The sequence below is a fragment of the Rhodococcus sp. WS1 genome, assembly GCF_003797745.1.
Lineage (GTDB): Bacteria > Actinomycetota > Actinomycetes > Mycobacteriales > Mycobacteriaceae > Rhodococcus_F > Rhodococcus_F erythropolis.
Genome location: NZ_RKLZ01000001.1, coordinates 2,359,307 through 2,415,577, shown reverse-complemented (window position 1 = coordinate 2,415,577; position 56,271 = coordinate 2,359,307). Strand labels below are relative to the sequence as shown.

At 62.0% G+C, this 56,271-nt stretch carries 56 protein-coding genes and 1 pseudogene (2 of these 57 only partly in view); 17 read left to right on the top strand and 40 right to left on the bottom strand.

Going from position 1 to position 56,271, the window contains the following annotated elements:
• The 8 genes from EEB12_RS11105 to EEB12_RS11070 form a co-directional block, all read right to left on the bottom strand.
• A protein-coding gene (locus EEB12_RS11105) for an alpha/beta fold hydrolase (protein WP_003945464.1) crosses the window boundary here: on the bottom strand, positions 1-820 show its 5' portion. It extends 68 nt beyond the left edge of the window; 820 of the gene's 888 nt are visible here — the first part of the coding sequence; it begins with the start codon at positions 818-820; its stop codon lies off the left edge, out of view.
• 225 nt (positions 821-1,045) lie between these two features.
• Positions 1,046-1,711, bottom strand: coding sequence for a hypothetical protein (locus EEB12_RS11100; RefSeq protein ID WP_141487765.1), 666 nt, complete (start codon positions 1,709-1,711; stop codon positions 1,046-1,048).
• Positions 1,712-1,832: 121 nt separating this feature from the next.
• On the bottom strand, positions 1,833-2,597 hold the full coding sequence (locus tag EEB12_RS11095) for an SDR family NAD(P)-dependent oxidoreductase (protein WP_141487764.1): 765 nt from the start codon (positions 2,595-2,597) through the stop codon (positions 1,833-1,835).
• 146 nt (positions 2,598-2,743) lie between these two features.
• A complete protein-coding gene (locus EEB12_RS11090; protein WP_046377953.1) occupies positions 2,744-3,796 on the bottom strand; it encodes an acyl-CoA dehydrogenase family protein in 1,053 nt (350 codons plus the stop codon).
• Entirely contained in the window at positions 3,793-4,758 is a 966-nt protein-coding gene (locus EEB12_RS11085; protein ID WP_020906274.1) for an acyl-CoA dehydrogenase family protein, read from the bottom strand. The genes EEB12_RS11090 and EEB12_RS11085 overlap by 4 nt, the downstream gene beginning before the upstream one ends.
• Positions 4,755-5,915 (bottom strand): acyl-CoA dehydrogenase family protein, encoded by a 1,161-nt coding sequence (locus EEB12_RS11080; RefSeq protein ID WP_007734181.1) that lies wholly within the window; start codon positions 5,913-5,915, stop codon positions 4,755-4,757. Before EEB12_RS11080 ends, EEB12_RS11085 begins: the two co-directional genes overlap by 4 nt.
• Positions 5,915-6,787, bottom strand: coding sequence for an enoyl-CoA hydratase (locus EEB12_RS11075; protein ID WP_141487763.1), 873 nt, complete (start codon positions 6,785-6,787; stop codon positions 5,915-5,917). Before EEB12_RS11075 ends, EEB12_RS11080 begins: the two co-directional genes overlap by 1 nt.
• A complete protein-coding gene (locus tag EEB12_RS11070; protein ID WP_113682145.1) occupies positions 6,784-8,325 on the bottom strand; it encodes a FadD3 family acyl-CoA ligase in 1,542 nt (513 codons plus the stop codon). The genes EEB12_RS11075 and EEB12_RS11070 overlap by 4 nt, the downstream gene beginning before the upstream one ends.
• A gap of 55 nt (positions 8,326-8,380) precedes the next feature.
• Between EEB12_RS11070 and EEB12_RS11065 the strand changes: the two genes are divergently transcribed.
• From EEB12_RS11065 to EEB12_RS11050, 4 genes are all read left to right on the top strand, one after another.
• Positions 8,381-9,610: an acyl-CoA dehydrogenase family protein gene (locus EEB12_RS11065; RefSeq protein WP_019746947.1), complete on the top strand. Its 1,230-nt coding sequence runs from the start codon at positions 8,381-8,383 to the stop codon at positions 9,608-9,610.
• Positions 9,610-10,422 carry an SDR family oxidoreductase gene (locus EEB12_RS11060; protein ID WP_003945582.1) on the top strand — a complete coding sequence of 271 codons (813 nt, stop codon included), beginning with the start codon at positions 9,610-9,612 and terminating at the stop codon, positions 10,420-10,422. Before EEB12_RS11065 ends, EEB12_RS11060 begins: the two co-directional genes overlap by 1 nt.
• 76 nt (positions 10,423-10,498) lie before the next feature.
• On the top strand, positions 10,499-11,170 hold the full coding sequence (locus tag EEB12_RS11055) for a TetR/AcrR family transcriptional regulator (protein ID WP_020968472.1): 672 nt from the start codon (positions 10,499-10,501) through the stop codon (positions 11,168-11,170).
• Positions 11,171-11,181: 11 nt separating this feature from the next.
• Positions 11,182-12,330 (top strand): acetyl-CoA C-acetyltransferase, encoded by a 1,149-nt coding sequence (locus tag EEB12_RS11050; RefSeq protein WP_003945727.1) that lies wholly within the window; start codon positions 11,182-11,184, stop codon positions 12,328-12,330.
• 54 nt (positions 12,331-12,384) lie between these two features.
• Here EEB12_RS11050 and EEB12_RS11045 read toward each other — a convergent pair whose 3' ends face one another.
• Together EEB12_RS11045 and EEB12_RS11040 are read right to left on the bottom strand one after the other, a co-directional pair.
• Entirely contained in the window at positions 12,385-12,702 is a 318-nt protein-coding gene (locus EEB12_RS11045; RefSeq protein WP_073512010.1) for a DUF4333 domain-containing protein, read from the bottom strand.
• 97 nt (positions 12,703-12,799) lie between these two features.
• Positions 12,800-14,200, bottom strand: coding sequence for a cytochrome P450 (locus tag EEB12_RS11040; RefSeq protein ID WP_141487762.1), 1,401 nt, complete (start codon positions 14,198-14,200; stop codon positions 12,800-12,802).
• A gap of 96 nt (positions 14,201-14,296) precedes the next feature.
• Between EEB12_RS11040 and EEB12_RS11035 the strand changes: the two genes are divergently transcribed.
• On the top strand, positions 14,297-14,884 hold the full coding sequence (locus EEB12_RS11035; RefSeq protein WP_019746951.1) for a TetR/AcrR family transcriptional regulator: 588 nt from the start codon (positions 14,297-14,299) through the stop codon (positions 14,882-14,884).
• A gap of 46 nt (positions 14,885-14,930) precedes the next feature.
• Here the strand turns inward: EEB12_RS11035 and EEB12_RS11030 are convergent, their stop codons facing one another.
• Positions 14,931-15,941: an ABC transporter substrate-binding protein gene (locus EEB12_RS11030; RefSeq protein WP_141487761.1), complete on the bottom strand. Its 1,011-nt coding sequence runs from the start codon at positions 15,939-15,941 to the stop codon at positions 14,931-14,933.
• Between the two features lie 81 nt (positions 15,942-16,022).
• The gene (locus EEB12_RS11025; RefSeq protein WP_019746953.1) at positions 16,023-16,901 is read right to left on the bottom strand and encodes a bile acid:sodium symporter family protein; all 879 of its coding nucleotides are present in this window, start codon (positions 16,899-16,901) and stop codon (positions 16,023-16,025) included.
• Between the two features lie 132 nt (positions 16,902-17,033).
• Here EEB12_RS11025 and EEB12_RS11020 point away from each other — a divergent pair, with 132 nt between their 5' ends.
• The 3 genes from EEB12_RS11020 to EEB12_RS30480 are packed head-to-tail and all read left to right on the top strand — an operon-like array spanning position 17,034 to position 18,972.
• Positions 17,034-17,306 carry a DUF2277 domain-containing protein gene (locus tag EEB12_RS11020; protein ID WP_003945457.1) on the top strand — a complete coding sequence of 91 codons (273 nt, stop codon included), beginning with the start codon at positions 17,034-17,036 and terminating at the stop codon, positions 17,304-17,306.
• Between the two features lie 5 nt (positions 17,307-17,311).
• A complete protein-coding gene (locus tag EEB12_RS11015; protein WP_019746954.1) occupies positions 17,312-18,733 on the top strand; it encodes an alpha/beta hydrolase in 1,422 nt (473 codons plus the stop codon).
• A gap of 23 nt (positions 18,734-18,756) precedes the next feature.
• Complete coding sequence (locus EEB12_RS30480) at positions 18,757-18,972, top strand: NUDIX domain-containing protein (RefSeq protein WP_181447625.1); 216 nt, start codon at positions 18,757-18,759, stop codon at positions 18,970-18,972.
• 659 nt (positions 18,973-19,631) lie between these two features.
• On the opposite strand, the pseudogene EEB12_RS11005 reads toward EEB12_RS30480, so the two are convergent.
• The 11 genes and pseudogenes from EEB12_RS11005 to EEB12_RS10955 all read right to left on the bottom strand — a co-directional run.
• Positions 19,632-19,958, bottom strand: a pseudogene (locus tag EEB12_RS11005) (transglycosylase family protein); the annotation flags it as partial.
• A gap of 484 nt (positions 19,959-20,442) precedes the next feature.
• Positions 20,443-21,348 carry an oxygenase MpaB family protein gene (locus tag EEB12_RS11000; protein ID WP_020968478.1) on the bottom strand — a complete coding sequence of 302 codons (906 nt, stop codon included), beginning with the start codon at positions 21,346-21,348 and terminating at the stop codon, positions 20,443-20,445.
• Between the two features lie 24 nt (positions 21,349-21,372).
• Positions 21,373-21,930, bottom strand: a complete 558-nt coding sequence (locus EEB12_RS10995) for a hypothetical protein (RefSeq protein ID WP_019746957.1) — start codon at positions 21,928-21,930, stop codon at positions 21,373-21,375.
• On the bottom strand, positions 21,917-23,137 hold the full coding sequence (locus EEB12_RS10990) for an MlaD family protein (RefSeq protein WP_020968479.1): 1,221 nt from the start codon (positions 23,135-23,137) through the stop codon (positions 21,917-21,919). Before EEB12_RS10990 ends, EEB12_RS10995 begins: the two co-directional genes overlap by 14 nt.
• The gene (locus tag EEB12_RS10985) at positions 23,134-24,198 is read right to left on the bottom strand and encodes an MCE family protein (protein ID WP_020968480.1); all 1,065 of its coding nucleotides are present in this window, start codon (positions 24,196-24,198) and stop codon (positions 23,134-23,136) included. Before EEB12_RS10985 ends, EEB12_RS10990 begins: the two co-directional genes overlap by 4 nt.
• The gene (locus EEB12_RS10980; RefSeq protein ID WP_141487760.1) at positions 24,195-25,292 is read right to left on the bottom strand and encodes an MCE family protein; all 1,098 of its coding nucleotides are present in this window, start codon (positions 25,290-25,292) and stop codon (positions 24,195-24,197) included. The genes EEB12_RS10985 and EEB12_RS10980 overlap by 4 nt, the downstream gene beginning before the upstream one ends.
• Complete coding sequence (locus EEB12_RS10975) at positions 25,289-26,344, bottom strand: MCE family protein (protein WP_141487889.1); 1,056 nt, start codon at positions 26,342-26,344, stop codon at positions 25,289-25,291. Before EEB12_RS10975 ends, EEB12_RS10980 begins: the two co-directional genes overlap by 4 nt.
• Entirely contained in the window at positions 26,344-27,375 is a 1,032-nt protein-coding gene (locus EEB12_RS10970) for an MCE family protein (protein WP_020968483.1), read from the bottom strand. The genes EEB12_RS10975 and EEB12_RS10970 overlap by 1 nt, the downstream gene beginning before the upstream one ends.
• Positions 27,372-28,565 (bottom strand): MCE family protein, encoded by a 1,194-nt coding sequence (locus EEB12_RS10965; protein WP_223257970.1) that lies wholly within the window; start codon positions 28,563-28,565, stop codon positions 27,372-27,374. The genes EEB12_RS10970 and EEB12_RS10965 overlap by 4 nt, the downstream gene beginning before the upstream one ends.
• A 33-nt stretch (positions 28,566-28,598) precedes the next feature.
• On the bottom strand, positions 28,599-29,456 hold the full coding sequence (locus tag EEB12_RS10960; protein ID WP_003945491.1) for an MlaE family ABC transporter permease: 858 nt from the start codon (positions 29,454-29,456) through the stop codon (positions 28,599-28,601).
• Positions 29,456-30,265 (bottom strand): MlaE family ABC transporter permease, encoded by an 810-nt coding sequence (locus EEB12_RS10955; protein WP_019746964.1) that lies wholly within the window; start codon positions 30,263-30,265, stop codon positions 29,456-29,458. The genes EEB12_RS10960 and EEB12_RS10955 overlap by 1 nt, the downstream gene beginning before the upstream one ends.
• A gap of 541 nt (positions 30,266-30,806) precedes the next feature.
• Between EEB12_RS10955 and EEB12_RS10950 the strand changes: the two genes are divergently transcribed.
• Entirely contained in the window at positions 30,807-32,081 is a 1,275-nt protein-coding gene (locus tag EEB12_RS10950; RefSeq protein WP_141487759.1) for a TetR/AcrR family transcriptional regulator, read from the top strand.
• Between the two features lie 68 nt (positions 32,082-32,149).
• On the top strand, positions 32,150-33,385 hold the full coding sequence (locus EEB12_RS10945; RefSeq protein WP_141487758.1) for a winged helix-turn-helix domain-containing protein: 1,236 nt from the start codon (positions 32,150-32,152) through the stop codon (positions 33,383-33,385).
• Positions 33,386-33,607: 222 nt separating this feature from the next.
• Here EEB12_RS10945 and EEB12_RS10935 read toward each other — a convergent pair whose 3' ends face one another.
• Positions 33,608-34,717 carry a Rieske 2Fe-2S domain-containing protein gene (locus EEB12_RS10935; protein ID WP_047889546.1) on the bottom strand — a complete coding sequence of 370 codons (1,110 nt, stop codon included), beginning with the start codon at positions 34,715-34,717 and terminating at the stop codon, positions 33,608-33,610.
• A gap of 287 nt (positions 34,718-35,004) precedes the next feature.
• Here EEB12_RS10935 and EEB12_RS10930 point away from each other — a divergent pair, with 287 nt between their 5' ends.
• On the top strand, positions 35,005-35,721 hold the full coding sequence (locus EEB12_RS10930) for an IclR family transcriptional regulator (protein ID WP_141487757.1): 717 nt from the start codon (positions 35,005-35,007) through the stop codon (positions 35,719-35,721).
• Between the two features lie 77 nt (positions 35,722-35,798).
• Here EEB12_RS10930 and EEB12_RS10925 read toward each other — a convergent pair whose 3' ends face one another.
• Genes EEB12_RS10925 through echA20 form a run of 4 tightly spaced genes read right to left on the bottom strand, consistent with a single transcriptional unit; the run spans position 35,799 to position 39,301 of the window.
• A complete protein-coding gene (locus EEB12_RS10925; RefSeq protein WP_019746967.1) occupies positions 35,799-36,860 on the bottom strand; it encodes an NAD(P)H-dependent flavin oxidoreductase in 1,062 nt (353 codons plus the stop codon).
• The gene (locus tag EEB12_RS10920) at positions 36,857-37,612 is read right to left on the bottom strand and encodes a CoA-transferase subunit beta (protein ID WP_019746968.1); all 756 of its coding nucleotides are present in this window, start codon (positions 37,610-37,612) and stop codon (positions 36,857-36,859) included. Before EEB12_RS10920 ends, EEB12_RS10925 begins: the two co-directional genes overlap by 4 nt.
• Positions 37,609-38,517 (bottom strand): cholesterol ring-cleaving hydrolase subunit IpdA, encoded by a 909-nt coding sequence (gene ipdA / locus EEB12_RS10915; RefSeq protein ID WP_141487756.1) that lies wholly within the window; start codon positions 38,515-38,517, stop codon positions 37,609-37,611. The genes EEB12_RS10920 and ipdA overlap by 4 nt, the downstream gene beginning before the upstream one ends.
• Positions 38,518-38,524: 7 nt before the next feature.
• Positions 38,525-39,301 (bottom strand): (7aS)-7a-methyl-1,5-dioxo-2,3,5,6,7,7a-hexahydro-1H-indene-carboxyl-CoA hydrolase, encoded by a 777-nt coding sequence (gene echA20, locus EEB12_RS10910; protein WP_003945611.1) that lies wholly within the window; start codon positions 39,299-39,301, stop codon positions 38,525-38,527.
• A 102-nt stretch (positions 39,302-39,403) separates the two neighbouring features.
• Between echA20 and EEB12_RS10905 the strand changes: the two genes are divergently transcribed.
• Positions 39,404-40,318 carry an SDR family oxidoreductase gene (locus EEB12_RS10905; protein ID WP_020906294.1) on the top strand — a complete coding sequence of 305 codons (915 nt, stop codon included), beginning with the start codon at positions 39,404-39,406 and terminating at the stop codon, positions 40,316-40,318.
• A gap of 67 nt (positions 40,319-40,385) precedes the next feature.
• On the opposite strand, the gene EEB12_RS10900 is transcribed toward EEB12_RS10905, so the two are convergent.
• The 4 genes from EEB12_RS10900 to EEB12_RS10885 all read right to left on the bottom strand — a co-directional run bounded on the left by EEB12_RS10900 (position 40,386) and on the right by EEB12_RS10885 (position 43,276).
• Complete coding sequence (locus EEB12_RS10900; protein WP_019746972.1) at positions 40,386-41,057, bottom strand: GNAT family N-acetyltransferase; 672 nt, start codon at positions 41,055-41,057, stop codon at positions 40,386-40,388.
• 94 nt (positions 41,058-41,151) lie between these two features.
• Positions 41,152-41,565, bottom strand: coding sequence for a hypothetical protein (locus EEB12_RS10895; protein ID WP_021342917.1), 414 nt, complete (start codon positions 41,563-41,565; stop codon positions 41,152-41,154).
• Between the two features lie 57 nt (positions 41,566-41,622).
• Complete coding sequence (locus EEB12_RS10890; RefSeq protein WP_030534715.1) at positions 41,623-42,111, bottom strand: nitroreductase family deazaflavin-dependent oxidoreductase; 489 nt, start codon at positions 42,109-42,111, stop codon at positions 41,623-41,625.
• Position 42,112: 1 nt separating this feature from the next.
• Positions 42,113-43,276, bottom strand: a complete 1,164-nt coding sequence (locus EEB12_RS10885) for a steroid 3-ketoacyl-CoA thiolase (protein WP_046377965.1) — start codon at positions 43,274-43,276, stop codon at positions 42,113-42,115.
• Between the two features lie 174 nt (positions 43,277-43,450).
• On the opposite strand from EEB12_RS10885, the gene EEB12_RS10880 reads away from it, so the two are divergent.
• Positions 43,451-44,701, top strand: coding sequence for a cytochrome P450 (locus EEB12_RS10880; RefSeq protein ID WP_003945573.1), 1,251 nt, complete (start codon positions 43,451-43,453; stop codon positions 44,699-44,701).
• Positions 44,702-44,895: 194 nt separating this feature from the next.
• Here EEB12_RS10880 and EEB12_RS10875 read toward each other — a convergent pair whose 3' ends face one another.
• The 6 genes from EEB12_RS10875 to EEB12_RS10850 all read right to left on the bottom strand — a co-directional run bounded on the left by EEB12_RS10875 (position 44,896) and on the right by EEB12_RS10850 (position 50,008).
• Positions 44,896-45,276: a VOC family protein gene (locus tag EEB12_RS10875; protein WP_181447624.1), complete on the bottom strand. Its 381-nt coding sequence runs from the start codon at positions 45,274-45,276 to the stop codon at positions 44,896-44,898.
• Between the two features lie 173 nt (positions 45,277-45,449).
• Entirely contained in the window at positions 45,450-45,860 is a 411-nt protein-coding gene (locus EEB12_RS10870) for a nuclear transport factor 2 family protein (RefSeq protein WP_019746977.1), read from the bottom strand.
• Between the two features lie 9 nt (positions 45,861-45,869).
• Positions 45,870-46,733 carry a TIGR03619 family F420-dependent LLM class oxidoreductase gene (locus EEB12_RS10865; RefSeq protein ID WP_019746978.1) on the bottom strand — a complete coding sequence of 288 codons (864 nt, stop codon included), beginning with the start codon at positions 46,731-46,733 and terminating at the stop codon, positions 45,870-45,872.
• Positions 46,734-46,768: 35 nt separating this feature from the next.
• Positions 46,769-47,950 (bottom strand): thiolase domain-containing protein, encoded by a 1,182-nt coding sequence (locus EEB12_RS10860; protein ID WP_021342919.1) that lies wholly within the window; start codon positions 47,948-47,950, stop codon positions 46,769-46,771.
• Positions 47,950-49,020, bottom strand: a complete 1,071-nt coding sequence (locus EEB12_RS10855; protein ID WP_003945801.1) for a thiolase domain-containing protein — start codon at positions 49,018-49,020, stop codon at positions 47,950-47,952. The genes EEB12_RS10860 and EEB12_RS10855 overlap by 1 nt, the downstream gene beginning before the upstream one ends.
• Positions 49,021-49,030: 10 nt before the next feature.
• Complete coding sequence (locus tag EEB12_RS10850; RefSeq protein WP_019746979.1) at positions 49,031-50,008, bottom strand: Zn-ribbon domain-containing OB-fold protein; 978 nt, start codon at positions 50,006-50,008, stop codon at positions 49,031-49,033.
• 73 nt (positions 50,009-50,081) lie between these two features.
• Here EEB12_RS10850 and EEB12_RS10845 point away from each other — a divergent pair, with 73 nt between their 5' ends.
• Positions 50,082-51,119 carry an LLM class F420-dependent oxidoreductase gene (locus tag EEB12_RS10845; protein ID WP_021342922.1) on the top strand — a complete coding sequence of 346 codons (1,038 nt, stop codon included), beginning with the start codon at positions 50,082-50,084 and terminating at the stop codon, positions 51,117-51,119.
• A gap of 174 nt (positions 51,120-51,293) precedes the next feature.
• A complete protein-coding gene (locus tag EEB12_RS10840; RefSeq protein WP_141487754.1) occupies positions 51,294-52,268 on the top strand; it encodes a hypothetical protein in 975 nt (324 codons plus the stop codon).
• A 125-nt stretch (positions 52,269-52,393) separates the two neighbouring features.
• On the opposite strand, the gene EEB12_RS10835 is transcribed toward EEB12_RS10840, so the two are convergent.
• Entirely contained in the window at positions 52,394-53,218 is an 825-nt protein-coding gene (locus tag EEB12_RS10835; RefSeq protein WP_007734275.1) for a crotonase/enoyl-CoA hydratase family protein, read from the bottom strand.
• A gap of 79 nt (positions 53,219-53,297) precedes the next feature.
• Between EEB12_RS10835 and EEB12_RS10830 the strand changes: the two genes are divergently transcribed.
• On the top strand, positions 53,298-54,971 hold the full coding sequence (locus EEB12_RS10830) for an acyl-CoA synthetase (protein WP_070386329.1): 1,674 nt from the start codon (positions 53,298-53,300) through the stop codon (positions 54,969-54,971).
• Positions 54,971-56,086, top strand: coding sequence for an NAD(P)H-dependent flavin oxidoreductase (locus tag EEB12_RS10825; protein ID WP_003945863.1), 1,116 nt, complete (start codon positions 54,971-54,973; stop codon positions 56,084-56,086). Before EEB12_RS10830 ends, EEB12_RS10825 begins: the two co-directional genes overlap by 1 nt.
• Positions 56,087-56,141: 55 nt before the next feature.
• On the opposite strand, the gene EEB12_RS30475 is transcribed toward EEB12_RS10825, so the two are convergent.
• Positions 56,142-56,271: the 3' portion of a hypothetical protein gene (locus tag EEB12_RS30475; RefSeq protein ID WP_019746984.1), read on the bottom strand. The gene runs 26 nt beyond the window's last position; 130 of the gene's 156 nt are visible here — the last part of the coding sequence; its start codon lies beyond the right edge, outside the window; its stop codon occupies positions 56,142-56,144.

Here is a 56,271-nt window from a genome sequence, read left to right as displayed (position 1 = left end):
CGCGGTCGAAGCGATCCGGGTAGTCAAGGTGCGGGAAATGTCCGGCGCGCTTGAAGATCTCCACCCGCCCCAGCGGTAGTTCGGCGCGAGCGTTCTCGGTGTGGGCGTTGGGGATGATGGTGTCTTCCTCACCCCACACCAGTAGTGCCTGCAGATTCTTGAAGTTGGCGAAATGCGGAGTGGCATTGACGGTTTGACCGTTGTAATTGATGACCGATCTTGCCGTCGCCAGAAATGCCTGACGTGTCGACGCGTCCGATACCGAAGCGAAGCTCTTACGGGCCTCGCTCGCGCTGGCACCGAGCTTGAACAGGCCGATCTTGTTGAAAAGTCCGAGCGCTTTGTCGGTCACGTCGGTCAGCGTCCTCGACGCGAGGACGGGAAGTACCAGTTCGCTGCCGGGCAGAGTCGCCGCGCGCAGGAGTGGACTCACCTCGGGGCCGAGTCCACCGCTGGCCACCAGGCACAGCCGCTCCACCCGGTCGGGGAACAGATACAGCGTCTGCATCGCGATCCCACCACCGAGGGAGTGTCCGACCAGGGTGGCCGACGGAATGTCGAGGGCTTCGAGGAGGTCACGCACAGTGGCGGCGTGAGCACTGAGTGAATAGTCGCCGGCAGGCTTGTCCGACGCACCGTGTCCGAAGAGATCAGGGGCGATCACGCGGTAATGACGCGAGAGCGTCTCGATCTGCGGTTCCCAGTTGGAGTGCGCGCCCAGCAGGCCGTGAATGAGCACCACGACGGGGCCACTGCCTTGGTCGACGTATTTGAGCTGGTCGCCGTGCAATACAACCGTCTGTAATTGGTCGGTTGCCATGATTGAACCTTTCGGAGCCGCCAGTGTCTGTGGCTGCTCGCGTGTTGTCGGACCGCACCCGCCCCGACGCGGATCCACGGGTATTTGTGACCGGGAGTAACCCCAGTTCCCTCAGTATGCCCATCGAGGGGGTCGATGTCGTGGCCATCGGGCGTGTTGTGACGAACCGTGAGCCGTCGGCTGAGGGGAGACGTACAACTCACCGCCGCGTGTCGGCGCCGTTGATCAGGCGAAATCGACCAGTTTGCCGAAGGTGAGGTTGATGTCCCACGGTGTGACGCCCCACGTCTCGATCGCTGAAACCGCGAAGATTCCGGCAGCCTCGATGGTGTCCTGGGAGGCTGGTGCCGACACCGATACGCCGGTTTGGTCGCTCGGAACCTCCGGCCAGACGCCTGTGCCCACCGGTGCGGGGGTTGCCTCCATGACTGCGTTGGCCAGGCCCGATTCGTCGACGGTCGTGAAGAGGCAGTTCGGCTCGTGCGGAGAATCCCACCCGCCGAGTTCCGCGAGCCAGAATTCGCCGCGTCCAGCAGCGGAGATCGCGATGGACGCGAGTACCGATTCGAGATCTTCCCAAGCGTCGCCGGTCGGGGCCGACGCCTCGGTGAGCGTGAACGGTGCGGCGAGGGCAGTGCTGTCCGGGGTAGCGAAGCGCGGCTGCACAGTGAGGGCCTGGGTCTGGGTATCCAGGAACGCAACTTCTCGGAACTTGTTGTCCGGCAGAGCAGTACGAGCTACGAGGCCGCGTCCAAGCAGTGCGCCGAGCGCGGCGGGATCGTCGACGCTCCACAAACGGGTCTCGTCCTCGGACCAGGTGCGAATCATTCCGCTGACGACAGGACTGATCAGCACGGGCTCGAGGTTTGTACTGCCTGTTGATTCGCTCACCGCTGGCTCCCCACCGCACGTCGTACCGTCGGACGGGTTCCGGGCGGCCAGACAAGTATGCCGCCTCGCTGCTGTGCGCCTTTATTAACCGCCGGGGGTTAATAAAGGCGCACAGCAGGGATCACATATGCGTGCCGCCGTCGATGCGGATTTCCGTTCCGGTGACAAACGAGCCGTCCTCGGAAGCGAGCATCGCGATCACACCGGCGACCGCCGACGGGGGCGCGAAACCCTCACCGATTGCCGGGGCCAGCTTGCCGAGCAGCGTGAAGTCGATGTCGGCCGGGAAACCGGGATCGGACGTCATGCCCGACGCGATGCTGCCGGGTGCGACGGCCACGGCGCGAAGACCCTGCTTGCTGTACTCGAGAGCAAGTGCGTGCGTGAAGGATTGGATTCCACCCTTCGACGCCGCATATGCCGTCATGTACGGGTGGGCGAAGGTCGCCGAGGTGGAACTGAAGTTGACCACGACACCTGCTCCGCTTTCGAGCAGTGCCGGGAGGGATTCCCTCGTCATGAGGAACGTTCCGGTGAGGTTGACCCCGATGACGGTGTTCCAGAAATCGAGTGTCATCTCGTGGGTGTGCGCGGAGCGCAGAATGCCCGCCGCATTGACCAGCACGTCGAGTCCGCCCAGAGCCTTGATCGCAGCGCCGACCTGTTCGCGAACAGACTCTTCGCTGGAGATGTCGACCTTCACCGTGGTGAGGCGATCGGAGTGGCCGGCGTCCTTCGCGGCGTTCAGCGTCTGTTCGAGGCCTTTCTCGGAAATGTCGGCGGCGACGACGGTGCCTCCTTCTGCCAGGATGCGGGCAACGGTGGCCTGGCCGATTCCGGACCCTGCGCCGCTGATGAGGACGCGCTTGTCGTCGAATCGATTCACGAGAAAACTCCGGTCTGTGAGATGGACAGCTGTCTGGTGACCGATTCTGCGTGATCCAGCCGCATAAATCTGCGGTTCATTCCACTGACTGGGCAGCATCGGTGCTTGTTCGCCCGGGATTGCGAGCGAACAAGCACCGATGTGTCTTAGAGGCCCGCTGCCTGCGCGAGGCTCGGCAGGTAGGTGCTCGGCTGTCCGAAGAGCTGAGCGCTGCCGTGTGCACGCTTGAAGTACAGCTGAGCGTCGTGCTCCCAGGTGATCGCGATTCCGCCGTGCAACTGAACCGCTTCGGAGGTGATCTGCTGCAACGCTTCCGAGCAGTACACCTTCGCTACCGCCGCGTCGTCCGCCGACTGCGTCGCCACGGCGGCGTACGTCATCGACCGCGCCGTCTCGACCAACGTGTACATGTCGGCCATCCGGTGCTTGAGGGCCTGGAAGGAACCGATCGCGCGGCCGAACTGCTTGCGCGACTTCGTGTATTCGACGGTCTGTTCGACGATCGCCGCGGCCGCTCCGACCTGTTCCGCGGACAACGCGATCAGAACGACGGTTCGGATGCGATCGACCAGATCTTCGGACCACTCCAGTGGCCGACCACGAACACCGGAGAACGTGACCTCCGCCAGCGTTCGCGTCGGATCCATGGTGGGGACGCGTCGGCGGGAGACGCCCTCGGCCGCGGGATCCACTTCGTAGAAGCCGTCGGCCGTGAGAACGAGCAGGGTGTCCGCAATGTGTCCGTCGAGGACGTACGACGCCGTGCCGGTCAACGCATCCTCGGTTGCCTCGACGCCGAAGGTGCTCCAACCCGCAGCCCCTGCCCAGCACAGGGCGAGCGTGCTCTCGCCGGACGCGACACCGGGCAGCAGTCGCGAGCATGCGTCGTTGTCACCGGAAAGCAGCAGTGCCTGTGCGGCAAGAATCGCCGAACCCAGCATCGGTGAGGGGGTCAGCGTGCGGCCCAGTTCCTCCTGGACCACATGTACCTCGCCCAAACCTGCTCCGACGCCGTCGAACTCCTCCGGAATCGCCAGCGCGGCGACGCCGATCTGCTCGCACAGCTTGCTCCACAACGCGGCGTCGTAGCCGATCTCGGTGGTGATGGCAGCGCGGACGGCAGCGGAGTCGGAATGCTTGCTCAGGAGATCGCGTACCGACGCACGTAGTGCTGCCTGGTCTTCGGTGTCGATGCTCATGATGCAACCAGCGCTTCGACGACGCGCGCACGATGCTCGGACGGTGTGCCCCAGGCGGTGAGCAATGCTCGTACCTTGGTGAGCCACAGTGAGAGATCGTGTTCCATCGTGTAGCCGATGGCGCCGTGAACCTGGAGTCCGACGCGGGCGGCCTTGTAAGCAGCATCCCCGCACGCGACCTTGGCGGCGGAAATGTCACGCGAGGCGTCGGCCGACTGATCGCGAACCGACAGAGCGGCACCGTGGAGCAGGGGGCGAGCCATTTCGAGCGAAACGGCAACTTCTGCCAGGTGGTGCTTCATTGCCTGGAACTGTCCGATGACCTTGCCGAACTGCTTGCGCTGCTTCGCGTATTCGGTGGTGACCTCGAGCAGTGTCTGGCCGAGACCTTGCAACTGCGCGGCAGTGGCAAGAGCGCCCATGTCGAAGGCTGCGGAGAAGTCGGCGGAGCCCAGCGATTCGCCGGCGGAAACCTCGTAGAGCTTGCGGGAGAGATCCACCGATGCCTTGGCTTCGCCAGGGACGCCGAGTGAGACGGTGCCGTCCTGCGCGAGTAGAACCAGATCGACCGCATTGGCGTCGAGCGCGAACGGTGTGCGCGGGGGAGCGGCGACGGTTGCCAGCGAACCCTCGGCGAGAGCAGAGAGACGTTCCGGTGCAACGGAAGCCAGGAGCGTCGGTGCTACTGCGATGGTCTCGACGACCGGTCCGGGTACTGCGTGCCGACCGAGCTGTTCGAGTGCAACGACCAGGTCCACGGCGTCGGCGCCGAGTCCGTCGTGTTCTTCGGATATGACGAGGCCGTTGACGCCGGTCTCGGCAAGGCGCTGCCAGAGCTTCTTGCCCGGCTCGGTGTCACCGTCGTTCCACGAACGGATGACGGAGGGCATGTCGGACTTGGTCAGCAGTGCATCGATGCTTGCAGCGAAGTCCTGGTGGGAGGAGTCGAGCGCGAATCTCATCGGTCCGCCTTCGGTAGGCCGAGCAGACGCTCAGCGATGACGTTTTTCTGAATCTCGTTGGTGCCTGCGTAGATCGGGCCGGACAGGGAGAACAGGTATCCGTCCATCCAGTTGTCGGCCAGCTCGGCTTCAGGGCCCTGCAGTTCGAGAGCAGTCTCGTGGGTGGCGATATCCCACTCGGACCAGAAGACCTTGTTGATCGAGGACTCGGCGCCGAGTTGTCCACCGTCGGCGAGACGGGTGACGGTACCGAATGTGTTGAGCTGGTAGGCGCGAGCGCCGATCCAGGCGTCGGCAACCTGGTTACGCAGAGCGCTGTCGTCGGTTCGTCCGCTGGACTTGTACAGCTCGAGCAGTCGGTCGACGGTGGCGAGGAAGCGGCCGGGGCTGCGCAGCGAGAGGCCACGCTCGTTGCTCGCGGTGCTCATCGCGACGCGCCAACCTTCGTTGACGTTGCCGATCACACCCGACTCACCGGGGTTGGCCGGGTCGTCCGGCACGAAGACGTCTTCGAGGAAGATCTCGGCGAAGCCGGGCTCGCCGTCGAGTTGATCGATCGGGCGAACGGTGACGCCCTTCGAGCGCAGGTCGAACATGAAATACGTGATGCCCTTGTGGCGCTGCGCATCCGGATCGGAGCGGAACAAGCCGAAGCCCCAGTCGGCGTAGCTTGCGCGTGAGCTCCACGTCTTCTGACCGTTGAGCAGCCAGCCCCCGTCGACCTTCTTCGCACTCGAACGCAGGCTAGCGAGGTCGGAACCGGATTCGGGCTCGGACCAGGCCTGGGCCCAGATGTCGTCGGCACGAGCCATGCGCGGCATGATCCGAGCCAACTGCTCGGCATTTGCATGCTCGAACAGTGTGGGAGCCAACAAGAAGATGCCGTTCTGGCTTACGCGCCCGGGCGCGCCCGAGCGGTAGTACTCCTCCTCGAAGATGACCCATTCGAGCAGGGACGCATCGCGTCCGCCGAGTTCCTTGGGCCAGGAGACGACGGCGTAGCCGGCGTCGGCGAGAGTGTGCTCCCACTGACGATGCTCTTCGAAGCCTTCGGCGGTATCCATCGACTTCAGGGGAGTGGCGGGCACATTCGCCTCCAGGAACGAGCGGACCTCGTCACGGAATGCGGTTGTGGCGTCGTCGAATACGAGATCCACTAGTTTGTTCCTTCCTGCGGTGCGCGAGCACTGGCAGCCATAGCTTTGGCGTCGAGACCACCAAGCGAGTCTTTGCCTACCTCGGCGTTGTGAGCGTGAGCGAAGTGATGCAGACCGAAGACGGAATCGATGCCGTTACGCATCCCCATCTGATCCTCACACTGGTTGACGGCCTTCTTGGTGAGTGCCAATCCGAAGCGCGGCATCTCGGAGATGCGTTCGGCAAGTGCAAACGTCTCCTTCTCGAGATCGTCGCGGGAAACAACGCGGTTGACCATGCCGATTTCGTAGGCACGTTGCGCGGTGAACCGATCGCCGGTGAAGAGCATTTCCTTTGCAAATCTCGAGCCAACCATCCACGGATGGGCAAAGTACTCCACGCCGGGGATACCCATGCGGACAACAGGATCGGAGAAGAACGCGTCGTCGGCGGCGACGATCATGTCGCAGACCCACGCGAGCATCAGGCCGCCCGCGATGCAGGCGCCCTGCACCATGGCGATGGTGGGTTTGGGGATCTCCCGCCACCGGCGGCACATTCCCAGGTACACCTCCATCTCGCGCGCGAAACGTTGGTCACCACCGGGCTTGTCGACGTGATCCCACCACATGGCGGCTTTGTTCTCGTACTCGACGTGATGGTCACGGCCCGGAGTTCCCAGGTCGTGTCCCGCACTGAAGTGCGGGCCGTTGCCTGCCAGGACGATGACTTTGACGTCGTCGTCGTCGACAGCGCGCTGGAAAGCGGCGTCGAGTGCGTACGTCACCACCGAGTTCTGGGCATTGCGGTAGTCGGGACGGTTCAGGGTCACGACGGCCACAGTGCCGCGGACCTCGTAGGTCACGACATCGGCTTCGAAAGGAACGGTCATGACTGTTCCTCGCGCAGAACTGTTTTGAGGACCTTGCCGGAGGGATTGCGAGGGAGGTGATCGACGAAGCGCACTTCGCGCGGCACCTTGAATCCGGCGATCTTCTCCTTGAGGAAAGCGATGACGGATTCTTCGGTCAGTCCGGCACCGTCGAGCTGAGCGATGTAGACACGGCCCACCTCACCCATCCGGTGATCGGGAATGCCGATGGCAGCCGATTCGTGGACACCGGGCAGTCGAGCCAGCATTCCTTCGATCTCGGCGGGGTAGACATTGAAGCCGCCGCTGACGTACATGTCTTTCAGACGGTCGGTGATGTCGAGATAGCCACGCTCGTCGAGGGTTCCGACGTCTCCGGTGTGCAGCCAGCCGTCGGCGTCGATTGCCTTGGCGGTGGATTCGGGGTCGTCGAGGTATCCGAGCATGACGTTCGGTCCACGAAGCAGGATCTCACCCTGGTCACCGATCTTGACCTCGAAATCGGCTGTCGCGCGGCCGGAACTGGTGGAGACGGTGACCGGGTCGTCGTCGGTGCGGCACATGGTCGCGACCACTGCCTCGGTCAGACCGTATGCCGTGAGGACGGCGTCGAAAAGCTCTGCCTGCATGCGCTCGACGAGAGCAACCGGAACGGGTGCTGCGCCGGTGATCGCGATGCGGAGCGAGGACAGGTCGTATTCGCTGCGGCGGGGATGATCGAGGATGGTCTGGTAGATCGTCGGGGCGCCGGGCAGGATGCTGATCTTTTCGCTGTTGACCAGGGCAAGAGTGTCGTCGATGTTGAAGACGGACACCGGCACGATCGTCGCGCCGTTCAGCAGGCAGACCAGGATTCCGGCCTTGTACCCGAAGGTGTGGAAGAACGGGCTGATGATGAGGAAGTTGTCGTCGGCGGTGACCTCGGCGCATTCACCCCACGACTTGGCGACAGCGATGGACTGACGATGCGCGGTGATCGCACCCTTGCTGCGTCCCGTGGTGCCGGAGGTGAAGAGGATGTCGCTGACGTCGTCTGGCTGCACCTTCGCAGCACGCGCATCGGCTTCGGTGCGGGCGGCTTCGGTGGCGAGCGCGAGGAAGTCCTCGAACTCGATGACGCCGTCACGGTCGTCGTCCCCGTCGATCGGTACCTGGATGACGGTCGGGATCGACAGGTCCGGGTTGGCGTCGAGCAACTGCTGATAGCGATCGGCCTTGAGGAACGTGCCGACGACCACCAAGGCCGCGGCGTCGACGCGCTCGATGATGTCGAGAGCTTCGGTGCCGGTGTATCGAGTGTTGATCGGGATGATGGCCGCGCCGGCATATTGAGCGCCGAGCAGGGCGATCACCCAGTGGTACGTGTTGGGCGACCAGATGACGACGCGATCGCCTGCCTTCACCCCACGGTTGATCAGCGCGCCGGCGAAATCGCGGACACGTTGATGTAGCTGTGCGAAGGTCAGTCGGGTGTCGCCATCGGCGATAGCCGCGCGCTCACCGAACTCCTCGGCGGCCCGGATGAGGGCTGATGGGATGGTTCTCGGTTGTTCGGTCACTGGACTCCTACCTGACACGCTACCTAGCAAGTGCTTGGTAGGTTATCTTACATATGTGGACCAGAGCGAGAGCCCGGACGGGCAGATGACGGACGACGAGTTTGCGGCCACGGTCGCGCAGTGGTTGGCCGAGAACTTGACGGGCAAATTTGCCCAGCTCAAGGGTAAGGGCGGCCCCGGCAGTGAGCACGAGTTCTTCGAGCAACGCCTCGAGTGGGACAAGCACCTCGCAGCCGCAGGGTGGACGTGCCTCGGGTGGCCGAAGGAGTTCGGCGGGCGGGGAGCAAGCATCTCTCAGCAGGTCATCTTCCATCAGGAGTACGCGAAGGCCGGTGCGCCCGCTCGCGTCAGCCACATCGGTGAAGAGCTGCTCGGCCCGACGCTGATCGCGTACGGAACCGACGAGCAGAAGCGCCGATTCCTTCCTGGCATCAACACGGTCAGCGAACTGTGGTCGCAGGGCTACTCCGAGCCCGGCGCCGGTTCAGACCTCGCGAACGTCTCCACGACCGCACGCCTCGAAGACGGCAAGTGGATCATCAACGGCCAGAAGGTGTGGACTTCACTGGCTCACGTCGCGCAGTGGTGCTTCGTGGTCTGCCGCACCGAGGTGGGCTCCAAGCGTCATCAGGGCTTGAGCTTCCTGCTGGTCCCGTTGGATCAGCCTGGTGTGACAGTTCGGCCCATCCAGCAGCTCACCGGTACGTCGGAGTTCAACGAGGTCTTCTTCGACGACGCCGTCACCGACGCCGATCTGGTGGTGGGGGAACCTGGCGAGGGCTGGAAGATCGCGATGGGGCTGCTCACCTTCGAGCGCGGGGTATCGACGCTCGGACAGCAGATCGGATTCGCTCGCGAGCTCCAGGGCGTCGTCGACCTGGCGAAGGCCAATGGCAGTGACCAGGATCCGCACATTCGCGAAAAGATCGCTCGCGCCTGGGTCGGACTGCGCGTGATGCGCGCCCACGCGATGCGTACTCTCGACGCGGTCGACGCCGGAACCGGTGGCGGCGAAGCGTCCGTCGCAAAACTGTTGTGGGCCAACTGGCATCGTGACCTGGGACAGCTGGCGATGGACGTGCAGGGTGCGTCGTCGTTGGTTGCACCGTGGGCGGATTCCGAAGGCAATGCCTCGGACATCACCGACCCCGAGCATCTTGAACTCGACGAGTGGCAGCGCCTCTTCCTCTTCACCCGCGCCGACACGATTTACGGCGGCTCCAACGAAATTCAGCGCAACATCATTTCCGAGCGCGTGCTCGGTCTTCCCCGAGAGGCTCGTTAATGTCTGACACCAAAGCCGCGTCCCCGCTTTCCGTTGCGCCCGAGGAAACCCCGGGCCACGGACTGCTCGCGGGCAAGAAGGCGATCATCACCGCCGCAGCCGGAACCGGCATCGGCTTCTCTACCGCGCGCCGGGTGCTTCTCGAGGGCGGCGACGTTCTCGTCTCCGACTTCCACGAGCGTCGGCTCGGCGAGACGGTGGAGAAGCTGAAGGCGGAGTTTCCCGGCCAGCAGGTCGAGTCCATCATCTGTGACGTCTCCAGCACCGAGCAGGTCGACGCGTTGTTCGTCGGCGCGGCCGAGAAGTTGGGACGTATCGACATCGTCGTCAACAACGCGGGCCTGGGCGGCGAGACTCCCGTCGTCGACATGACGGACGATCAGTGGGATCGCGTTCTCGACATCACCCTCAACAGCACCTTCCGTTCGACGCGTGCCGCGCTGCGGTACTTCAAGAGCGTTCCCCACGGCGGTGTTCTGGTGAACAACGCGTCCGTTCTCGGTTGGCGGGCGCAGCATTCCCAGGCTCACTACGCCGCAGCCAAGGCGGGCGTCATGGCACTGACTCGGTGCAGCGCTATCGAAGCCGCGGAGTACGGGGTCCGTATCAACGCGGTCTCGCCCTCCATCGCGCGTCACGCGTTTTTGGCGAAGGTCACCAGTGAGGAACTGCTCGACCAGTTGGCTTCCGGTGAGGCCTACGGCCGCGCCGCGGAGGTCTGGGAGATCGCAACGGTCATCGCGATGCTCGCCAGCGATTACTCCACCTACATGACCGGCGAGATCGTCTCCGTTTCTTCGCAGAGGGCCTAGCGTCCCCGTGCGCGGTTAAGGAGTCCCCGGACTCGCTGACCGCGCACAGGGGAAGGCCCTGGATAGGATTGAATACATGACGCCACCTCGAAATTCCGACGAATCAAACGGCAAGTCCGGGCGCCGCGACGAGCTGCTCGAGATCGCGGCGGGGCTGTTCGCCGATCGCGGAGTGCGCGCGACGACCGTCCGCGACATCGCCGACGCCGCCGGGATACTGTCCGGCAGCTTGTATCACCATTTCGATTCCAAAGAGTCGATGGTCGACGAGATCCTGCACCAGTTCCTCGACGAACTCTTCGGAAAATACCGCGAGATCGTCGCGGCGGGGTTGGACAGTCGCGCGACGCTCGAAGCGCTGGTGGTGACCTCCTACGAGGCCATCGACGCCTCACATTCGGCTGTGGCGATCTACCAGGACGAGGTCAAGCACCTCGTCGGGAACGAGCGCTTCGCTTACCTGGCCGAGCGCAACACCGAATTCCGGGACCTGTGGGTCGGCGTCCTCGAAGCCGGCGTCGCGGACGGGACCTTCCGTTCCGACATCGACGTCGAATTGGTCTTCCGATTCATGCGAGACACCGTGTGGGTCGCGGTTCGCTGGTACCGCCCGGGTGGATCCCTCTCGGCTCACGCCGTCGCGGCTCAATATCTCGCGATCGTGCTCGACGGGCTCTCCGATCCGGCCACAACTTCAGAAGCTATTGCTGAATCAACTTCAAGAACTATTGCTGCACAACGAAACTAGGAGCTAACGCTATGTCCGAGGTTTACATCGTCGACGCCATTCGCACACCGATCGGCAAGAGGGGTGGCGCGCTGTCCGGCGTGCACCCCATCGATCTCGGTGCGCACGTCGTCAAGGCACTGGTCGAGCGCACCGGTATCGACCCCAGTGACGTCGACGACGTGATCTTCGGTTGCGTCGACGCCATCGGCGGCCAGGCCGGCAACATCGCCCGTATGTCCTGGCTCGCAGCGGGATTCCCGGAGCACGTTCCCGGGGTGACCGTTGACCGTCAGTGCGGTTCGAGCCAGCAGGCAGTGCACTTCGGCGCTCAGGCCATCCTGTCGGGCACCGCGGATCTGATCGTTGCCGGCGGCGTTCAGAACATGAGCCAGATTCCGATCTCGGCAGCGATGATCGTCGGTCAGCAGTACGGATTCGACACGCCGACTTCGGGTTCGGTCGGTTGGACCGAGCGCTACGGTGACCAGGAAGTCTCGCAGTTCAAGGGCGCCGAAATGATCGCCGAGAAGTGGGACATCAGCCGCGAAGAGCTCGAGAAGTGGGCCCTGCAGAGCCATGAGCGCGCCAAAGCTGCAATCGCCGCGGGTCGCTTCGACAACGAGATCGTTGCCATGGGCGACGCGACCGTCGACGAAGGACCCCGCGAGACCAGCCTCGAAAAGATGGCGACGCTCAAGGTTCTCGTCGAAGACGGCCGCATGACCGCAGCGGTGGCCAGCCAGATCTCCGACGGTGCGAGTGCGCTGCTGCTGGCGTCGGCGGAAGCGGTGGAGAAGTACAACCTCAAGCCCCGCGCCCGGATTCATCACCTCAGCGCTCGCGGCGACGACCCGATCTTCATGCTCAGTGCGCCGATCCCGGCCACGAAGCATGCTCTCGCGAAGGCCGGTCTGAGCATCGAGGACATCGACATCGTCGAGATCAACGAAGCTTTTGCCCCGGTCGTCCTGGCCTGGATCAAGGAAATCGGCGCAGATCCGGCCAAGGTCAACGTCAACGGCGGCGCGATCGCACTCGGCCACCCGCTCGGCGCGACTGGCACCAAGCTGATGGCAACCCTGCTCAACGAACTCGAGCGCACCGGCGGTCGTTACGGCCTGCTGACCATCTGTGAAGGTGGCGGCACCGCAAACGCGACGATTATCGAGCGGCTCTGACGCCTTGCTGTGCGCCTTTATTAACCGCCGGCGGTTAATAAAGGCGCACAGCAGTTAGTTGTTCGGCGCATCCGCAACCTTGATGTCGAAGTTCGCACTTTCACCGTCAACGCTGGTCACGGTAGCTGTGACGTCGTATTCGGTGCCCTGCTCGGTCAGGATGCACGTGATCGATGCGCCGACTTCTGCGTCGAGGTTCTCCGGACACGTCACGTCGTCAGGTGGTTCGCCGATCTTCTCGGCGAGTTGAGTGGAGATCTGACTTGCGACTTCGGACTTGTCCACTTGCGGCGTCCCGACGCTTGCCGAGCAAGCTCCCGTGGCCAATGCCGCCGAGAGCAAGACGATTCCAACTGCAGGCCTCTTTGTCATGTGAACTCCCAGGGTGCGCCGGTGCTCGCTGCTGCCACCCCAGGGATTACCGCATTCGGGACTGTTCAACCGACTTACTCGACGCCGCTTGCCGAGCTCAGCGTCGGCGGACCGTCAAGTTGAAGCCTTCGGGCATCAGGGTGAGCCGTTCGGCCACCTTCAACTCGTAGTCCGGATCGGCTTCGATCGTATATTTCTGCAAGATGGTGCCCAACACGAGGACCGCTTCGTGAATGGCGAATTGTCTTCCGATGCAGGCGCGTTCACCTGTTCCGAACGGCTTGTACACGTGCGCCGGCCTGGCCTTGATGTTGGCAGGTAGGAAGCGATCCGGATCGAAAGCCTCGGGATCGTTGCCCCACACGGGATCGCGATGAAGTGACGGGATGAGCACGAGCATCCAATCGCCCTTTTTCATCGGATACTTGCCGACGAGCGTGGTGTCTTCGAGCGCCGCACGGCCGTAGGCGGGAGCGGTCGGCCACAGACGCAGCGATTCGTCGAGGACGCGTCGTACGTATCGAAGTTTCGCGATCTTCTCGAAGGCGGGCTCCTCGCCCTCCCAGACCTTGTCGACCTCGGCTTGGGCCTTGGCCAGCACGTCAGGGTTTCGTGACAGGTAGTACAGCGCGAACGACAACGCGCCGGAGGTGGTTTCGTGTCCCGCGACGAGGAAGGTCACGACCTGATGGCGGATGTTCAGTTCGTCGATACGGTTGGGATCGTTTTCGCGTGCCGCCCGTAGCATCAGTTCGAGAAGATCTTCCGGCCCCGGTTCGGTACTTGTCCGCCGGGCACGGATCACCTCGTCCACAACCTCGGCCATGTACGCCTTGCGGACCTCGTCACGTTGATCGGCCCGACGTGCGAGGACTCGCCCCAGGGCCGTCGACTTCAAGAACGTCGTGCGTTGTGAATGGGAGAGAGCGCCGACCATCGCCTTGACGAACGGGTGCTGCTCGTCCCGCTCGAAAGAGTCGAACGAGTAGCTGAATCCAGTGCGTCCGATGGTCTCCAACGTCAGCTTGGTCATGTCTGCCGAGACGTCGATGGGGGAGTCGCTGTCACGACTGTCCCAATGATCGACCAGCTCGCCGGCCACGTCGAGCATGGTGCGGTGGTACGAGCGCATCGCAGTCTGGCTGAACGCCGGGGCCAGGAGATTGTGCGCCTTGCCCCAGTTGGGTTCGTGGTTGTACGCAGTGAACAGTCCGTCGCCGCCGATTCCGCGGAGTGCTTTGACTCCAGGCGCAAGGTGCTTCGCGAACCGGGACTCGTCGGACAGTTCTGCCACCATGTCCGCGCCCGAGGCGAAGACGAAGCGATTTCCCAGGACGTTTCTCTCGAAGATCGGGCCGAGTTCGCGCCCGATGCTCACGGAGTTCTGCAGCGGCGTCCGGATATTGATCCCGAGGACGTCCCCGAGGACTGGCAGGCGCCATGCCGGATGCGGAATCCGAGTATCGGTCGTCGCCTCTGGAGTGGTGTCGACGCTCATGGTGTGTCCCCCCGGGTGAGATCGCTTACTGAATTGGTGTCTAGTACGCAAAGTACGCCTTACTGAATCGGTGTCAAGTAGTAATCTGACTTGTCTATGGTCGCACCACGAAAACGCCTGGACCGAGAGCAGCGGCGCACGCAGTTGCTCGACATCGGCGCGCAACTTTTTGCCGATCGTTCGTACGAGGACGTCTGGATCGAAGAGGTCGCCGAGATTGCGGGCGTCTCGCGTGGGTTGATGTACCACTACTTTCCGACCAAGCGAGACTTCTTCGCCGCAATCGTCGAGCGCGAATCGCAGCACCTGCTCGAGGTGACCGCACCGGACGCGACGCTACCGGTGCGCGAACAGGTGGCGGCCGGGTTGGACGCCTACTTCGCGTACGTGAAGTCGCACAGCAGGGGAGTGCGCGCCATCAACGTCGGGACGCTCTCGGCCGAGGCCGGTATTCGAGCGATTGTCGAACGCGAACTCGAACAGCAGCAGATTCGAATCCTCGACGCACTGGAATTCGAGGGCGAAAGAAGACAGCTCGCTGCCGTTGCAGTTCGGGGATGGATCGCATTCGTCCGGGCTGTCTGCCTCGACTGGCTCGATCAACCTTCGATACCGCAGGAAGAGTTGAGAGTGATTTGTCTGCGGACCCTCTCCGGAGCGTTGGGCATCGACCTCGAAACGTGAAATGCCGACCGCGCGGGAGCGGCCGGCATTTCACGGACAAGTCTGATCAGTCGAGCGTCGAATAGAGATCGTCCCAGCCCTTGGCTACGTACATGTTGGTGTAGATGGATCCGTAGTACGTACTGCCGTGCAGAACGGTGACGTTCCCGGCCTGCACAGCCGGAAGTCGTTGCCACAACTTGTTGTCCGAGAGCTGATCGAAGGTGGTGTCGCTGCTGTCGGTGACGGATACCATGAACGCGTCGCAATCGCGAAGGCGATCCATCTCCTCGGTGCTCAAGCGCCCCTGATTGTCGAAACCGGTTGTGTTCAATGTTCTTCCACCGATGTCGGCGAGCGTCATGTCGGTGGGCTGGCGATTCTTCTTACCGGTTTTCTCCGACACAGGCAGGCTGTCGATGTAGATCGTGGCCTTGTCCGGACTGTAGGACAAACTCGCGACGGTCTTTCCCGCGATCGCCGAAGCGTGTCGAGAGCGGATGTCGGTGATCAGGGCGTCATAGTCGGTGATCAGGCGATCCATGGTGGGTGTTCGGCCCAACCAATCGGAGAGTCGGGTGAGATTTTCTCGCCACGTCTGCCTCGATTCGGTCGTCAGGACAGGAGCGATGGCTTGGAGTTTTGCAGCGGGCCAGTACTCGTTGTCGGCGTTGACGCAGATGATGAGATCGGGTGCGAGTCCGAGGATCTGCTCCAGATTGGGCTTGTCGCTGAGGTATTCGGCCGAGCCGTCGACGGGAACCCACTCGGTGGCGGGCGAGATGTTGTATCCGAAGACCGGTAGTTCCAGGGCAATGGCGAGCTCGAGGTCGGTGCGGGCGTCGACGGCCAAGACCCGCTTGGGGTTGGTCGGTATGTCGTAAGTTCCCAACGGTGTGGTGACGGTGCGCATTTGAGTGTCGTCAGATGTACCCGAACCGTCACTGGAACTGCAGGACGACAGAATTGTTGCTACTGCTGCCATCCCGGCTCCGATGCCGAATTGGCGACGGGTCAGTGCGTCGACTAGCTCTTGCCAGGCGCGTTCGTCCAGCACGGTAGGTGTGGTGGTCAGCATTTTTCGATACCCTTCGGTCTAAGTCCGTATCGATCGTAGGGTCGGCGATACCAGATCACCTATATCGAAAACCGCCTGATATTAGTCGATTTCGGCCATTGTCCGTAACTTGCGGGTGATCGTTGCGCCGAAGGCGGCGGCGAGCGGGAACATGAGAACGCCGTACACCGCAGCCGGCACTGCCAATTGCACGTTGCCGAGGAGACTGACGGCGATGGTGATCGCCAACGTGCTGTTGTGGATGCCGATTTCCATGGAACTGGCGATGGCCTGACGATCCTCGATACCGAAGATGCGGGGAACGATGTAACCGATCGAGAGGCTCAGCAGGCAGAACAAGGCAGCGACGACGCCGATGTCGACGAGATAGTCCGCGATGTTCTCGCGCTCGGAAACAACCGTTCCGACGATCACCAGTGCCAGAACCACCGCAGATCCGATGCGGACGGGCTTGTCCATCCGCTCGGCAAAGGCGCTCGAGCGCAACCGAACCCACATTCCGAGGGCGACAGGAATCAATACGACGGCAAAGACCTGGAGCACCTTCGTGAACTGAAGCCCGAGAGTGCCGTCCGCGTCCTCGGGTTCGAAGTAACCCAAGGCGAAGTTGGTGATCAGGGGGAGAGTGACCACCGCTATCACCGAATTGACCGCAGTCAGTGTCACATTGAGAGCAACATCGCCGCGGAACAGATGGCTGAACAGGTTTGCCGTCGTGCCGCCTGGTGATGCGGCGAGGAGCATCATGCCGACCGCGAGCAGTGGGTCGAGGTCGAACAACGTGACCAATCCGAAGGCCGCGGCCGGGAGCAACAACAACTGACAGATCAGGGCGATCGAAACGGCCTTCGGCGCTTTTGCCACGCGGGCGAAATCTCCGACCGTCAGGGAAAGCCCGAGGCCGAACATGATGATGGCGAGTGCGGCGGGTAGGCCGACGGAGGTGAGTGCAGAGTCCATGAGTTAGTGGCTACTTCCAGTCACTGGGGGAATTTCACTGAAACTACCGTGATGCCCGGATCTGCGTGGCAGTTTGGATACATTGGTGTATCGAACCGTGACGGCGTCGGTGAGCAGGGTTATCGTCGAATTATGTGCCGAAACATCACTGAACTTCGTGGACTCGAGCCCGCTGCTACGCCTGAGGAGATCGAGGCCGCCTCTCGCCAATACGTACGTAAGGTGAGTGGAATAGCCAAGGTGTCCGACGCGAACCGAGACGCCTTCGAACAGGCGGTGCGTGAGGTGACCGAAACGACGACGCGCCTGCTCAGCGCATTGCCGCCTCGCAGACAGCCACCTCAGACCGTCCCGCCGTTGCGTCGTCCGGAAGTACAGGCGCGGATCGCTGCTCGTTCGTCCTGACCCGAGTGGATCTCACAGATATCGACGTATGGGACGTCGAACCGTTGGATCAGCTGTCAGCTGGGCTGGAGGGCGTTCTGGTCGCTCATCGTGTCCGCGACATCCGGCGACGGCTGGATACGCTGCGCAAAGAGGCCGTCGCCGACGACTTGCATATTCGTCAGGACGGAACGGTCTCTGCCGTTGCGCCCATCGCCGACGGCCACCCGCTCCACGTGCATGCCCAGTTGCTCGAGGTCGCGGTGCGAGAACTGATCGGTGAGGCACTGCTGGTCAGCGCGGATCTTCATCATGCGTTGTCTCTGCGGTCTCAGGTCGGCACCGACCTCCGTGACAAAGCTGTGCGTGTGGGGGAGGAGTGGCGAGCGTTCAGCCCTGATCGGCAGCGTCAGATGTTGCGTCATGCACCCGGCCTGATCGCCAACCTCGATGGAATTCCTTCTGCGGTTCGCAGTCCTGCCAATCTCGATCGAATTCAATCGGAACGAGCACGGCTGCAAGATGATTCAGTCCGAATCTCGCAAGAACTCCACCGTGAGTTCTTCGGCGGCAGGCTGAGTAACACAGGGGCGGGCCAGTGGTACGCCGAACGCAAACTCGAGGATCTGGACGCGCTCGACGAGTTGTTTCGCGCCGAACCTTGTCGACGGTTACTGCTCATGGACATGCGCTCGGGTGAACGCGGCTTCGCGGCAATCGCGATCGGTGATCCGGACACAGCGGATCACATCTCCGTGACGATTCCCGGATTGAACACCAACGTCAAGGACTCGATGCGCGGAATGGTCGGCGAGGCAACACGATTACGAGCCGAGGCGGTGCGCCAACTCGAACTGGCCGGCCGAAAGGAAAGCGTGGCCACCATCGCCTGGATCGGATACGACGCGCCACAGGTGATCGGGCCGGGAAAGTTCGACATCGGTCGGGCCAGCTTCGACGTAAGTCGATCGTCCAAGGCAGGCATAGCCGCCGACGCATTGGGTAGCTTCTTTCACGGTCTTCGTGCTGCGTCGGTCAACAACGGAGTCCATATCACCGCGTTGGGTCACTCCTACGGATCGCTCGCGACTTCTCTTGCGCTGCAACGCGGGGCAAGCGCAGCGGTCGACGACGTGGTGTTCTACGGTTCACCCGGCGTGCGGGCCAAGGTGGAGTCGGACCTCGGTATCGCCGACCGCCACGTCTACGTCATGAAAGCGGAAGGCGACAGTATCGCGGGGTTCGGCCGTTTCGGTGGCGATCCGACACGCACCGAGTTCCACCGATTGTCCACGGCCGAGGGGATCACCCCGGACGGTGTCAAGCACGAGCGGGCTTTCGGTCATGCGGAGTACGCGAGAACCGGGGACAACGGAGAACTGCGGATGTCGGGTTACAACCTCGCGGTTGTGGTTGCCGGACTGCCGGAGTTGGCCGTTGTGGCCTGACCTGCTGACTTACAGTGGCACTCATGCGTCTGAGGCACTCGGCCAGGGGATTGGTCGTTGACGACCAGTCCCGTCTTCTGCTCTACCGATTCATCGCACCCGGGGGCGGGCTGACGGTCTGGTGTCCTCCGGGCGGAGGCTTGGAAGGAGACGAAACCCCGTCCGAGGCGCTCGCGCGCGAATTGGACGAGGAGATCGGCTTGCGTGACTACGGCGCCGTCACCCATGTGTGGCATTAGGAGATCCGTGATCTGACGATCTTGCCGGGTTGGGACGGTGCGATCAACGACTACTTCCTCGTGCCGGTAGCGGCCGCATTCGAGCCCTGTGGGTCGTTGGGGCGCGAAGCGCTCGCCGCCGAGCTGGTCGAGCACTTCGAGTGGTGGAGCGTTGACCGCCTTCTGTCACACAGTGGTCGAGAAGTGTTCGGGCCACGCGATTTACCCGACCGGTTTGCACGACTGGTCAAGGATGGGCCATCGAGTGCGCCGGATCGATTTGTTCGGGCACCATGAGGGCCGCGAGGCATCGCCGTATTCGAGCATTTCGGCATCGAAACACGGCTAAGCTGGGGTTATGGAGCACTACGTGCGCAAGGAGCCCATCCCGTACGCGTCTACGGCTGCGCCGGTCAGTTCTCACAACCGGTTGGCAAGGACGGCCCAAAAACTGTGGATGGCTCTCCGAGGGCTGATGCGTGATCGGAAGGCGAGTCAGTACACCTCGCTCGCACCGCGTCATCCCGACGGATCACGTACCGCCGTAATGTCTTTCAACAGCAGCGGCGGAGGGGCTGGATCGGGCGGGGCATGAAGGTCGCTAGTACGACGCTGCCCGGGGTCCGTCGAATTCTCGACGAACACCGGGCAGCGACGCACTACTTGGGATGGGCTCAGCGGAGGTACTGTCCGCAAACCGGCCACGCGCCGGCACCCTGACCGGCAAGGACGTTTTCCGCGACGCGGACCTGTTCTGCCTGGCTGGCGTTGGCGGCACTGCCGGCTCCGCCGTAGGCTTCCCACGTGCTCTGGCTGAACTGGAGCCCGCCGTAGTAGCCGTTTCCGGTGTTCGCGGCCCAGTTGCCCGAAGATTCGCATTCTGCGACACCCGACCAGTCGTGGGTGGCTGCGGATGCGGTGCCGGCGCTCAGTCCGAGGGCTCCGGCTGCGAGGGCTCCGGCTGCGGCGACAGAGGCAAGGGCACGGGTAACGGTGGTCTTGGTCATTTTTGGTAAATCCTCTCGAGTCCCGCCGACGGAGGACGGTGACCGTCTCAGCTCCGCTCCCACCACTAGGAATGTTGTCGAGTCCGAACCGCGGGGTGGGACGGGCGGTGGCGATTCGGTAATGCCCGGTTGATCGGGCTGTCACCAACCATAAGAGATGATTACGGATTGGTCACGGGTCGGCGTGTCGACGCATGTTTGTGCAACAGAAATGCATCAAAGAGTGTTTTCCCAGGTGGCGTGGCGATATGCCACCTCTCTCGGCGTTACATAATCGAGATAAAGTGTGATGCAAGTCACTGGAAATGCGTCTTGATGGCGTCGGTATGTGGCGAATGTGGCGCTCGATCGGCCGGTTTTGTCGATTTTCCGGCCCCAGTTCTGGTCACACAGGAGGCTGTGTCGAACCGCGATCTATTGTCGACCGACCGTCCCGATTTACCTGTGGGGCAGCAGAATTGAAAACGAATTACGCGCTGCTGGCTCAGACGAGATTCTTGCTCGCCTTGATCCGACGACGGATGTCGCGCATCTGAATGGTGTTGCCGGCCTGACGAACGGAGCGGGGAATGAACCTGTTGACGAACGACACGAAAATGAAGAGGTGTTCGAACCGGCGGCGGTCGTCTTCGGTCCACTCGAGGTCGAGTTGGTCGCGGTAGATCGGTGGAAGGAATCCGACCGTCAGGAACCGCAACAAGTTTCGGAATACCAGGCGTATCGGCCAAGCGATCATCTGTAGATTGACCAGGTCGATCAGATACTGCTTGGTGCGTTCGTCGATCACGACGCGTTCGCAACCGAGGTTCCAGTAGCGCTCGAAGTCTGCGCGTGTGGCCGGCCACATCTCTTCGGTGACCTGCAGTGTCGTTCCCAAAGTCGATGCGGACTGATAGAACGACTCCGCCTGTTCTTCCGACATCTTGCCGTGCAGCAACTGATGACTGTCTTCGAAACCGATGAACAGGCAAGCAGCAACCCATAATTGGAGTTCGCGATTGAAGGCGTTGTACTTGACCGGGCTGTTCGCATCCGACTTCACATGTCGGTGTACCGAATTCACGGCCTCGCGGTAGGCCTTTCGCTCTTCCTCGTTGCCCAGGATCGCGACCGTCAGGTACTGCGTTGTGGTTCGTGCGCGCTTCCACGGATGCGCTGTCAGAGCACCAGATTCGACCTTGCTCTCCATGACGCCGTACGCCACCTCGGGCCAACCGAGTTGCAGGATGACGTTGGCAGCGGCTCCGGCGAACGACCAGAAATCGAGTGCGTCGGTGATGTGTGCGGGTTTACGTGCCCACCGCCTACGCTCCGCCGTGATGGTGATGCGTGTCTGATCGGTCCGAAGAGACGACTCGGACTTTTCCGAATCCAGGTAGTGAGTGGGCATGGATCTTCCTCCGCGCGTGGTGAGTTACTTGGTCTCGACGTTGCTCACGAGCCACCGGTCGTCCGAGCGGACCAGGGACACGACCATGCGGTACTTCTGTGTGTTTCCCTCTGGCGCTGCGACATTCTTCGCTTGTTGGTCGACGAACACGAGCACCTTGGCCGACGAATTGTCCAGCGATTCGATGCCGACGTCTGTCGCCGTTGCGCTCGCCTGGCCTTGCCCCCCGGCGACGACTTCGCGCAGTGAATCGACCATCGTTCGGTAGGTGCCGGCAAACTCGTCGGTCGACATCGAGGCGATGCTGTCTTTGTTGGCATCGAGGTTCTGATAGTCGAAGGAGGACATGATGGTCGAGTAATCCCGCGCGGTGTCCAAAGCCTCCTGCCGCAGCGTGTCTTCCTGATTCGCCGAGTACATCTGGAATCCGAGCACCACCAATGCTGCGACCAGCGCTACCGCTATGAGTGAGATCAGTGCGTTGCGTGGCTCCTTGAGGCGGCGAAGTAGCGACGGAGAAGTCGGATGTTCGGCCACCTCGGCTTCAGCCTCGTCGAGTAGTGCGTTGTCACCGTGTGCCATTTCCCAGTCCTTCCAACATCAATCTCCAGTAGTTCAGGGCTTCGACTCCGGTCGGGACGAGAATCGGATCTGCGACGACGGGCGGTCCGATCGGCGTACCGGGGACCGTCGAGTTCTGCAATCCGAGGTCGTTCGGGCGGGGAGCATTCTGTGCTCCGCGTTGGACGAGGTCGTCGGCGGGGGGACAGTACATCGCCAGACTTGGACTGGTGGGAGACAGATCGCCGACCTCACGCCGAGGGGTGTCGTAGTTACAGACCGGCCCCTGTGTGGCAACCAAGGCAAAGTCGGCGCGATCGCCTTTGACGATGGATGCCAGTTTGGCGAGACCTTCAGGAATCGTGACAAGTCCGGTTTCGAGGGCGTCTGTGCGGTCGGAGATGATCGGTGCGACAGTGACGAGATTGGCCAGGACCGCTCCGAAAGTGTTGTGGTACTTGTCGAACAACTGTTGAGCGCTGTTCAGGGCGGCGGGCGAATGATCGGTGAGGTAGATCAGTACCGGAGCGTTGGATTCGAGTTGTTCGGTGAAGTTCTTGGCAGCTGCCATTCCTCGGACGAACGAATCCGATTGTGTCGCCATGGAGTCCACCAACGTGGAGGTTCGCGACAGCAGCGCGGCGAGTTCGGCCGACTGGTCGTTCAACTGCGCGGACATGGTCCCACCGTTGTCGATCATCGTCGCCAAGCTCGGGCCGAGCCCGTTGAACGAATTTCCCAGTTCGGTCCCGATGTCGCTGATCGCTTGCGGATCAATCCCTTCCAGGACACCGGACGCCTGAAGCATCAACTGGCTCATCTGGACCGGTTGCTGATCCGCGGGCATGGCGATTTCGTCGCCGTCCCGAAGATACGGGCCGTGGTCTGTGTTGGGATAGATGTCGACATTCTGAATTCCGGCTGCGGTTCCCATCGTCACCTTGGCGACGCTGTCGGTAGGTATCTCGGTGTTGTCGTTGAGTGAGAGTTCCACCCGAGCCGAGCGGGTGCCTGCGTCGAGTTCGACTTCACTCACTTTCCCCACCTGTACGCCGCGATACGTGACGACCGTGCCCTTGGTCAGCCCGAAGGCGTCGGACATGTTGGCGTGCAGCCGGATTTGGCCACCGAAACCCTGAGGGCCGACCACGTAGACGATTCCGAAAGGGATTACCACAGCAGCGATCAGAGCGAACAGGACAAGTTGAACAAGCGCAAGGCGACTCAACGCAGACCTCCCTGAAGTAGATCGGTGAGAGTTCCCGCCGGTGCGATCGATTGACCGGCCATCCCGCCGCTCCAGAGCTTGTCGATCGTTCCCGGAATATCCAGGGCGCCGTCGAAAACGAGGTAGTCACCTTGGACTGCACTGGTGAAGTTCTCGAGCAATCCGTTCATATTCGCCAGTGTCTGACCGATCTCCGAGTTGAACGAATCCAGAGTCCCGACAACGGTCGACGCATCGTGCAGCATCGCGTCGAGGCCGTCGGGTGACGAGTCGAGGATGGTGTTTGCGTTGGTGGCGAGCTGAACGGTCGAGTTCAACAGGCTTGCAATCTGATCCTTCTGTCCCACGAGAATCGACACCACCTGTGGAACGGAATCGAGGTAGTTGTCGACGACGTCGCGTTGGCCGGCCAGTTGGGAGGAGACCCGGGCAGCGAGGTCGACGGCCTCGTCGAACTCGCTGCGGTGACTGCTTGCCTCTGCCATGAGCGAGGTCAGGGTGTCGGTCAGAGAACGAACTTCACCGGAGCGCCCGGAAAACGCGGTGTTCAGCTCGCGCACCACGGTGTCGAGTTGATCGATGCCGCTTCCGGTCAGAACCGTACCGAGCGTGGCAAGCGCACTTTCGACCTGCGGACCGATCTCGGTGCGAGACTCCGGAATTGTGTCGCCGTCGCTGAGCATCGAGCCGGACGGAACCTCCGGCACCAATAGTCTGATGAACGGGTTGCCCAGTGCGGACGGGAGTTCGACGGATGCTTCGACGTTCTCCGGCAACGGCGTCGCGGCGTCCAGACTCAGCGTCACATCGGCTCCGACGACGTCGGCGGACAGCGCGGATACTCGGCCGATGACTTTCTGGCCGCTGCGGACGTCTGCCCCCAACACCAGGCCGTCGGCGCCGGCCAGCTGCAGCGCCACGTTGTACGCATCACCGTCGGCCGAACGACCCAGGGGTAGGTCTTGAATGCCTGCGCTACAGCCGCCGAAGGCGAACACGGCCACAGAACCCACACCGATGATCACGATACCGGCGACTATTCGAACCGATTGCCGCGTCAATTGCCACCTCCGGGGACGGCTCCGCCGGAAATCGCGGAGGCGATTCCGAGCGGATCAGAAGTGCTGAGGGGGAAGGAAATCGGATTCGTGAACCCGGCTCCGGTACAGATCGGCAACTTGTAGGTGTCGCACAGCGGTTTCGCAACCGCGAACTGAGTCAATGCAGTCGAGACGTTGAGCCGAATGCGCCCGCGCTGATCAGGACCGATTGTCTGGGAGAGGTTCTGCATCATCAACGGCACCAGGTCCATGAACTCAGCGAGGCCGGGTTCTTTGGCAGCCAGAGTGTCACCGAGAACTCGCACGTTGTCGGCTATGGCACCGACATCATCGCCGTGAGTTGTCATGAAACTGTTCAACTGGTCGAAGACCACCTGCAGATCCTGCAGAGGCTGTGAGATGTCCATGTTCTGGTTCGCCCACTGATCGCCCAATGTGCCGACGTCACCGACAAGTTCGTCGAGGCTGACCTGCCGTGCGTCCAGAGCATTCATCAAGGTGTTGAGATTGTCGACAAGGGCACCGATGTCTTCCGACCGAGCGCCGACAACTCCGGTTGCCGTGCTGAGGTTGCGAATTGCGGTGTTGAATTGATCGCCCTGGCCCTGCCATCCGGCAGCGCCGCGGCTCACGAGATCGCCGAGATTGCCCCCATCCCCGGCAAATGCGTCGGCCAAAGTGCTGACGCTTCCCATCAAGCCGTCGAAATCTATGGGGGAGTGGGCACGTTCGATCGGAATCTGGTCGCCGTCTTTCAGCGTCTCTCCGCCGGTGTAAGCCGGGCCGAGTTCGATGTGGCGATCGCTGATCACCGATGGATTGAGTACATAGGCTGAGGCGTCGGCGGGCAGGTCCACGGAGTTGGGCATCGACATCGCCACTCGAACAGAAGTTCCGCGAGGTTCCACCGACGTGACCGTCCCGACGCCGACTCCGAGGACGGTGACCTTGCTTCCCTCGTAGATTCCGCCGACATAGCTGAAATCGGCGTAGACGGTCTTGGACTGATCCGTTCGTCCGAAGATGTACCAACCGGGGAGTGCAATCGCCAGGGTCACGACCAGCATGGCCGTGACGGCTCTTCGTGTATTCACTTGCAGCCCTCCATGATGCCGAGCGCGCAGAGCAGATTGTCCGGGATCACGGCGGCCGGCGCGTTGACGTCGGTCCAATTGCCGGTGCCGGTGGAATCGGTGACCGAACGCAGCGCGGAAGGAAGACGAGTCAACAGCAGGTCGATCTGATCTGCGTTGTTCTTCAGCGTGGTGGTGACCTCGACGAGGTTGTCGGTCATGGCTCCGAACTCGTCCTGACGATCGACGAAAGTGGTGGAGAGCTTCGAGATGATGATTGTCAGGTTGTCGACCAGCTGAGTCAGTGCGTCCTTGCGCATCGCAAGAGTACGAACGATCGTCTGAGCATTGGCCGCAGTACCGACTATCGAATCGGTTTGTGCCGCAGCCATGTCCGACAGCTCGCGGGACATGATGAGAATCTGGTCGATCTGTTCACTGTTCTGCGCGAAAGCCGCCGAGGCGCCGCTGATTCCGGCCAGAGCCCGGCCCACCTGATCGGAATCAGTTGGAATCACCTGCGAAAGGGTGTTCATCATGGACTCCATCGCCTGTAGGTCGACGCCGGTGGCCGCAGTGGTGGCATCACTGCTGACGTCGTCGAGGCTGTACGGCACGGTTGTGCGGGAGAGCGGGATGACCCGTGCATCGGAGTCGTCGACCACTCCGGCCGGCACGATCTCCAGGTAGCGCTTGCCAAGGACCGTCTTGAGCCTGACAGTCGCCGTGCTCTGGTTACCCAAAGGCTGGTCCTTGTCCAAGCGGAAGTTGACGACGACGTGGTCGCCGGCAAGGTCGATCGAATCCACTCGGCCCGCGGGAACCCCGGCCACGTAAACCGGATCGGTGTCGGAAAGCCCGCTGGCATTGGCCAACTCCGCTGTGTATGCCGACGTGCGTACGTTGTACCAGATCTTCGGAATGCCCAAGGCGGCGCCGAGTCCCACCACCAGAACGAAGATTCCGAGACTACCCAGGGCGAGAGCGGTGCCGCTACCGCTGCGACGGCGATCTCCTTTGAACAGGAAGAGCATGATGCCGACGAACACGTCGATCAGCTTGACCAGGAACATCATGAGCACACCGGCGAATGTGTCGGACCGAAGATGTTGGCTTCCATGTCGCCTGCCTTCAGAGTGAAATTGCACAGATACAGGCTGATGAAACTTCCGTAACTTCCGATCCGGTTGGCGGCGTCGGCGAACTGGGGAAGGTTGGCGAGAAGTCTGTTGAACTCGTCGGTGCTCGCAATCCAACTCCCGGTGACACTTTCGAGTTGTTGCACGGTCTGACCGAATGCGCCGTTCGACCCGGCCATGATCTGAGCCAACGACGAGACAGTTCGGTTTCCCTGATCCAAGAGCGAGACCAGTTGATCGTTCTGCCCGACGACGGAAGTACTCAGATCGTTCAAACCGTCCAGCAGACCGACCAATTCGGGTTGGCGTTCGTCGACGGAGGTGAGAAGAGTGTTCATGTTCGTGAGTAGTTGTGCGAAGACGTCCTGACGGTCGACAAGGCCGGAGCTCATGGTCGCGATCTGGTCGAGGAGGGTGGTCATCGCCTGGCCCTGGCCGTTGAAGGTTTCGACAAAACTTCGCGTGAGCGTGTTCACCTGCTCGGGCTGCAGCGCGGCGAACAACGGTTTGAACCCGTTCATCAGTGCCGTCAAGTTGATCGGCGGTGTTGTCTGCGCCAGCGGTATCGTGTCACCTGGTTCGAGCTGTCTTGCGGATACCGTTGTCGCGCTGTCGTCCTGCGTCAGTGCCAGATATCGAGCACCGAGCATGTCGCCGTAGCGCACGGCGGCACGGACATCCGACTCGAGGGAATATTGCGACTCGATTTCGACGTCGACGATCGCCTTGCTCGTGCCGCCGCCGTTGTCGGCAAACGCAACCGAGTCCACGCGGCCGATACGCACACCGGACATCGTGACCGGGTTACCCGGGTTGAGGCCTTCGACATCGGTGAACTCGAACGAATACGAATCGGTGCTTCCGCGAACCGGGACCGACAACGTGTTCGCCACGAACGACGCACAAGCGACGCCGGTGAGACAGAAGAGTGACAACCGAATTACCTGGCCAGGACGGACCTTCACGGGACGGTCACCTCATTGCCTCTGACCATCGGCCCCAACATCAGTGTTGTTGCCGGGTTTGGGGTGTCCGAGCGTTCCGGCGATCCGCCCAGTAGCTGATCTTCGAGGTATCGCAGCGTGGCCGCTTCGGCTTCGCCGCCCACGACCGGGGCACTGGCGGGTTGTGCAGGCGTCAGGTTGGAGCCGGAACACTGCGCGCCGCGCGAGTCCCCGTACTGCGGGCAATCATCGCCCGTGTATGGGAGCGGTTCGGCGAACGTGGCAACTGCTGTGATGTCGAACTTACCGGTGGCGAAGACCCGCGCGCCCGCGGCGCCGAACGTACTGGCATTGGCGAGGGTGGAACGCAGTCCTCCGGGATTGGCCGCGGTGGTTGCGAGTATCTTTCCGGCGGAATCGATCACAGTGATGATGTTTCGGTTGTTCTCCACGACAAAATCGTCGACGGTAGCGGCGAAGACTGCGGCCGCGCCGATCGAGGACTCGAGATTCGCTCTGTTGGCGACCATGTTGTTCGAGACGGTTGTGGCGGCTGCCAAGGTATCGAGAATGTCGGGGGTCGCGCGGTCCAACGCGTCGACGACCGACTTGAATTCGGGTGTCGATTCGAGGAATTGGTGTGCGGCGGGTGTCAGTACGCCGGACGCGGCACTGAGATTGTCTATCGTGGTACCGATCTCGGCTCCGTTTCCGTCGAGTGCCTGGCCCAGCGCAGTCAGGGCTGTCTGCAACTTCTCGGGCTGCATCGCCGTGAGGACTCCCACCAATTTGGTGTACACGTCGTAGAGCGCAACGGCTTCGGGACCGTCGTCCATGTGGATCTCGTCTCCGTCCGACAGAGTCGTCTGGCCCTGCTCATTCGGACTGTCCACGAGCTGCATGTAGATGTCGCCGAAGAACGTGCGCGGAACGACGCGGGCCACCACGTCGGCGGGAATCTTCGACGCGTCATCGGTCTGAATCTGCAACTGCACAACGGATTCGGCCGTGCCTGATTCGATTTCGCCGATTCGGCCGACGTTGACGCCGTGGTACCGAACCGGAGCTTCACCACTGATGAGACCGGCTGTGGCTGGAACAGCGACGAAGATGTCGGTGCTCTGCTCGAGGTTTCCCGAACCGCGTAGAACCATTGTCACAGCGGCGGCGACGGCTACCACTACGGCGATCGCGCCGCGAAGGGCGTACACGATCTTTGTGTGTGTAGTGAGTCTGTCCACGGCTCAGACCCCCATTCCCGGGATCTGGGGCACGAGGCCCCACAGCGCGAAAGTCATCAGTACGTCGAGGATTCCGATCGCGAGGATCGCAGTCCGAAGCGCGCGCCCGGCAGCCTGCCCGACGCCGGCCGGACCACCGGAGGCATAGTAGCCGTACGCGCAGTGAACCAGCGCGACAACAGCGGCGAACACCACGGCCTTGAGGCCCGAGTACAGGAGATCCTGCGGCGAGATCGCCAGATGGAAGAAGTAGTCGTAAGTACCTGCCGATGCACCGTTGAAGAACACGACGACCAGTCGGGTCGACAGGTAACTGGCGAGCAGCCCGATCATGTAGATCGGGATGACGCAGATCATGGCAGCGATCACCCGCGTACCCGCGAGGAAGGGGATGGATCTGATCGCCATCGAGTCGAGGGCGTCGATCTCGTCCGAGATGCGCATAGCCCCGATCTGGGCAGTGAAACCCGTTCCGACCTTGGCGGCCAACGCGATAGCGACGACAACAGGGGCAAGCTCACGGGTGTTCGCGACCGCAGACAGCATGCCCGAGAGCGAGGTCATCCCGACGAGTTCGAGGCCCCGGTGAGTCTCGACGCCCAACATCATTGCCGCGGCGAGCGACATCGCGAAGACGATCCCGATGGTGCCGCCGCCGGACAGCAAGGAGTTCGTGCCGAAGCTGACCTCGCTGATCTGACCGAGTACGTGCTTGCGGTACTTGGTGAGCGCAAAAGGGATCGATGCGATGGTGCGGACGTAGAAAGTGACGTGCTGACCGAGGGAGACGAGGCCGTCGCCGGCGGTTCGCAGGGGTCTGCTCGCTTGACGGGCTCGAACACGGAGATCGACGAGCGACATCAGAATTCACCGACTGCTGGGACGATTACGGTGTACAACGCGGACAACACTGTGTTCACGATGAAGACGAGCGCGAACGCGATGACGACGGCCTCGTTGACTGCGTCGGCAACGCCGCGGGGGCCGCCTTTTGCATGGAGACCTTTGAAAGTGGCCACCAAAGTCGAAGCGAGGCCGAAGATCGCGGCTTTCACCAAAGCCATGACGAAGTCGGACGATCGACCGTATTGGCTGAACGTTGCCATGAACGTTCCGGCCGGAAGATGCTGCACGTAGATGTGGTACAGATAGCACGCGATCACTCCGCCGAAGGTCACCATCGAGCACAGTGCGAGGGAGACGATCACTGCCGCAACCAATCTCGGAGCTACCAGGCGTTCGATCACATCGATGCCCATCACTTCCATGGCATCGATCTCTTCGCGAATCTTTCGCGAACCAAGATCGGTGCAGATCGCCGACCCGGCAACACCGGCCATCATCAACGCGCACACCAGTGCTGCGGCCTGTCCGACGATGATGAATGCCACGACGGCGCCCGAGTAGCCACCGGCACCGATGCGGCCGGCCAGTTCGCCGACCGACACCGCGATGAAGACACCGATCGGAATCATGAGGAGCAGCGACGGACCAGTGCTGACGCGACCGATGAAGAGCGTCTGAGTGACCGTCTCGTGCAACGAGAGTCGCCTGCGGAGGATTGCCGTGAACAGGCCGAACAGTGCCTGCACCGAGAATCCGATCAGATAGCCCCCCTGCAACGCTACGTCTCGTACCGGGCCTTTCGGGGCTGGTAGCTCGTACGTCATCTAATTGAATTCCTTTGCAGATCAACATGGTTCAGCACGAAAGTCGAACTGTTCGGACGCTGGCGGTCGAGCGAACTGCTTGTGAAGCATCTCACACATATATGTGACGTGGCAAGCATTATGTGAACGAAAATTCTCGGGGGAGTTTTCGGTGTAACAGCGACGGTCAGCGTGTTGACGTGCCAATATGAGTTCTGTCGGGTGGTGTCCTCGGCTTAAGTTCATCGAAATTCCGGAAGCCGTCGTCCGATGTCCCGGTCGGGGAGAGGGGGCCGCTTCGAGCGGTGACCCTACCCCTGGTTTCGACCACAGGGCAAGGCTTTGTTAACGATGATTCTCTCGAGTTTCAGTGTCGATGATCGGGGCGATGCAGTTGACGGCAACCTGGAGTTAGGGAAGCTAGCAGCGTATATAGAACGTGGATACAGTGGAAATCTCGAAAGTCTCCGATGGCGGGAACCGATTATGATTATGCTCATTCGCAAAAGGACCGGTTTGGTGACCGGTAGGGCTGAGCGAGGCTGAGAGAGGGGGTGCGCGAGTGAGCCCGAGACAGCAGTCTGTCGATGCGCAGACAGTTGACGAACAGACCTCGCGTGTAATCCTTCGAGCGGCGGGATCGGAGTCGGTCAAGCGACGTCCGAAGGACCGCAAGGCGAAGATCGCCGCTGCGGCTGCAATTGCGTTCAGCGAACGGGGATATCCTGCCGTAGGCGTCGAGGATATTGCGTCGTCCGTCGGTATTTCGGGTTCGGCACTCTATCGGCATTTTCCGAACAAGTATGCGATGTTCCGCCACGCGGCACTGGAATTGACCGACGCGCTCGAGAGTGCACTCGATGCGGTCTCCGTCGCCGCCGATGCAACTGACCGGGAGCGCCTACGCGAGGATTTGCTCGCTGTGATCCGAACGACGGTGCGTAATCGGCGCACAGCCGGGATCTACCGGTGGGAGAGTCGGTTTCTCGACGCTGCCGATCGGAAATCGGTCCGAGCTCAGGCAGCTGCTGTCAATCACCGAGTTGCACTGCATCTTTCACGCTCCGAACCGCCGGCGAGTACTCGTGCCGAAACCATCCTCACCTCAGCGATGTTCAGCGTGATCGGCAGCATCACCGCTCACAATCTGATACTGCCCCAACGTCGGATGGAGCAAGTTCTTCTCGATGCTTGTCTGTCGATCGAACACGGTGGGAGTGCAATTACATGGCGGCGGTCGGAAATAACTGTGTCGACGCGACCGGTGACGACGAACAAGCGTGAACGTCTGCTGCAGGAAGCCGTGCGGCTCTTCGATTCTCGCGGCTATCACGACGTCAGTATCGAAGAGATCGCAGCCGCTGCGGGTTTGAACGCTTCCGGGATGTACCGCTACTTTCCGAGCAAAGCGGAACTTCTCGGGGCGGTGTTCTATCGAGCGGCAGACCGTCTGGACCTCGCGACGGCAGCAGTGTTCGAGTCTGCGACGTCGCCGGAGGAAGCGCTGCGCGCACTGTCGGCGATGTACGTGGAGTTGTCGTTTGCACAACATGAATTGATGTCGGTCTATTTTTCCGAGATGAACAACCTTCTGCCGGGACATCGAAGCGATCTGAAGAATCGCCAGAAGCTGTACGTGGTCGAGTGGGCGCGGATACTTCGCGAAATTCGTCCGGACCTTTCGGCGATAGAGGCGAAGTTCCTGGTTCACGCTGCTTTGAACCTGGTCCCCGACATCGGACGCTTGATGAAGTTCGATGTTGCAGCAGAAAACGCCTCCACACTTCAGACGTTCATGTCAGCAGTTCTCTTCGGCCGCCCGGCTCCGCCGCCCTGAACTTGTCGCCGCCCTGAACTTCTCGCCGCCCTGAAACTTGTCGGACGGCGTGCGTAGTGTGGTCGGCTATGAGCGAAGTCGTGTCTCTGGCAGCTGCCCGCCGAATAGCGCTCGCCGCTCAAGGGTTCGGCAAATCACACCCGGCAACGGTGACGCGGCGCAATCTGGTCAGCGTGATGGACCGGCTGCAGGTCTTGCAGATCGACTCGGTCAACGTTTTCGAACGCAGTCACTACCTGCCCGTTTATGCGCGACTGGGCGCGTACGACAAGTCCAGGCTTGATCAGCTGACCTTCTCCCCGGAGTCGGGGTACCTCGAATACTGGGGACACGAAGCGACGTTCCTGCCGGTGGACATGTGGCCGCTCTTTCGTTGGCGCATGGACCAGTTTCGTGACAAAGCGTTGAGCGACAAGAACGGATGGGCGTCTGATCGGCGCGACTTCCTCGACTGGTTGCGCAACGAACTGCGTGAAAACGGTCCGATGGCGGCGAGCGAAGTCGAGCATGAAGCGAATACACGCCGCGGCCCGTGGTGGGGGTGGTCGGACGTGAAAGTCGGGCTGGAGACTCTGTTCCGTTGGGGCGAAGTGGTATCGGCGGGTCGCGCAGGATTCGAACGTCGATACGGCCTTGCCGAACACATGCTCGCGCCCGAGATCCTCGATGCGAGGATCGATCGATCGGACGCGATCCGTGAGCTGGTGCTGCGTGGTGTGAAGGCCCACGGACTCGGTACGCTCGACGATATCGCCGACTACTTTCGGCTGCCGAGCGCTGAGGCACGAATTGCCTTGCGTGAGCTCGAAGACGCCGGCAATGTACGCAGTGTTTCCGTCGAGGGCTGGGAGCGTCGTGGCAAGCCTCGCGAGGTATGGATTGATCCACAGGCAAAGCGTCCAAGGTCGATCCGAACCGAGGCTCTGTTGTCGCCCTTCGATCCGGTAGTGTGGGCGCGCGATCGAGCGTTGCGGCTCTTCGACTTTCACTACCGGATCGAGATCTATACTCCCGCACACAAGCGGGTTCACGGCTACTATGTGCTCCCCGTGTTGATCGACGACAATATCTGCGCGCGAGTCGATCTCAAGAACGACCGACAGAACCGTCGGCTACTCGTGCGCGCTGCTTGGGCCGAGCCCACCGCCGATGCCGACACTGCACCGCGTCTGGCTGAGCTCCTTCGTAGAACCGCAATGTGGCAAGGCTGCGACACCGTAGTCGTGGAGAACAATGGAACATTGGCATCAGAGCTGGCCGCTGTGATGGCCGGCGACGAGGTGGATGCGGTGGGCGCGCGCTAGGTCAATCTGGAACGGTGAGTCTCCCGTCTACTGCAGCTCGGTTGATGGAATCTCTTAATGCCGAACAAGTTCCGGTGCGAATTTTCGGCGACGCCTTGTCTTCGCGATACTCCGAACACACGTTGTGCGGATCCGATCGCCATTGAGTCGAGGTATGTTGCCAGCTGTTCTTCTCGACGAGGACATATGTTCCACACCGCTCGCAGTCCACTGGTTCCATGGTCACTGCGCTGCTCCTGCACGGCGTGCGAGGTTGTCTGCAACCTCCTGTTTCCACACCTCGATGGGTTTGCTTGTGTCCATCTCGAATTCGAAGCGATCGATCATCTCGGGCGTGACGTCGGCGACGTCGACGTAGAACTGTTCGTACCACCGCCTCAGTTGGTAGACCGGACCGTCCTCGGTGCAGAGTAGTGGGTTGTCGATGCGGGTCTTGTTCTTCCAGATCTCGATGTCCTGCTCGAATCCGACGCCGATGTAACCGATCATCGCGTCAACGGTTTGGTCCGCTATCCCGGCGGGAAGTTCCTCGGTCTTCTTGACGGTGATGCCGTACATCAGGACAAACTTGTTCGGGCTGACCGGATAGTGGCAGTTGATCAAAACCGAATCCACCTTGAACGTTTCGTACTGGTACACCAGATCGTCGATCATGAACGACGGTCCGTGATAGGCGGCCACCGAGAAGTTCGAGACCAACTTCGGCACGTCGGGATCCGTCCAGGTCACGATGTCGTCGCGGTTGATACCGCTCTGCTCCTGGATGGCGACATGCCCCTCGAAGACGTTCTTGAAGTAAGTGGGAAACGAAAAGTGCACGTAGAAGAAGTGCGCCATGTCCACGACGTTGTCGACGATTTCTCGACAGTTGGTGTCGATGACGATTGACTTCCATACCCAATCGGTCCATTCGTGGTCCGGAGTCTTGATTATCGGTATGGCGACTTCGGCCGGAGGCGGATTGCCTTCGGGGTCATGCCAGACGAAGAGCAGTCCGTCTTGTTCGAGGGTGGTCCAGGCGCGAGTTTTGGCAAGCGGTGGAACGCGGCGTGCATAGGGGATCGCGGTGCATTTGCCGTTGCCGCCCCAACGCCAGTCGTGGAAGGGGCAGGCGACTGAATCGCCCTTGACCGTGCCCTGACTGAGGTCGCCGCCCATGTGACGGCAGTAGGCATCGAGGACCTTTAATTCGCCCTGGCTGTCGGCAAATACGACAAGCTTGGTGCCGAAGGCCTCGATCGGATGTGGGTTCCCGTCGTGGAAATCCGTTGCAAGTCCGAGGCAGTGCCATCCGCGGGCGAAACGTTCGGGAGCAGCGCCCTCGTCGATCATGCGGATGTCGTCGACTTCGCCGAGGTCCGTTGTGGTCGTCACGTCTGTAGTCAACTCGTCGTCCTTTGTTCAGTGATCTGTGTTGGCCACTGTGGTGAGGAGTTGGTCCAGGTTCAACGGGGGTAACCGGTGATCGGTATAGCTGCAGGTGGAGTGGCCAGGCAGGTTTGTCTCCCGCACGGTGGGAAACGCCCTGGCGGTTCGTCCGGTGAAGGCCCAGATTTGCAGTCAGCAGAGCACGCCCAGCGCTGTCCTCTCGACGGGCGGATCACCGAAACGGAGACGCCATGTCGGTCGGACCGATCACAGAAGAGCCCATCCCTATATCAACCCTCGACAGGTTGGCGATGGTAGTGGATTGCTTTCGTGACACGCCGCGGTTGACGCTGGGCGAGGTGGCCCGTCGAACCGGGATTCCGCGATCGTCCGTGCACAGGATGCTTCTGAAGCTAGTGAGGATGGATTGGCTTCGCAGAGAAGGCCTCAAGTACGAAATCGGCGACAAACTCGGCGATCTTGGGGCAATCTCGTTGTATCGAAACAAGTTCGAGAGGGTGGTGGTGCCGTTGTTGTACAACCTGCACCTCGTCACCAATCAGGCCGTACATCTCGGGGTCCTCGAGGGAAGCAACGTGCGATACCTTCAGAAGATCGGCAGCCAGGCGATACCTGACCTCCAGACAGGCGTCGGCTCTCGCATCCCGGCGCGATCCTCGGCAATCGGCAAGGCACTCTTGGCAGCGGGCCGCCGTTCGACGGTCGCGCAACATTCCGCAATAGCCAACCATCGGTACGGCGTCGTATTCGGTACGTGTACTTCGGGTCTCGGCTGCATCGGTGTGAGGGTGGGTGCGCTGGGCGAAGCGGAAGTCGGTCTGTCGATCAGCGGCCCACTCGTTCGAGGCAAGATCGACGATCGACACGTTGCACCGGTACAGATGGCCGCGGTGGCAATCTCCCAGTATTTCGAGGTGCCGGGTGGTCGTCACCAGCAGACCGGTTAGCTCGGCAATGCGCAGAGTGCGCCTCCTCCGACTCCGCGTAAAGCGCAGTGGGGGAGACGCACTCGGATGAATCTGCGTCAGCGAAGAGCCGCAAGCGCGTCGATACGCTTGGCCGCGTCCTCCATGATGTTCTCGATCAGTTCCTTGCAGCTGGGCAGATCGTTGATCATTCCGACAACCTGACCCGAGGCAAGCACGCCGGCTTCCGTATTGCCCTCGACCAGACCGGCCTTGAGCAACATCGGGGTATTCGCCGCCATGATGATTTGCATCAGCGTGCGGTCACCCGAGCGCTTCATTGCGAGGCCGTCCTTGGCGAGCGTCGACCACTTCATACCTGTCATTGCCTTGAACTTGGTGGCGTTCTTGGCAGCAGCGATCAAACCGGTTGCATAGCTGGAACCTTCGAGGCTGTTGACCAGGTCGGTGTTGAGCACACGATGAGGCATGCCGTCGACCTTGCGTGAGACCGTCGTATCCGTCAGTCCTCGCTTGAGGTATTCCTGCTTGACGGAGTCCGGCACCGAAGAGTCACTGGTGAGCAAGAAACGCGTCCCCATGGCGACACCGGCAGCGCCGTACGCCAACGCTGCGGCCAGCCCGCGGCCGTCGAAGAATCCGCCACCGGCGATGACCGGAATATCGACCGCGTCGAGAACCGAGGGAAGAAGCAATGTCGTTGCCACACCGCCGGTGTGACCACCACCTTCGCCGCCCTGGACGATGACGGCGTCCGCGCCCCAAGATGCAACCTTGACCGCATGCTTCGCGGCACCGATCGACGGTACGACGACGATGCCGTGGTCCTTGAGCTTGGCGATCAGTTCCTTCTTGGGAGCCAAGGCAAACGACGCGACCTTGACGCCCTCACGGATCAGCAGGTCCGCGCGCTGCGGCGCGTCGGTGGCGTCGGCACGCATGTTGACGCCGAACGGCTTGTCCGTGAGCTGCTTCGTCTTCTTGATCGCGTGCTCGAGCTCGTCGTAGGTCATCGTGGCCGAAGCCAGGATGCCGAGACCGCCCGCGTTGGCCGTCGCCGACGTCAGCGCGGGCCCGGAAACCCAGCCCATGCCTGTCTGCACGATCGGGTACTCGACACCGACCAGTTCGGTCAGTGCTGTCTTCAGAGTGGGGGTCATGCCGAGACCTCACGGTCCCGGAGGTTGCGCGGATCGAGGGTCTCGCGAATGAGGTGGAGTTCTTCGGCGGTGGGGTCACGGGTGATACCGGCCTCGGCGAGTCCGGCTACCTCGAACGAGGTGTTCTCGGCTACCTCTTCGGCGGTGACGCCGGGATGGAGGCTCAACGCGCGGAAGGTGTTTCCCGGTCCACCGAAGTCGAAGACACCGAGGTTGGTGACAACGCGTGGGATGTTCAGGTACTTGTATGCCGGGTTCTCGGGATCGATCTGGTCGTAGCCGACACCGCACACCACGTCGACCTTGTCGACGAACACTCGCTTGGAGTGCTTGGGGACGAAGTAGCTCGTCGCGTGGTTGATGGTGTTGCCCGGGGCGCCGCGCACACCGAACATCTGACGCGTCGGCTGCTGAAGCGGGCCGAAGGCGGAGAGGTTCTGGTTGCCGTGGCGATCGAGCTGATTGGCGCCCATGACTACGTGGCGACGGCCCGAAGCGACGACGTCGAACACCTTGCGGAAAGGCATCCATCCTTCGATGGGGCCCTTCGTTCCGACAGCCGGGGTGTCCTCGAGAATGAGGGCTTCACCATCGGTGATCAGCAGGTCGGGTTCGGTGGTGAGCCGAGCCAGGCGAGCGCCGATGGTGGACGACGTCGACATCGGGCTGGCCATGATTTCGCCTGCACCGGAGAAGATTTCAGCGCACGCGAGAACAACGTACTCTGCGCGGGTGACGGTGGATTCGCTCATTTTGCCTGCTCCCCTGCCTTTGATGAATCGGCAAACTTCTTTACTGCGGCTTGGTAATCCTCTTCGCTGCCGGAGAGGAAGGTGTCGATGAACGTCTGCCACGACTCGGGGGTCTTGGCGGCCTCGGCGTAGTGACGCTGGAACTTCTCGTCGCGGCCGTAGCTTTCGCCGGCCAACGTGAAGTGGGCACCGTTCGGGGCCTCGACGACGGCGTCGACCATCATGCGGTTGAGCAGAAGATTCTGCAGTGGAACGGATTTGACCAGTTCCTCGGTCTCGACGATGCGTTCGACGGAGACGTAACGCTTTTCGGCGGCCATGCAGTACAGGTCGTCGAAGTACGGGTCGACACCGTTGTACGCGGCATTGCCGTGCTTGTCACCGAGATTGAGGTGAACGAACGACGCATCGAGGTTGAGTGCAGGCATCGCGATCAAGGTCTCGGAACGGCCGTCGGCCTCTGGGTACGGGGAGGTGACGGTCTTGAGTTCGTCGCCCCAGAAGTTGCGAACGTCCGAACCCAGGCCTGCGCGGATCGGGAGGAAAGGGAGGCGAGCGGCAGCGGCTTCGAGGCCGCACTTGACCATTCCCTCGTCCATCTCGCGGACTTCGATCTCACCGGCGGTGCGTGCCTTGGCAAACCACGGATCGTAGAACGGTGCGGAGTCCAGGGACACGAAACCGTAGTACGCCTTCTTGACCTTGCCGGCCGAGCACAGCAGCCCGAGATCCGGTCCGCCGTAAGTGACCACGGTCAGGTCCTTGATGTCCGAACGCAGAATCGCACGCACGAAGGCCATCGGCTTGCGGCGAGATCCCCAGCCGCCCAAGCCGATCGTCATTCCGCTGCGGAGCTCGCCGACTACCTCGTCGAGCGACTTCGTCTTGTCACGCTTGCTAGCCATGTTTGTCTCAGCCTTCCTTCTGGGTTGCGTTCTCGCGCGGCTTGCCGGTGGCGACGAACTCGTCGCGGTGTTCGTCGGACACACCGAGGAGGTTGAGTTCGAAGGTGTAGCCCTGCTCGAGGCGGTAGCTGCCCTTGACGTCGACCGGGTCGATGCCGTTGATGGCTTCCTTGGCGCACCGGATGATGCGGGTGTCCTTCGCGGCGATCTTTGCGGCGATCTCGCGAGCGCACTCGTCGAGCTTCTCGCGCGGAACCACGTCGTAGACGCTGCCGAACTGTTTGAGTGTGTGGGCGTCGACGCTCTGTGCGGTGTAGTAGAGCGTGCGCATCATGTGCTGCGGCACCAGTCGTGAGAGGTGTGTGGCAGCGCCGAGTGCGCCGCGGTCGACCTCGGGGAGGGAGAAGATCGCGTCGTCGGAAGCGACGATCACGTCCGCGTTGCCGACCAGTCCGATGCCACCGCCGACACAGAATCCGTTGACGGCCACGACGACGGGTACAGCGCAGTCGTAGACGGCTGCGAAGGCCGCGGCGCAACCGCGGTTGGCGGCGACCAGTGCGTCGAATCCCTCGGTCGCCTGCATCTCCTTGATGTCGACGCCGGCGTTGAATCCGCGTCCCTCGGCTCGCAGGATCACCACGTGAGTGTTGAGATCCTTGCCCGCGTCGAGGATGGCGTCGGCAAGCTCGAACCATCCCTTGGACGGGATTGCATTGACCGGCGCGTAGTCGATGGTGACCGTGGTGATGCCGGTTCCGTCGGAGGAGGTGCTGATGCCCATATCGGGATTCCTTACGTCTGTGTACCAAACCAAGCGATTGCTTGGTAAGTTAGCACACAAGCGGAGCCGACAAGCCCGAGCAGAGTGCATTAGGAGACAAATATGAGTGGATTGGTCGACGGACGCGTAGTCATCATCACCGGGGCTGGTCGCGGGATCGGACGTGCGCATGCCTTGGCGTTTGCTGCCGAGGGCGCCAAGGTCGTCGTCAACGACATCGGTGCGGGTGCCGACGGTTCCGAGACCGGTGAGAGTCCGGCCGAGCAGGTTGTCGCGGAGATCATCGCCGCCGGTGGCCAAGCAGTGGTCAACGGAGACGACGTCGCCGACTGGGCGGGCGCCGAGAATCTGATCAAGACCGCGATCGACACCTTCGGTGGCCTGGACGTACTCGTGAACAACGCGGGCTTCCTGCGGGACCGCATGCTGGTCGGCATGAGCGAAGGCGAGTGGGACGCGGTGATTCGCGTGCACCTCAAGGGGCACTTCGCGCCGCTGCGTCACGCTGCTGCCTACTGGCGCGCTGAGGCCAAGGCAGGCAAGACCGTCGACGCACGCATCATCAACACCAGTTCGGGTGCAGGACTGCAAGGTTCGATCGGCCAGGGTAACTACGCTGCGGCGAAGGCCGGTATCGCCGAGATGACCATCCAGGCCGCAGCCGAGCTCAAGAATTACGGCGTCAGTGTCAACGCGATCGCGCCTGCTGCGCGCACGCGCATGACCGTCGGCGCGGGTGGGGCGATGGCCGAGTCGATGGCAGCTCCCGAGGAGGGCTTCGATGCCATGGCGCCCGAGAACATCTCGCCGCTGGTCGTCTGGCTCGGTAGCGCCGAGTCCAAGGACGTCACGGGGCGGGTGTTCGAGGTCGAGGGCGGAAAGATCACCGTCGCGGAGGGCTGGCGTCACGGCCCGAGCGAGGACAAGGGTGACCGTTGGGACCCGAAGGAGATCGGGCCCGTCGTGGCAACGCTGTTGGAGAAGGCGGAGATTCCGACGCCGGTGTACGGAGCGTAGGGCCTCCGGCCCCGTGAGTGGTTAAGGAGTGCAGGGACTCCTTAACCACTCACAGGTGGTGTGCCGCCTACGCAGGCGCCCGAACCACCAACACGGTGCCGGGGAACTCTGCGGCGAGCTCGCGCCGAGAATGCTTCACGCAGGCTGTGCCGTAGCCCTTCTTGCGAGATTCCGGCGCGATCCAGATCGCCACGTTGACCTCTTGGCCGTCGAGTTCGCCGAATACCAGGCCGACGCTCTTCGAGCCGTCACCGGAGACGTCCTCGGCGACGAACCAGGCAGCGGTCTCGTCGTCGATCCGGCCGAGGCCACCGACGCGCTCAGCTTCGATCCGATCCTCGCTCCACGGCTTGCCGTCTTCGCCGAGCTGCTCGCCCGAACGAATCGTGAACAGCGACTTGTCTTCTGCGCTGTCGCTGAACGGACGCAGGGTGAAGTTCTGCCCGCTGCTCGCGGGACGATCGAGCGTCGTCCATTCGAGAGTGGCGTCGAGATTCTCCAGCTCGCCCTGGATGCGATCGCGCGCAGCCTTGGTGAGCGCACTGAACTTGAGGCTCAGAACTGCTTCGGCATTTGCTTCCGACGTGCCGAGGAGTTCCGCGACGGTGGTCAGTGCCTCCTGGTGGTCCTTGCTGTCGACCACTGCGTCCAGCACCTCGTGGCGACGCTCCAGCGCACGCACGAGGGCTGAGGTGATCTCGCGTCGGTCCAGGATTTGATCTTGAATATGCGTCGTCATATATGCGACTCCTTGCTGTGTTCGAGGCTCTGTCGAAACGCCGTGCGGACCGTACGAGTCAATAGTGCTCCAACTCGCTCGTTATGGCACGTGTTCAGCCTCCGGTGCGGCGAACGAGCCGTTCGTAGCGCTGGCGGGCAGCTTGAGTGCTGCCGAGCCCGAGTCCGAAGGCAATATCTTGCCAGGTCATGCCCCGTTCGCGGGCAATTCCGAGGAACAGTGCTTCCAGCTGTTCCATTTCGGCTCGGGCCTTGGGAATCAGAGTCAACGCAGCCATGACATCGGCGTCGTCGACCTCGGGTTCGTTCGGCTGCGGTGTGTCGGTGCCGCCGGCAAGACGAGCCACGACGCGCACCGCGCCGTAGGGCTCGAGCATCTCCGGATGAGATTGCCGCGCGCGCTGGCTTTGGGTCGCGCCGTGGCGCTCGCTGATCCGAAAGAGTCCGGCGTACTCGCGATGTGCGCGTTCGCGGCCGGAATCGATCGGTCTGAACTGGTCATCGGTCATGAACCCAGGCTGGCACGAACCCGGGCCGATGTAAACGTTTTGTTGTAAACAGTCCGTTTATTTCTTCAGCGGCTCGCACACGATGACGGGAATGACCCGGTCGGTCCAGGCCTGATAGTTGTCGAAATCCGGATACATCGCCGTCAACATCGGCCACAGCCGAGCGCGCTCGTCCTCGGTGGAGACGCGGGCTTTCATCGATCGGATCCGAGACTTGATCTGCACCGTCACCACCGGGTCCGCCTTGATGTTGAGGTACCACATCGGGTTCTTCGGAAGACCTCCTTGCGACGCCACCAGAATCACGTTCTCGCCGTCCTCGAGGAACAGCAACGGACTGATCCGCTCCTCGCCGGATTTGCGACCGGTGGTGGTGAGCAGGCAGATCGGCAGCCCGCGTGGGAACGCGCTGCCGACCCGCCACTTGCTACCCAGCCGCCCGTCGGTGGCGCGATACATGGCGACGTTTGCCTTCGACATCCACTTGATGATCTTGACCGTCGCCGGAGCGTCGAGTCCCTTGGGTTTAGCTGGGGGAGTAGTCATCTCAGATACGCTCGATGATGGTTCCGGTGGCCAGCGCGCCGCCGGCGCACATCGTGATCAGAGCCGTCGAGCCGTTGCGACGCTCGAGTTCGTGCAGTGCGGTGGTGATCAGTCGAGAGCCCGTGCTGCCGACCGGATGGCCGAGAGCGAGCGCGCCGCCGTTGACATTGACGTTGTCGAAGTCAGGTTCGTGAACCTGAGCCCAGGACAGTGCGACGGATGCGAATGCTTCGTTGATCTCGAACAGATCGAGGTCGCCGATCTTCATTCCGCTCTTCTCCAGGACACGGCTGGTTGCCTGCACCGGTCCGTCGAGGTGGAATTCCGGTTCCGAGCCGACCAGTGCCTGGGCGATGATGCGGGCTCGCGGCTTCAAGCCGAGTGCGCGGGCCTTGTCCTCGTCCATGAGCAGGACTGCGGCTGCGCCGTCGGAGATCTGGGAAGACGTTCCGGCCGTGTGAATCCCGCCTTCGAGGACTGGCTTCAAGCGCGCTAGGGACTCGGCCGTCGTATCGCGCAGGCCCTGATCGCGATTGACGAGCTTCGTCTCGCCCGTGAAGTTTCCTTCCTTGTCGACCTGGGGCGCCGAAAGTTCGAGAACCTCGCGGTCGAAACGCCCTTCCTCCCAGGCCTGCTTGGCCAGCGCCTGCGAGCGGACGCCGAGGGCTTCGATGTCGTCGCGGGTCAGTCCGCGTCGACGCGCGATGCGTTCCGCTGCTTCGAACTGGTTGGGCATGTCGATGTCCCACGTCGCAGGCCGACGCGGTCCGGCCTGATCGCCGACGTTGGCGCCGAGGGGAACCTGGCTCATGGCTTCGATGCCGCAGGCGATGCCGGCGTCGATGGCGCCGGTGGCAATCAGACCGGCGATCAGATGGTTCGCCTGCTGGGCCGAACCACACTGGCAGTCCACGGTGGTTGCGCCGGTCTGCCACGGAAGTCCGGCGTGCAGCCAAGCCGTGCGCGTGATGTTGTTGGACTGAGCGCCGGCCTGGGTGACGCAGCCGCCGATCACCTGCTCGATCAGCAACGGGTCGATTCCCGACCGGTCGAGAACGCCCTTTTGTGCCGCTCCGAGGATCTCGGCGGCGTGCAGACCGGCGAGCCAACCTCCGCGCTTGCCGATCGGTGTACGGACAGCCTCGACGATTACTGGTGTGCCCACAGCGGGCTCCTTTCCTTGTAATGAAAAAGTAGAACAGGTTCTCTGCGGGAAGCAAGACCTGTCGACGTTTCCTTTCCTAGTAAGCAGGCTTGTGTTTCAATGAGAGTAGAACGTGTTACACATCACGGATCCCCATCACCCCTGTGATGAAAAGGCTTAGGGCAGGAGACATCAGTGGCACAGCCCGCATTCCCCGAGGGAATCGACTTCACGGACCCCGACATCTACGCGGAACGCATGCCGTTCGAGGAGTTCGCCGAACTCCGGAAGACGGCCCCCGTGTGGTGGAATCCGCAGCCCCCGGAAATCGGTGGATTCCAGGACGAGGGCTTCTGGGTGGTCACCCGTCATGAAGAGGTCAAGGAGGTCTCGCAGCGAAGCGACATCTTCTCGACCCACGAGAACACTGCGATTCCTCGCTTCGCCGACGACATCCCGCGCGAGAACGTCGAGATGCAGCGATTCATCCTCATCAACAAGGACGCTCCGGAGCACACCAAGCTTCGCAAGCTGGTTTCGCGTGGATTCACCCCGCGAGCCATCAACAGCCTGCGCGAAGAACTGACCGAGCGCGCCGAAAAGATCGTCAAGACTGCGGCTGCCGGTGGTGCCGGAGACTTCGTGGTTCAGGTCGCGTCCGAACTTCCGCTGCAGGCAATCGCCGAGCTTCTCGGTGTGCCGCAGGAAGATCGAATGAAGCTCTTCGACTGGTCCAACCAGATGACGTCCTACGACGACCCCGAGTTCGACATCGATCCGCAGGCAGCGTCGATGGAGATTCTGGGATACGCGTACCAGATGGCGGATCAGCGCAAGAAGTGTCCCGCCGATGACATCGTCACCAAGCTCATCGAAGCTGACATCGACGGAAATGAGCTCTCCCCAGAGGAATTCGGCTTCTTCGTGATTCTGCTTGCGGTCGCGGGTAACGAGACCACTCGCAATGCCATCACACACGGCATGGTTGCCTTCCTCGACAATCCCGACCAGTGGGAGCTGTACAAGAAGGAACGCCCGAAGACTGCGGCCGACGAGATCGTTCGTTGGGCCACCCCGGTGACCTCTTTCCAGCGGACCGCGCTCGAAGACACCGAACTCGGGGGACAGAAGATCAAGAAGGGCGATCGCGTTGTGATGATGTACGCGTCGGCCAACTTCGACGAAGACGTCTTCGAGAACCCCACGAAGTTCGACATCATGCGTGACCCCAATCCGCACCTCGGATTCGGCGGCACGGGTGCGCACTTCTGCATCGGCGCCAACTTGGCTCGTCTCGAAATCGATCTGATCTTCAACGCGATCGCCGATCACCTACCCGACATCACCAGGCTCGGCGATCCCCGTCGCCTGCGCTCGGGCTGGCTCAACGGCATCAAAGAGTTTCAGGTTGATTACAAGACATCGGGCTGCCCGGTCAAACACTGATCCGGACATATACTGACCTGGTAACCGGCGAGTAGGTTCTGTGTAGGTTTTCGGGAGTTGCCTCTGCACTCTCGAACACGCAGAACTACAGTAGACGTTCCGGGGGGCCACTAGTTGGCAACCTGGAACTGCGGCGGCGTCTGCGGGATCCCTCATCTCCCGTAGGCGCCGCCGTTTGTAGTTCAATCTCTAATTCAGCCGCCGTATGGTTTGGTGATCGCTTCCAGGAAATGTCCCGACGGGTCGAGGAAGTAGACCCCACGCCCACCGTCGTTGGTGTTGAATCCGGTACTCGACTGGCGCGGATCGGCCCAGTGATCAAGTTTCAACGCCTGTATCCGCTGGTAGATGCCGTCGAAGTCATCTTCGGAGACGAGGAAAGCGTAGTGCTGAGACGCAACCTCGGCGCCCTCTTCCGCCTGTGCGAAGTCCAGTGTCACGCCGTGCTCGAGTTCGACGCCGAGAAAGTAGCCGGCTTCGACCGGGCCTGGCAGACCGAACATGTGAGTGAAGAACCACGCAGACTCTTGTCGGTCTTTTGCGGCGATGATGGTGTGGTTGAACGAAATGGTCATGAGTGACCCCTTGCAGTACGACGCCTCCATGCCTGACGCAGTCCGTCATCGACACGCGACGTTGGGAACCAGGAAACCATTTCGAGGTTCTTGGTGCAAGTACGACAGGCTGATTCGAATACGACGAGAGCGGCCCCGGTCGATGACCGGGGCCGCTCTCGTACTGTGGGTTCTCAGGCTTTGCGTGCCGTCTTCATCGCACGGTCCACTTCCCAGAATGCTCGAAGTGACGCGATCTTGCCTGCGTCGTTCACGCGATAGACGAACACGCCCTCGGCGTCGATGATCGAGCCGCCGATGGTGGTCCGGATCTTGCCGATGTTGACGTTCTCGTTGCCGCACACCAGTGAATCGTCGATCAGAAACTCGAGCTTGTCCGCGGTCGCGATCGTCATGTCGTAGAACTTGGAGATCGCTTCGCGTCCGTGATGGCCTTTGCCCTCGGGATCGAATCCCGACGGCCCGACCGGATCCTCCACCCAACCGTCCTCGGCGAAGAGGTCCAGCCAGGCTTCCTTGTTCTTGCCACTCGCTGCGGCGCGCGAAGCGTTACCCGCGACGCGGGCGGGGTGTTCGTCAGTCATCGCGACTCCTCAGTTGATGTACTGCTCGGCGAACTTACGCATCGAATCCTGCTTTGCCTCCAGCGGGGCATCGAAGCCGATTCCGTCGAAAACCCAAGGTACGGTGATGATGTCCGTGACGCCGGCATCTTCGAGTTCTGCGTAACCGTCCTTGCCGAAACGGTCGATGCACACCGTCTGGATTTCGAACGGCTCGTTCTCGCGGCCGTACTCGGCGCGCAGTTCGCGTAGTCGTGCGATCACACCCACCAGGTCGTCGAACTTGATCATCGCCGAGGTCCAACCGTCGCCGACTCGCGCAGCACGCTTGAGCGCCACCTCGGTGTGGCCGCCGACGTAGAACGGAACCGGCTTGGTGGGAGCCGGACTCATCTGCAGGCGATCGAAATCGAAGAACTCGCCGTGATACTCGACCATCCCGCCGCCGAGAATTAGTTTGAGAACGTCGATCATCTCGTCCACTCGGGCGCCGCGACGCTTGTACGGAGCGCCGCACCACTCGAACTCTTCAGGAGCCCAACCGATTCCGACACCGAAGCCGAAACGGTTGTTCGTCAATGCCGCTACAGATCCGACCTGCCGCGCGAGCAGGACCGGATTGCGGCTACCCAGCTTGAGCACCTGGGTGTAGAACTCGATCTTCTCGGTCACCGCGCCCATTGCAGCTGCGGCGATCAGCGGATCGACCCAGGGGGTCTCGGCATTCCACATCCGAGACCCGTCCGGGGTGTACGGGTAATCCGCCGCCTGCGTTTCCATGAAGAACAGTGAATCGGGGAGAGCGATCGACGAAAAGCCGCATTCCTCGGCCGTTTTGGCGATGCCGGCTAACTGGTCCAAGGGGTTCATGGCAACCCCGACGGTGTACTTCATCTTCGGCCTCTTCCTGATCGGCGTGTGTGCTGCTGTTACGTGGTGGGACGTTCGGAGCCGACGACCCACATCGAGAAGTACTGCGAGCCACCGCCGTAGGCATGGCCGAGAGCCTTGCGCGCGTCGGCCACCTGGTGATCGCCGGCGCGGTGCATGACCTGCATCGCCGACTCGGCGAAACGGATCATCCCCGAGGCACCGATCGGGTTGGAAGAGAGAACACCGCCCGAGGCATTGACCGGGAGCTTGCCACCGATCGCGGTTTCGCCGGCCTCGGTCAGCTTCCATCCCTGGCCTTCCTCCGCGAAACCGAGGTTCTCGAGCCACATCGGCTCGAACCACGAGAACGGGACATAGATTTCGGCGCAGTCGATTTCGTTGAGCGGATCGGTGATTCCCGCGGACTTCCACAGCGCGGCCGCGGCGTCACGGCCGGCCTGCGGATTGACCTGATCGCGTCCGGCATAGAAGGTCGGCTCGGTGCGCATGGACGTCGCGTGGATCCACGCGACCGAACGACCCTCGGCCTCGACCTGTGCGGCCGCTTCCTCGTTGCCGATCACCAGAGCGCACGCGCCGTCCGAGGACGGGCAGGTCTCGTCGTAGCGGATCGGATCCCAGAGCATCTGAGATGCCTGCACCGATTCGAAGGTGATGTCCGGCTGCCGCAGGTGCGCATACGGATTGAGGCTGCCGTTGAGCCGATCTTTCACCGCGACGAGGTAGCCGATGTGCTCCGGTGCGCCCGATCGACGAATGTACGAACGGACGTGCGGGGCGAAGTATCCACCGGCGCCGGCGCCAACAGGCATGTTGAACGGTACCGGTGTGGACAGCGCCCACATGGCGTTCGACTCGGACTGCTTCTCCCAGGAAACCGTCAGAACGCGCTTGTGGACACCGGATTTGACCAGGCTGGAGGCGACGATAGCCGTCGAACCACCCACCGAGCCGGCAGTGTGAACACGCAGCAACGGCTTTCCGTTGGCGCCAAGAGCATCCGACATGGCGAGTTCGGGCATCATCGAACCCTCGAACAGGTCGGGGGCCTTTCCGATGACGACGGCGTCGATGTCGTCCCAGCCGACGTTGGCGTCGAGCATCGCGGCGTCGATGGCTTCACGAACCAAGCCCGCCATCGAGACATCATGACGCTTTGCGACGTAGTGAGTTTGGCCGGTGCCGAGCACGGCCGCGAGTTGAGGCGTTCCGGCCATCAGTTCCGTCCCTCCAAGACTGCTACCAGGTTCTGCTGCAGCACAGGGCCGCTTGTTGCATGGGCCAGAGCGCGATTCGCCTGACCGTCGAAGATTGCCTTGGCGGCGTGGCCGATTCGTTCCAGACCACCGGCGAACAGTGGGTTGCCGCTGAGTGGACCGCCGGACGGGTTGATCGTGGTGGCGTCGGTCAGGCCGATCGCTTCCTTCAAGATCAATTCCTGGTGAGTGAACGGCGCGTGCAGCTCGGCGACGTCGATGTTGCCGACCTCGCCGCCTGTTGCCGCCTTGGCTGCCGACGTTGTGGACGGCGACGTGGTCAGGTCACGTGCACCCAGGTTGGGGGAGTCGATGCGATGCTCGAGTCCGGTGATCCACGCCGGCCGCTCGCAGAGATCGCGGGCGCGGTTACCCGAGGCCAGGACGATTGCTGCCGCACCATCGGTGATGGGCGCACAATCGTGTGCGCGCAACGGATCTGCGAGGAACGGGCTGGCGAGTAGTGCCTCGATGTCGACCTCGCCTGCGAGCTGAGCCTTCGGATTACTCAGCGCGTGACGACGGCTACGAGCGGCAACCTCCGCCATGTCCTCTTGCGTCCACTTACCCGCGTCGAGTCCGAGTCGGGCTTGAAGTCCGGCGATCGAGACGGAGTCCGGCCACAGCGGAGTGACGAGGTACGGATCGAGCTGCATGGACAGGATCTTGCGCAGGTGCCCGGCGGAGGATTTGCCGAAGCCGTACACCAGCGCGGTCTCGACCTCGCCGGTCAAGATCTTGATCCACGCTTCGTAGAAGGCCCACGCAGCATCCATCTCGACGTGAGATTCGTTGATCGGCGGGACCGCTCCGATGGAGTCGATGGCCGAGATGAAGGAGAACGCTCGTCCGGCCAGGTAATCGGAAGATCCGGAGCACCAGAAGCCGATGTCGGACTTGGTGATTCCCAGATCGCTGTAGAGCTGCTGGAAGCACGGGACGAGCATCTCGACGCCGTTGGTGGTGCCGTTGGTTTCGCGGACGTGGGGTGCCTGAGCAAAGCCCACGACTGCGATGTCTGCAGAAGTCATTTCAGGAGCCTCACAGGTGGTGTTGGAAGGTGGAGTACTCGGCGTCGGGTTCACCTGTCGGCCGGAAGTATTCGATGTTCTCGAGGGTGTAACCCCACTCTTCGCGAGGCTTCCACTTGGCTTCGACGCGCATGCCCATGCGTACGTCCGCGGCATCACATTCGAGGATCAAGTGCAGGAACGGAATGTCGGCTCCGTCGAGAAGCACGTAGGCGGCCACGTAGGGCGGTTTGATTCGCTGCCCGAGGAACGGGACGTTGACGATGCAGAAGGTGGTGACAATTCCCTTGTCGGGCAGTTCGATCTGCTCGCTCGTCGGCTTCCCGTTGGTGGGATTCGCGCCGCGCGGTGGGATGTAGATCTTGTCTTCGGGTCCGCTGCGACCACCGATCAGTTTGCCTTCTGCGAGACCACGGAGGTAGAAACTCTCCTCGGCCGAGGCGGAATGCATGAAGTGCAGGTCGACAGGCGTCGTGATCATGGTGACAGGATCGGCGCTGGAATCGACTGTCGCGATTCCATTTTCGCTCTCACCTGGTTCGAAGCACTCGATGTCCTTGATCTGCCCGATCCGCTCCGACGCCCAGCGAGCACGGACCCGCAGGCCGGTGCTGATGTCGTCGGGGGAGTCGACGTCGACCGCGTGGAGCATGGACGTGTCCGCGCCGTCGAGCTTGATCAGGGCCCACGCGAAAGGCTTCGTCAGGGGTTGACCCTCGATGGGTTCGGGCATCCACGTCCAACTCACGACCGTTCCGCCGTCGGAGACTCCGACGAAGTCGGTCAGTGGTTCGGCCGTATCCGGATCGAATTCCGGTGGCGGCACGAAGACACGACCGTTCGACCCACGTGCGCCGATCACCTTGCGATCACGCAGGGCAGTCACGAACGCGCCGATGGTCGGTCCCGTCGATCTGGTGTAGTCGAAATGGAGATTCAATGGTGCGCTCAGGGGCTTGTCGGCCACCCCGCTCTTTCCGATGGTCACAAGATCGAGTAGAACAGGTTCTAGAGATTGTGGCAAGAGTCACTTCTGATCACCGGCAATGTGGAGGCCTGCGATGAAGCTTGGGTTGCAACTCGGATACTGGGGCGCACAGCCGCCGGCAAACGCCCCGGAACTGATCGAGGCCGCGGAAGGCGCGGGATTCGACGCGGTCTTCGCGGCGGAGTCGTGGGGCTCGGACGCCTTCACCCCGCTCGCCTGGTGGGGATCTCGGACCGAGAACGTCCGTCTCGGCACGTCCGTCGTACAGATTTCGGCGCGAACACCGACCAGCTGTGCCATGCACGCGCTCACTCTCGATCACCTAAACGGTGGGCGAACGATCCTCGGGCTCGGCGTATCCGGACCGCAGGTCGTCGAAGGTTGGTACGGCCAGCCATTCGAGAAGCCGCTCGCGCGCACCCGCGAATACGTCTCGATCGTGCGCCAGGTCCTCGCCCGTGAAGCGCCCGTCACCAGCCCCGGCCCCCACTACCCTCTGCCGTATGCGGGACCGGGCAGTTCGGGACTTGGCAAGCCGCTCAAGCCCATTACGCACCCGCTGCGTGCGGACATCCCGATCTGGCTCGGCGCCGAAGGGCCGAAGAACGTCGCGCTCGCCGGTGAAATCGCCGACGGGTGGCTGGCGATCTACTACACCCCACGCCTGGCCCCGATGTACAACAAGTGGCTCGACGAAGGCTTCGCTCGCGCCGGGGCCCGTCGTAGTCGCGAAGACTTCGAGGTGGCCGCCACGTGCCAGGTCATCGTGACCGACGATCGCGCCGGCGCCATCGCCGCGCTCAAGCCGATGACCGCCCTCTACGTCGGCGGAATGGGCGCCCCGGAGTTGAACTTTCACGCGCAGGTCTACAAGCGGATGGGCTACGAGAAGGAGGTCGACGAGATCGGTCGCCTCTTCATGTCGGGCCGCAAGGATGAAGCTGCTGCCGTTGTCCCCGACGAGATGGTCACCGAGACCATGATCATCGGCAACGTCGACGAGGTGCGCGCAGACGTGAAGCGTTGGGAGGAAGCCGGAGTCACGATGCTGCTGGTGACCTGCCGCGACGCCGACCATGTGCGAGAGCTCGCGGCCGCGGTGGGTGGTTGAGCGGGGCACCCCCTTTTTTTCGAGCGGGACCCCCCTTTTTTTCCGAGCGAAAGGCACGTTCAGCGCATCTGAGGCGCTCAACGCGCCTTTCGCTCGCCGAAAGTTATCCACAGGGCCGCCAAAACCCCAGGTCGCCGCCGGGGCCCGCGCTGCTACTCGAGTCATGCTGCAACCATGCGACGTGGAATGTGGGGCGATGATCTGGACGCGATCTACCGCGTCAGTCGAAGTGGAGTGATCCGAACGGCCGAGTTGGCGCGATTGGGCGTCTCCAACTCCGCCGTGCACACCCGGTGTCGAGCGGGCGGACCCTGGCAGCGCATATTGCCAGGAGTGATCCTGCTCCGAAATGGTCAACCGACGCCACGTCAACGATCGATCGCTGCGCTCATGTTGAGCGGTGACGAGTCTCTGCTGACGGGGCGATCTGCCATGTCGGAGTACGGATATCGGACGCACGCCGGGGATGTGCAGGTGCTCATCCCCATCGACCGTCGAGTTCAATCAGTTGGATTTGTCACGGTAGAGCGCACTATTCGACTGCCTGAGCCGGAGATTCGCAACGGACTGCGCTGTGCGCCGCTGCCGCGGGCATTACTCGACGCTGCGAGGCGGTGCAAGGCCCTCGATCCCACACGGGCACTCATTGCCGAGGTCGTTCAGCGTGGCGACGTCTCGGTGCGCGAACTTGCGAAGGAACTCAAGGCGGGTAGCAGTCGGGGTTCCGCGCTACCTCGGGTCGTGTTGCGCGAAGTGAACGCGAACGTCCACTCGGTTCCGGAGGTTCACGCGCGAAAACTGTGGCAGCGGAGCGGGCTGCCGGAAATGTTGTTCAACCATGAGATCCGGGATGCCGACGGAGACTTCATCGCAATTCCGGACGGATGGATCGATTCGGTTGCCTTCGCGTGGGACATCGACTCCTTGGAATGGCATGCCGCGCCGACGGACTACAAGCGCACGGTGGAACGCCGGACGCGTATGCAGAATGCGGGAATCATCGTGTTGCCGACGGTGCCCAGTGCACTGCGAACGGACCCTGATCGTGTGATCGAGGACCTGCGTGCGCACTACAGATTGGCGCAGTCACGTCCCCGGCCACAGGTGTTCGCGAGGTCGAGGTGGGTCAAATTGGACGAAACCGGCTGAGCGAAAGTGCCTTTCGGCGCACTGAAGGCGCCGAAAGGTACGTTCGCTCGAAAAGGGGGTGGGTGGGACCGAGAGGGGACGGGAAGGGGGGTGGGTCAGACAGGGGTGGGTCAGACAACCCTGACTCATACACCCTTGAACTGGGGCGCCCGCTTCTCACCGAAAGCCCGCGGGCCCTCCTTGGCGTCCGCGCTCATGAACACCTTCATGCCCAGCTGCGCGTCGATCTGGAAGGCCTCTTCCTCGTGCATGCCCTCGGTGTCGCGGATGGTCTTGAGAATCGCCTGCACGGCGAGGGGGCCGTTTGCACTGATCAGGTCCGCGAGCTCCAGCGCCTTGTCGAGGGCCTGACCGTCCGGGACGACGTGGCCGATGAGCCCGATCTCCTTGGCCTCCGGAGCCTTGATGTGACGGCCGGTGAGCAGGATGTCGGCTGCGATCGTGTACGGAATCTGTCGAACGAGACGCACCGCGGAACCGCCGAGCGGGAAGAGCCCCCACTTGGCTTCGGAGACGCCGAACTTGGCGCTCTCGCCCGCGACGCGGATGTCGGTGCCCTGCAGGATTTCGGTTCCGCCGGCGATGGCTGCACCCTCGACCGCAGCGATCAGCGGCTTGGTCAACCGGCGACCCTTGAGTAGACCTTCGATCTTGGACATGTCGACGCCGCCGCCCGCGAAGGAATCTCCCGGAGGCTTGGCGGACATGTTCTTGAGGTCGGCGCCGGCGCAGAAGTCGCCGCCAGCTCCGGTGAGGATCGCGACGCGGATTTCGGGGTCGTTGTCGACCTGATCCCAGGCGTCGACCATGATCGCCATCATTTCGCCGGTGATGGCGTTCTTACGCTCGGGGCGATTCATGGTCACGATGAGAACGTGGCCACGCTTCTCCACGAGGCAATGCGGCGCGGTTTCCGAAATGTCTGATTTTTCGGTCGTCGAAGTGGACACTGATGGCTCCTGGCGGGTCTGTGAGCTGGCTCTCAAATTGGGTCTTGCCAGAAACGGTAACACGTTCTACTTTGAACTCGTGGCCCTTAACATCGCAGACTTCGTAGAGCACGCAATCGACCTCGTTCCGGACCGCGTTGCGCTGGTCTCGGACAACCGCGAGATGACTTATGCGCAGTTGGAGGACCGAGCAAACCGCCTCGGTCACTACCTGCGTGAACATGGCGTTCAACCGGGTGACAAGGTCGGCATCTACTGCCGGAACGTCATCGAGGCGATCGAGGCCATGGTCGCCGTTTTCAAAATCCGGGCCGTGATGGTCAACATCAACTACCGGTACGTCGAGAACGAGTTGCAGTACATCTTCGACAACTCCGACATGGTTGCGCTCATTCACGAGCGCCGCTACTCGGACAAGGTCGCGAACGTCTTGCCGAACACTCCCAAGGTCAAGTCCGTCATCGTGGTCGAGGACGGCACCGATCTGGACTTCAGTGCTTTCGGCATCGGCTACGAGGACGCACTCGCGCAGAGTTCGGCTGAGCGTGATTTCGAAGAACGCAGCAACGACGACATCTTCATGCTCTACACCGGCGGCACCACCGGAAGTCCCAAGGGCGTCATGTGGCGCCACGAGGACTGGTGGCGTGTTCTCGGCGGCGGCATCAACTTCGTCACCGGAGTTCCGGTCGAGGACGAGTACGAGATGGCGAAGGTCGGCGCAGCCAACCCGAGCATGATCCGCTACCCGATTCCCCCGATGATTCACGGTGGTTCGCAGTCTGCGGTGTTCCACAGCCTCTTCGGCGGCGGAACCTGTTTGATGCACCCGGAATTCGACGCCCACGAGGTGTGGCAGAACATCGACAAGCACAAGGTCAACCTGATCTTCATCACGGGTGACGCGATGGGCCGTCCGATGCTCGACGCACTGATCGCCGGCAATCCGAAGACGGGTGAGCCGTACGATCTTTCGACGCTCTACGTGATGGCCAGCAGTGCTGCGCTCTTCTCGCCGAGCATCCAGGAGCAGTTCCTCGAACTGTTGCCCAACCGCCTGCTGACCGACTCCATCGGAGCATCCGAGACCGGCTTCGGCGGACTGGCCGTGCTGAGCAAGGGGCAGAAGCATACTGGCGGTCCGACGGTCAAGATCGACGCCTCCACAACGGTTCTCGACGACGACGGCAACGAGGTCGAACCCGGATCGGGCAAGCGCGGCATGCTCGCGCGCAAGGGCAACATCCCGCTCGGCTACTACAAGGACGAGGTCAAGACGGCCGAAACCTTCCGCACCATCAATGGCGTTCGCTACTCGATCCCCGGCGACTACGCTCAGGTCGAAGCCGACGGCACGGTCACGATGCTCGGCCGCGGTTCGGTGTCCATCAACAGCGGCGGCGAGAAGGTTTACCCGGAAGAGGTCGAGGGCGCGTTGAAGGCGCACCCGGACATCTTCGACGTGCTGGTGGTCGGTATCCCCGACGAGCGCTTCGGTCAGCGGGTTGCCGCAGTGGTTCAGGTACGTAAAGGCACGTCGCCGACGTTGCACGACATCGCCACCGCAGCGCGCAAAGAGATTGCCGGATACAAGGTTCCGCGCAGTGTGTGGTTCGTCGACCAGATCAAGCGCAATCCGGCCGGCAAGCCCGACTACCGCTGGGCGAAGGCCGAAACGGAATCGCGCGAGGCCGATGATCACAACGGAAACGGCGCTCCTGTGTCGTCCGCAAACGAAAGCGTGGAAGCCTGATGCGTTCGGATCTCGCCGACAAGTTCGGCATCGAATACCCGATCTTCGGATTCACTCCTTCCGAGCACGTCGCGGCCGCCATCAGTCGCGCGGGTGGTCTCGGTGTGCTCGGTTGTGTCCGGTTCAACGACCCGGAAGAACTCGAAGCCGCACTGACGTGGATGGACGAGAACACAGACGGTAAGCCGTACGGCGTCGACATCGTCATGCCGGCCAAGGTGCCGACAGAGGGCGGCGCCGTCGATCTCGACAAGCTGATTCCGGAGGAGCACCGCGCCTTCGTCAACCGCACGCTCGACGAGCTCGGTGTGCCGCCGCTTTCCGACGACGTCGAGCATGCGACCGGCGTACTGGGATGGCTTCACTCGGTGGCGCGGTCTCACGTCGATGTTGCTCTGGGACACCGGATCGCGTTGATTGCGAATGCACTGGGATCGCCGCCGAAGGACGTCATCGATCAGGCGCACGAGAAAGGCGTTCCGGTAGCAGCACTGGCCGGCGCAGTCGAGCATGCACGTCGTCATGTCGAGAATGGTGTCGACATCGTGATCGCACAGGGCTACGAGGCCGGCGGTCACACCGGCGAAATTGCGTCGATGGTTCTCGTTCCGGAAATTGTTGATGCGCTGGGCGATTCAGCTGCCGTACTGGCCGCCGGCGGTATCGGCAGCGGCCGTCAGGTGGCTGCTGCACTTGCACTCGGTGCGTCCGGAGTGTGGATGGGCTCGTACTGGCTCACCACATCCGAATACAAACTCGGCAGTGCATCGGGCGAAGGCCCTTCCGCTATTCAGCGTGCACTGTTGGGCGCGACGTCGGCCGACACCGTACGTTCGCGCATCTACTCGGGTAAGCCCGCTCGGTTGCTCAAGACCAAGTGGACGGAAGCCTGGTCGAACCCGGGAGCACCGGCGCCCTTGCCGATGCCGCTGCAGAACCTACTGGTCAGCGACGCTCATCAGAGAATCGCTGCATCGGAGAACCCGGAAGTTGTGGCAATGCCCGTCGGTCAGATCGTGGGACGGATGAACGAGATCCGACCGGTCGCCGAGGTCATGGCAGAGCTGGTGTCGGGGTTCGAGGACGCGCGAACCCGACTGGATTCGATGAAGTAGTAGATGACACGTACGTATGCCCTCGGCCGAGTTTCGGCCGAGGGCATACGTCGTTTCAGCCGGCGAGGTCGTCCGGTCCGACGCTGTCCGACAACCATTCTCCGCGGCTGAGAGCGCCGTCGTCGCGGCGACGTGCGATCACGAAAATGACCAGGGCGGCAGCGAGGACAACTGCGAGAACGCGC

Coding starts and splice junctions, on each gene's coding strand:
- EEB12_RS11090 (WP_046377953.1), bottom strand. CDS start 3,796: ATGAGCATCGACACCGAAGACCAGGCAGCACTACGTGCGTCGGTACGC.
- EEB12_RS11085 (WP_020906274.1), bottom strand. CDS start 4,758: ATGAGATTCGCGCTCGACTCCTCCCACCAGGACTTCGCTGCAAGCATC.
- EEB12_RS11075 (WP_141487763.1), bottom strand. CDS start 6,787: ATGACCGTTCCTTTCGAAGCCGATGTCGTGACCTACGAGGTCCGCGGC.
- EEB12_RS11060 (WP_003945582.1), top strand. CDS start 9,610: ATGTCTGACACCAAAGCCGCGTCCCCGCTTTCCGTTGCGCCCGAGGAA.
- EEB12_RS11055 (WP_020968472.1), top strand. CDS start 10,499: ATGACGCCACCTCGAAATTCCGACGAATCAAACGGCAAGTCCGGGCGC.
- EEB12_RS11050 (WP_003945727.1), top strand. CDS start 11,182: ATGTCCGAGGTTTACATCGTCGACGCCATTCGCACACCGATCGGCAAG.
- EEB12_RS11045 (WP_073512010.1), bottom strand. CDS start 12,702: ATGACAAAGAGGCCTGCAGTTGGAATCGTCTTGCTCTCGGCGGCATTG.
- EEB12_RS11040 (WP_141487762.1), bottom strand. CDS start 14,200: ATGAGCGTCGACACCACTCCAGAGGCGACGACCGATACTCGGATTCCG.
- EEB12_RS11035 (WP_019746951.1), top strand. CDS start 14,297: ATGGTCGCACCACGAAAACGCCTGGACCGAGAGCAGCGGCGCACGCAG.
- EEB12_RS11030 (WP_141487761.1), bottom strand. CDS start 15,941: ATGCTGACCACCACACCTACCGTGCTGGACGAACGCGCCTGGCAAGAG.
- EEB12_RS11025 (WP_019746953.1), bottom strand. CDS start 16,901: ATGGACTCTGCACTCACCTCCGTCGGCCTACCCGCCGCACTCGCCATC.
- EEB12_RS11020 (WP_003945457.1), top strand. CDS start 17,034: ATGTGCCGAAACATCACTGAACTTCGTGGACTCGAGCCCGCTGCTACG.
- EEB12_RS30480 (WP_181447625.1), top strand. CDS start 18,757: ATGCGTCTGAGGCACTCGGCCAGGGGATTGGTCGTTGACGACCAGTCC.
- EEB12_RS11000 (WP_020968478.1), bottom strand. CDS start 21,348: ATGCCCACTCACTACCTGGATTCGGAAAAGTCCGAGTCGTCTCTTCGG.
- EEB12_RS10995 (WP_019746957.1), bottom strand. CDS start 21,930: ATGGCACACGGTGACAACGCACTACTCGACGAGGCTGAAGCCGAGGTG.
- EEB12_RS10975 (WP_141487889.1), bottom strand. CDS start 26,344: ATGTTCCTGGTCAAGCTGATCGACGTGTTCGTCGGCATCATGCTCTTC.
- EEB12_RS10960 (WP_003945491.1), bottom strand. CDS start 29,456: ATGTCGCTCGTCGATCTCCGTGTTCGAGCCCGTCAAGCGAGCAGACCC.
- EEB12_RS10955 (WP_019746964.1), bottom strand. CDS start 30,265: ATGACGTACGAGCTACCAGCCCCGAAAGGCCCGGTACGAGACGTAGCG.
- EEB12_RS10945 (WP_141487758.1), top strand. CDS start 32,150: ATGAGCGAAGTCGTGTCTCTGGCAGCTGCCCGCCGAATAGCGCTCGCC.
- EEB12_RS10935 (WP_047889546.1), bottom strand. CDS start 34,717: ATGATCGACGAGGGCGCTGCTCCCGAACGTTTCGCCCGCGGATGGCAC.
- EEB12_RS10930 (WP_141487757.1), top strand. CDS start 35,005: ATGTCGGTCGGACCGATCACAGAAGAGCCCATCCCTATATCAACCCTC.
- EEB12_RS10925 (WP_019746967.1), bottom strand. CDS start 36,860: ATGACCCCCACTCTGAAGACAGCACTGACCGAACTGGTCGGTGTCGAG.
- EEB12_RS10920 (WP_019746968.1), bottom strand. CDS start 37,612: ATGAGCGAATCCACCGTCACCCGCGCAGAGTACGTTGTTCTCGCGTGC.
- ipdA (WP_141487756.1), bottom strand. CDS start 38,517: ATGGCTAGCAAGCGTGACAAGACGAAGTCGCTCGACGAGGTAGTCGGC.
- echA20 (WP_003945611.1), bottom strand. CDS start 39,301: ATGGGCATCAGCACCTCCTCCGACGGAACCGGCATCACCACGGTCACC.
- EEB12_RS10905 (WP_020906294.1), top strand. CDS start 39,404: ATGAGTGGATTGGTCGACGGACGCGTAGTCATCATCACCGGGGCTGGT.
- EEB12_RS10900 (WP_019746972.1), bottom strand. CDS start 41,057: ATGACGACGCATATTCAAGATCAAATCCTGGACCGACGCGAGATCACC.
- EEB12_RS10895 (WP_021342917.1), bottom strand. CDS start 41,565: ATGACCGATGACCAGTTCAGACCGATCGATTCCGGCCGCGAACGCGCA.
- EEB12_RS10890 (WP_030534715.1), bottom strand. CDS start 42,111: ATGACTACTCCCCCAGCTAAACCCAAGGGACTCGACGCTCCGGCGACG.
- EEB12_RS10875 (WP_181447624.1), bottom strand. CDS start 45,276: ATGACCATTTCGTTCAACCACACCATCATCGCCGCAAAAGACCGACAA.
- EEB12_RS10870 (WP_019746977.1), bottom strand. CDS start 45,860: ATGACTGACGAACACCCCGCCCGCGTCGCGGGTAACGCTTCGCGCGCC.
- EEB12_RS10865 (WP_019746978.1), bottom strand. CDS start 46,733: ATGAAGTACACCGTCGGGGTTGCCATGAACCCCTTGGACCAGTTAGCC.
- EEB12_RS10860 (WP_021342919.1), bottom strand. CDS start 47,950: ATGGCCGGAACGCCTCAACTCGCGGCCGTGCTCGGCACCGGCCAAACT.
- EEB12_RS10855 (WP_003945801.1), bottom strand. CDS start 49,020: ATGACTTCTGCAGACATCGCAGTCGTGGGCTTTGCTCAGGCACCCCAC.
- EEB12_RS10845 (WP_021342922.1), top strand. CDS start 50,082: ATGAAGCTTGGGTTGCAACTCGGATACTGGGGCGCACAGCCGCCGGCA.
- EEB12_RS10840 (WP_141487754.1), top strand. CDS start 51,294: ATGCGACGTGGAATGTGGGGCGATGATCTGGACGCGATCTACCGCGTC.
- EEB12_RS10825 (WP_003945863.1), top strand. CDS start 54,971: ATGCGTTCGGATCTCGCCGACAAGTTCGGCATCGAATACCCGATCTTC.